This window comes from Pandoraea iniqua (assembly GCF_902459685.1).
GTDB classification, from domain to species: domain Bacteria; phylum Pseudomonadota; class Gammaproteobacteria; order Burkholderiales; family Burkholderiaceae; genus Pandoraea; species Pandoraea iniqua.
This window is the reverse complement of the sequence record NZ_CABPSF010000002.1, coordinates 801,480-856,857: the sequence shown is the minus strand read 5'-3', so window position 1 is coordinate 856,857 and position 55,378 is coordinate 801,480. Positions and strand designations below refer to the sequence as shown.

The 55,378-nt window shown below is 59.4% G+C and carries 59 protein-coding genes and 1 other RNA gene (1 of these 60 running past the window's edge); 18 read left to right on the top strand and 42 right to left on the bottom strand.

From position 1 onward, the window contains the following. The 5 genes from PIN31009_RS09595 to rpsP all read right to left on the bottom strand — a co-directional run. Positions 1-280 carry the start of a CoA pyrophosphatase gene (locus tag PIN31009_RS09595; protein WP_246185582.1) on the bottom strand. It extends 314 nt beyond the left edge of the window, so the window shows 280 of its 594 coding nt (coding positions 1-280); it begins with the start codon at positions 278-280; its stop codon lies off the left edge, out of view. Positions 281-584: 304 nt separating this feature from the next. Then, positions 585-971 (bottom strand): 50S ribosomal protein L19, encoded by a 387-nt coding sequence (rplS, locus tag PIN31009_RS09590; protein ID WP_150683995.1) that lies wholly within the window; start codon positions 969-971, stop codon positions 585-587. A gap of 101 nt (positions 972-1,072) precedes the next feature. Then, entirely contained in the window at positions 1,073-1,843 is a 771-nt protein-coding gene (gene trmD / locus PIN31009_RS09585) for a tRNA (guanosine(37)-N1)-methyltransferase TrmD (RefSeq protein WP_087688283.1), read from the bottom strand. Between the two features lie 61 nt (positions 1,844-1,904). After that, positions 1,905-2,555, bottom strand: coding sequence for a ribosome maturation factor RimM (rimM, locus tag PIN31009_RS09580; protein WP_150790083.1), 651 nt, complete (start codon positions 2,553-2,555; stop codon positions 1,905-1,907). A 127-nt stretch (positions 2,556-2,682) separates the two neighbouring features. Next, complete coding sequence (gene rpsP / locus PIN31009_RS09575; RefSeq protein ID WP_058379480.1) at positions 2,683-2,934, bottom strand: 30S ribosomal protein S16; 252 nt, start codon at positions 2,932-2,934, stop codon at positions 2,683-2,685. A 405-nt stretch (positions 2,935-3,339) separates the two neighbouring features. On the opposite strand from rpsP, the gene PIN31009_RS09570 reads away from it, so the two are divergent. From PIN31009_RS09570 to PIN31009_RS09550, 5 genes are all read left to right on the top strand, one after another. Then, entirely contained in the window at positions 3,340-4,416 is a 1,077-nt protein-coding gene (locus tag PIN31009_RS09570; protein WP_150790284.1) for a PQQ-dependent sugar dehydrogenase, read from the top strand. A gap of 192 nt (positions 4,417-4,608) precedes the next feature. Beyond that, on the top strand, positions 4,609-5,424 hold the full coding sequence (locus PIN31009_RS09565) for an META and DUF4377 domain-containing protein (RefSeq protein WP_174997067.1): 816 nt from the start codon (positions 4,609-4,611) through the stop codon (positions 5,422-5,424). A 9-nt stretch (positions 5,425-5,433) separates the two neighbouring features. Further along, positions 5,434-5,883: a TM2 domain-containing protein gene (locus PIN31009_RS09560; protein ID WP_150683991.1), complete on the top strand. Its 450-nt coding sequence runs from the start codon at positions 5,434-5,436 to the stop codon at positions 5,881-5,883. 27 nt (positions 5,884-5,910) lie between these two features. Then, entirely contained in the window at positions 5,911-6,843 is a 933-nt protein-coding gene (locus PIN31009_RS09555) for a Rossmann-like and DUF2520 domain-containing protein (protein WP_150790081.1), read from the top strand. 173 nt (positions 6,844-7,016) lie between these two features. Then, positions 7,017-8,201 carry a PA0069 family radical SAM protein gene (locus tag PIN31009_RS09550; RefSeq protein ID WP_246185581.1) on the top strand — a complete coding sequence of 395 codons (1,185 nt, stop codon included), beginning with the start codon at positions 7,017-7,019 and terminating at the stop codon, positions 8,199-8,201. 13 nt (positions 8,202-8,214) lie between these two features. On the opposite strand, the gene PIN31009_RS09545 is transcribed toward PIN31009_RS09550, so the two are convergent. Continuing rightward, positions 8,215-8,703 carry an Lrp/AsnC ligand binding domain-containing protein gene (locus PIN31009_RS09545; RefSeq protein WP_058379484.1) on the bottom strand — a complete coding sequence of 163 codons (489 nt, stop codon included), beginning with the start codon at positions 8,701-8,703 and terminating at the stop codon, positions 8,215-8,217. Between the two features lie 104 nt (positions 8,704-8,807). Here PIN31009_RS09545 and PIN31009_RS09540 point away from each other — a divergent pair, with 104 nt between their 5' ends. Both PIN31009_RS09540 and ald read left to right on the top strand, forming a co-directional pair. Continuing rightward, the gene (locus PIN31009_RS09540; RefSeq protein ID WP_150790080.1) at positions 8,808-10,094 is read left to right on the top strand and encodes a D-amino acid dehydrogenase; all 1,287 of its coding nucleotides are present in this window, start codon (positions 8,808-8,810) and stop codon (positions 10,092-10,094) included. Between the two features lie 174 nt (positions 10,095-10,268). Further along, the gene (gene ald, locus PIN31009_RS09535) at positions 10,269-11,402 is read left to right on the top strand and encodes an alanine dehydrogenase (protein WP_150790079.1); all 1,134 of its coding nucleotides are present in this window, start codon (positions 10,269-10,271) and stop codon (positions 11,400-11,402) included. Between the two features lie 157 nt (positions 11,403-11,559). On the opposite strand, the gene PIN31009_RS09530 is transcribed toward ald, so the two are convergent. Further along, complete coding sequence (locus PIN31009_RS09530; protein WP_150683987.1) at positions 11,560-14,694, bottom strand: efflux RND transporter permease subunit; 3,135 nt, start codon at positions 14,692-14,694, stop codon at positions 11,560-11,562. A gap of 3 nt (positions 14,695-14,697) precedes the next feature. Continuing rightward, positions 14,698-15,987 (bottom strand): efflux RND transporter periplasmic adaptor subunit, encoded by a 1,290-nt coding sequence (locus PIN31009_RS09525; RefSeq protein WP_150790078.1) that lies wholly within the window; start codon positions 15,985-15,987, stop codon positions 14,698-14,700. A gap of 414 nt (positions 15,988-16,401) precedes the next feature. Here PIN31009_RS09525 and ubiG point away from each other — a divergent pair, with 414 nt between their 5' ends. From ubiG to PIN31009_RS09500, 5 genes are all read left to right on the top strand, one after another. Then, on the top strand, positions 16,402-17,097 hold the full coding sequence (gene ubiG / locus PIN31009_RS09520) for a bifunctional 2-polyprenyl-6-hydroxyphenol methylase/3-demethylubiquinol 3-O-methyltransferase UbiG (RefSeq protein ID WP_150683985.1): 696 nt from the start codon (positions 16,402-16,404) through the stop codon (positions 17,095-17,097). Between the two features lies 1 nt (position 17,098). After that, a complete protein-coding gene (locus PIN31009_RS09515; protein WP_150790077.1) occupies positions 17,099-17,836 on the top strand; it encodes an HAD-IA family hydrolase in 738 nt (245 codons plus the stop codon). 124 nt (positions 17,837-17,960) lie between these two features. After that, entirely contained in the window at positions 17,961-21,971 is a 4,011-nt protein-coding gene (locus tag PIN31009_RS09510) for a DUF748 domain-containing protein (protein ID WP_150790076.1), read from the top strand. Between the two features lie 30 nt (positions 21,972-22,001). Next, positions 22,002-22,360: a transfer-messenger RNA gene (ssrA, locus tag PIN31009_RS09505) on the top strand. Between the two features lie 178 nt (positions 22,361-22,538). After that, positions 22,539-23,753 carry a tyrosine-type recombinase/integrase gene (locus tag PIN31009_RS09500; RefSeq protein WP_150790075.1) on the top strand — a complete coding sequence of 405 codons (1,215 nt, stop codon included), beginning with the start codon at positions 22,539-22,541 and terminating at the stop codon, positions 23,751-23,753. A gap of 250 nt (positions 23,754-24,003) precedes the next feature. Here the strand turns inward: PIN31009_RS09500 and PIN31009_RS09495 are convergent, their stop codons facing one another. The 33 genes from PIN31009_RS09495 to PIN31009_RS09330 all read right to left on the bottom strand — a co-directional run bounded on the left by PIN31009_RS09495 (position 24,004) and on the right by PIN31009_RS09330 (position 50,298). Beyond that, the gene (locus PIN31009_RS09495) at positions 24,004-24,189 is read right to left on the bottom strand and encodes a hypothetical protein (protein ID WP_150790074.1); all 186 of its coding nucleotides are present in this window, start codon (positions 24,187-24,189) and stop codon (positions 24,004-24,006) included. Continuing rightward, on the bottom strand, positions 24,189-25,463 hold the full coding sequence (locus PIN31009_RS09490; RefSeq protein WP_150790073.1) for a hypothetical protein: 1,275 nt from the start codon (positions 25,461-25,463) through the stop codon (positions 24,189-24,191). Before PIN31009_RS09490 ends, PIN31009_RS09495 begins: the two co-directional genes overlap by 1 nt. Positions 25,464-25,529: 66 nt before the next feature. Then, on the bottom strand, positions 25,530-26,195 hold the full coding sequence (locus PIN31009_RS09485; protein ID WP_174997065.1) for a hypothetical protein: 666 nt from the start codon (positions 26,193-26,195) through the stop codon (positions 25,530-25,532). Next, the gene (locus PIN31009_RS09480) at positions 26,192-26,617 is read right to left on the bottom strand and encodes a glycoside hydrolase family protein (RefSeq protein ID WP_150790072.1); all 426 of its coding nucleotides are present in this window, start codon (positions 26,615-26,617) and stop codon (positions 26,192-26,194) included. The genes PIN31009_RS09485 and PIN31009_RS09480 overlap by 4 nt, the downstream gene beginning before the upstream one ends. Continuing rightward, positions 26,614-27,072 (bottom strand): hypothetical protein, encoded by a 459-nt coding sequence (locus tag PIN31009_RS09475; protein WP_150790071.1) that lies wholly within the window; start codon positions 27,070-27,072, stop codon positions 26,614-26,616. Before PIN31009_RS09475 ends, PIN31009_RS09480 begins: the two co-directional genes overlap by 4 nt. Before the next feature lie 175 nt (positions 27,073-27,247). After that, positions 27,248-28,945 carry a hypothetical protein gene (locus PIN31009_RS09470; protein ID WP_150790070.1) on the bottom strand — a complete coding sequence of 566 codons (1,698 nt, stop codon included), beginning with the start codon at positions 28,943-28,945 and terminating at the stop codon, positions 27,248-27,250. Further along, positions 28,942-30,942, bottom strand: a complete 2,001-nt coding sequence (locus tag PIN31009_RS09465) for a hypothetical protein (protein WP_150790069.1) — start codon at positions 30,940-30,942, stop codon at positions 28,942-28,944. The genes PIN31009_RS09470 and PIN31009_RS09465 overlap by 4 nt, the downstream gene beginning before the upstream one ends. Before the next feature lie 385 nt (positions 30,943-31,327). Beyond that, positions 31,328-32,605, bottom strand: a complete 1,278-nt coding sequence (locus PIN31009_RS09460; protein ID WP_150790068.1) for a tail fiber domain-containing protein — start codon at positions 32,603-32,605, stop codon at positions 31,328-31,330. After that, positions 32,574-33,026, bottom strand: a complete 453-nt coding sequence (locus PIN31009_RS09455; protein WP_150790067.1) for a GNAT family N-acetyltransferase — start codon at positions 33,024-33,026, stop codon at positions 32,574-32,576. Before PIN31009_RS09455 ends, PIN31009_RS09460 begins: the two co-directional genes overlap by 32 nt. Further along, entirely contained in the window at positions 33,023-34,477 is a 1,455-nt protein-coding gene (locus PIN31009_RS09450) for a hypothetical protein (protein WP_150790066.1), read from the bottom strand. The genes PIN31009_RS09455 and PIN31009_RS09450 overlap by 4 nt, the downstream gene beginning before the upstream one ends. A 127-nt stretch (positions 34,478-34,604) precedes the next feature. Then, positions 34,605-35,519 carry a hypothetical protein gene (locus PIN31009_RS09445; protein ID WP_150790065.1) on the bottom strand — a complete coding sequence of 305 codons (915 nt, stop codon included), beginning with the start codon at positions 35,517-35,519 and terminating at the stop codon, positions 34,605-34,607. Beyond that, positions 35,520-36,107 (bottom strand): hypothetical protein, encoded by a 588-nt coding sequence (locus PIN31009_RS09440; RefSeq protein WP_150790064.1) that lies wholly within the window; start codon positions 36,105-36,107, stop codon positions 35,520-35,522. It abuts the gene before it with no gap. Positions 36,108-36,169: 62 nt separating this feature from the next. Then, positions 36,170-36,466 (bottom strand): hypothetical protein, encoded by a 297-nt coding sequence (locus PIN31009_RS09435; protein WP_150790063.1) that lies wholly within the window; start codon positions 36,464-36,466, stop codon positions 36,170-36,172. A 10-nt stretch (positions 36,467-36,476) separates the two neighbouring features. Further along, the gene (locus PIN31009_RS09430; RefSeq protein WP_150790062.1) at positions 36,477-37,481 is read right to left on the bottom strand and encodes a phage major capsid protein; all 1,005 of its coding nucleotides are present in this window, start codon (positions 37,479-37,481) and stop codon (positions 36,477-36,479) included. Between the two features lie 20 nt (positions 37,482-37,501). Beyond that, positions 37,502-38,524: a hypothetical protein gene (locus tag PIN31009_RS09425; RefSeq protein WP_150790061.1), complete on the bottom strand. Its 1,023-nt coding sequence runs from the start codon at positions 38,522-38,524 to the stop codon at positions 37,502-37,504. A gap of 2 nt (positions 38,525-38,526) precedes the next feature. Next, positions 38,527-38,877, bottom strand: coding sequence for an FmdB family zinc ribbon protein (locus PIN31009_RS09420; RefSeq protein WP_150790060.1), 351 nt, complete (start codon positions 38,875-38,877; stop codon positions 38,527-38,529). Then, positions 38,877-41,093 carry a molecular chaperone gene (locus PIN31009_RS09415; RefSeq protein WP_150790059.1) on the bottom strand — a complete coding sequence of 739 codons (2,217 nt, stop codon included), beginning with the start codon at positions 41,091-41,093 and terminating at the stop codon, positions 38,877-38,879. Before PIN31009_RS09415 ends, PIN31009_RS09420 begins: the two co-directional genes overlap by 1 nt. Continuing rightward, positions 41,093-41,290: a hypothetical protein gene (locus PIN31009_RS09410; protein WP_246185580.1), complete on the bottom strand. Its 198-nt coding sequence runs from the start codon at positions 41,288-41,290 to the stop codon at positions 41,093-41,095. The genes PIN31009_RS09415 and PIN31009_RS09410 overlap by 1 nt, the downstream gene beginning before the upstream one ends. 77 nt (positions 41,291-41,367) lie before the next feature. Beyond that, positions 41,368-42,744, bottom strand: a complete 1,377-nt coding sequence (locus tag PIN31009_RS09405) for a phage terminase large subunit (protein WP_150790057.1) — start codon at positions 42,742-42,744, stop codon at positions 41,368-41,370. Continuing rightward, entirely contained in the window at positions 42,725-43,015 is a 291-nt protein-coding gene (locus tag PIN31009_RS09400; protein WP_150790056.1) for a hypothetical protein, read from the bottom strand. The genes PIN31009_RS09405 and PIN31009_RS09400 overlap by 20 nt, the downstream gene beginning before the upstream one ends. 39 nt (positions 43,016-43,054) lie before the next feature. Further along, positions 43,055-43,423: a hypothetical protein gene (locus PIN31009_RS09395; protein ID WP_150790055.1), complete on the bottom strand. Its 369-nt coding sequence runs from the start codon at positions 43,421-43,423 to the stop codon at positions 43,055-43,057. A gap of 12 nt (positions 43,424-43,435) precedes the next feature. Further along, positions 43,436-43,774 carry a hypothetical protein gene (locus tag PIN31009_RS09390; RefSeq protein ID WP_150790054.1) on the bottom strand — a complete coding sequence of 113 codons (339 nt, stop codon included), beginning with the start codon at positions 43,772-43,774 and terminating at the stop codon, positions 43,436-43,438. A gap of 616 nt (positions 43,775-44,390) precedes the next feature. Next, complete coding sequence (locus PIN31009_RS09385; protein ID WP_150790053.1) at positions 44,391-44,768, bottom strand: hypothetical protein; 378 nt, start codon at positions 44,766-44,768, stop codon at positions 44,391-44,393. A 331-nt stretch (positions 44,769-45,099) separates the two neighbouring features. Further along, complete coding sequence (locus PIN31009_RS09380) at positions 45,100-45,441, bottom strand: hypothetical protein (RefSeq protein WP_150790052.1); 342 nt, start codon at positions 45,439-45,441, stop codon at positions 45,100-45,102. Positions 45,442-45,457: 16 nt separating this feature from the next. Continuing rightward, positions 45,458-45,772 carry a hypothetical protein gene (locus PIN31009_RS09375; protein ID WP_150790051.1) on the bottom strand — a complete coding sequence of 105 codons (315 nt, stop codon included), beginning with the start codon at positions 45,770-45,772 and terminating at the stop codon, positions 45,458-45,460. A 26-nt stretch (positions 45,773-45,798) separates the two neighbouring features. Next, positions 45,799-46,293 carry a winged helix-turn-helix domain-containing protein gene (locus PIN31009_RS09370; RefSeq protein WP_150790050.1) on the bottom strand — a complete coding sequence of 165 codons (495 nt, stop codon included), beginning with the start codon at positions 46,291-46,293 and terminating at the stop codon, positions 45,799-45,801. Between the two features lie 279 nt (positions 46,294-46,572). Next, entirely contained in the window at positions 46,573-47,943 is a 1,371-nt protein-coding gene (gene dnaB, locus PIN31009_RS09360) for a replicative DNA helicase (RefSeq protein WP_150790048.1), read from the bottom strand. Further along, a complete protein-coding gene (locus tag PIN31009_RS28150) occupies positions 47,940-48,713 on the bottom strand; it encodes a hypothetical protein (protein WP_246185579.1) in 774 nt (257 codons plus the stop codon). The genes dnaB and PIN31009_RS28150 overlap by 4 nt, the downstream gene beginning before the upstream one ends. Before the next feature lie 31 nt (positions 48,714-48,744). Continuing rightward, positions 48,745-49,137 carry a nuclease domain-containing protein gene (locus PIN31009_RS09350; RefSeq protein ID WP_150790047.1) on the bottom strand — a complete coding sequence of 131 codons (393 nt, stop codon included), beginning with the start codon at positions 49,135-49,137 and terminating at the stop codon, positions 48,745-48,747. Then, positions 49,134-49,544, bottom strand: a complete 411-nt coding sequence (locus PIN31009_RS09345) for a recombination protein NinB (RefSeq protein WP_150790046.1) — start codon at positions 49,542-49,544, stop codon at positions 49,134-49,136. Before PIN31009_RS09345 ends, PIN31009_RS09350 begins: the two co-directional genes overlap by 4 nt. A gap of 78 nt (positions 49,545-49,622) precedes the next feature. Continuing rightward, positions 49,623-49,829, bottom strand: a complete 207-nt coding sequence (locus tag PIN31009_RS09340) for a hypothetical protein (protein ID WP_150790045.1) — start codon at positions 49,827-49,829, stop codon at positions 49,623-49,625. Continuing rightward, positions 49,826-50,053 carry a hypothetical protein gene (locus PIN31009_RS09335; protein ID WP_150790044.1) on the bottom strand — a complete coding sequence of 76 codons (228 nt, stop codon included), beginning with the start codon at positions 50,051-50,053 and terminating at the stop codon, positions 49,826-49,828. Before PIN31009_RS09335 ends, PIN31009_RS09340 begins: the two co-directional genes overlap by 4 nt. After that, entirely contained in the window at positions 50,050-50,298 is a 249-nt protein-coding gene (locus PIN31009_RS09330; RefSeq protein WP_150790043.1) for a transcriptional regulator, read from the bottom strand. Before PIN31009_RS09330 ends, PIN31009_RS09335 begins: the two co-directional genes overlap by 4 nt. A 103-nt stretch (positions 50,299-50,401) precedes the next feature. Here PIN31009_RS09330 and PIN31009_RS09325 point away from each other — a divergent pair, with 103 nt between their 5' ends. Next, positions 50,402-51,046: an XRE family transcriptional regulator gene (locus PIN31009_RS09325; protein WP_174997063.1), complete on the top strand. Its 645-nt coding sequence runs from the start codon at positions 50,402-50,404 to the stop codon at positions 51,044-51,046. 260 nt (positions 51,047-51,306) lie between these two features. Here the strand turns inward: PIN31009_RS09325 and PIN31009_RS09320 are convergent, their stop codons facing one another. Further along, positions 51,307-51,663, bottom strand: coding sequence for a hypothetical protein (locus PIN31009_RS09320; protein WP_150790041.1), 357 nt, complete (start codon positions 51,661-51,663; stop codon positions 51,307-51,309). On the opposite strand from PIN31009_RS09320, the gene PIN31009_RS09315 reads away from it, so the two are divergent. The 5 genes from PIN31009_RS09315 to PIN31009_RS09295 all read left to right on the top strand — a co-directional run bounded on the left by PIN31009_RS09315 (position 51,662) and on the right by PIN31009_RS09295 (position 55,341). Continuing rightward, positions 51,662-52,234 carry a hypothetical protein gene (locus PIN31009_RS09315; RefSeq protein WP_246185578.1) on the top strand — a complete coding sequence of 191 codons (573 nt, stop codon included), beginning with the start codon at positions 51,662-51,664 and terminating at the stop codon, positions 52,232-52,234. The genes PIN31009_RS09320 and PIN31009_RS09315 overlap by 2 nt on opposite strands. Positions 52,235-52,244: 10 nt before the next feature. After that, positions 52,245-52,646: a hypothetical protein gene (locus PIN31009_RS09310; RefSeq protein ID WP_150790040.1), complete on the top strand. Its 402-nt coding sequence runs from the start codon at positions 52,245-52,247 to the stop codon at positions 52,644-52,646. Beyond that, positions 52,639-53,916, top strand: coding sequence for a hypothetical protein (locus PIN31009_RS09305; protein ID WP_150790039.1), 1,278 nt, complete (start codon positions 52,639-52,641; stop codon positions 53,914-53,916). Before PIN31009_RS09310 ends, PIN31009_RS09305 begins: the two co-directional genes overlap by 8 nt. Further along, positions 53,913-54,152 (top strand): C2HC-type zinc finger protein, encoded by a 240-nt coding sequence (locus PIN31009_RS09300; protein WP_150790038.1) that lies wholly within the window; start codon positions 53,913-53,915, stop codon positions 54,150-54,152. The genes PIN31009_RS09305 and PIN31009_RS09300 overlap by 4 nt, the downstream gene beginning before the upstream one ends. A 103-nt stretch (positions 54,153-54,255) precedes the next feature. After that, positions 54,256-55,341 carry an AAA family ATPase gene (locus PIN31009_RS09295; RefSeq protein ID WP_150790037.1) on the top strand — a complete coding sequence of 362 codons (1,086 nt, stop codon included), beginning with the start codon at positions 54,256-54,258 and terminating at the stop codon, positions 55,339-55,341. The last annotated feature ends 37 nt before the right edge of the window (positions 55,342-55,378 follow it).

Here is a 55,378-nt window from a genome sequence, read left to right as displayed (position 1 = left end):
AGTCGAGTCCAATCTCTTCACGCGACTCACGCAACGCCGTCGCGATCGGCGTCGGATCATCCGGCTCACGACTCCCGCCCGGAAAGCTGACCTGCCCCGCGTGCGTGCTCAAGTGCTGCGTGCGCTGGGTCAGCAACACCGTCAGGCCCTGCGGGCGCATGACCAGCGGCACCAGCACGGCGGCGGCGCGCGGCGTGAATAGCGTGGGGGAGACGACTTCGATGGCACCCGCATCGGGTGTCCAGACAGGCGGGCTGGCGAGACGATCTCGCAGGGCCATCGGCGTCAGTCGCTCAGCCGGCACCGCAGCCTCCCCCTCGCCTGTCGAGACGATTGGCAACGCTTCAGGGTGCAGGATAAGAGGTGGCGCCACGTAGGCCTTTGAGGGACGTATAACGTTGCTATTTTACCGGGGAAGCGTCGACTGCGTATGCGCGAAGAAAAATCCGATTCCCTGTTCAATTCAAGCGATTCGCCCGCGATGATGCGCTGCCACATACGAAAAAAGCACCCCAAAGGGTGCTTTTTCCATACGGCTTTTGCTGTGCCCGGCCACGAGGTCGCCGGGTACGGCTGCGTCCGACTTACTCGGCAGCGACGGTCTTGCTCTTGTACGTGAGCTTTTCCTTGATACGTGCCGACTTGCCCGAACGCTCACGCAGGTAGTACAGCTTGGCGCGACGAACGTCACCACGACGCTTGACTTCGATGCTGGCGATCAGCGGCGAGTACGTCTGGAACGTACGCTCAACGCCTTCACCCGACGAAATCTTGCGAACGATGAAGGCCGAGTTCAGGCCACGGTTACGCTTGGCGATCACGACGCCTTCGTAAGCCTGCACACGCTTGCGCGTGCCTTCAACGACGTTCACGTTGACGATCACGGTGTCGCCCGGGGCGAATTCGGGAATCGTCTTCGACGCGGTCAAACGCGCGATTTCTTCTTGCTCGATCTGTGCGATCAGATTCATTTACCACTCCTTGTGCCATCGTATCGGCGTTCTACCGGCAAGCCGGCCCCGACAGAGGATGGGTTCAAACCGAATGCCGCCCCCATGGCGACATCCGCTGCCTACTTCGCCGACGAATCGGCGGCGAGGCTTGCCAGCCATGCCTCATCGGCACGACTGAGCAATCCGTTGGCACGCGCGCTCTCGATCATATCGGGGCGCTTGCGCCAGGTATTGGTCAACGCCTCGCGGCGCCGCCACTTTTCAATCTCGGCGTGGTGCCCGCCCAACAGGACGTCGGGCACGCGCACACCTTCGTATTCTTCAGGCCGCGTGTAGTGCGGGCAGTCGAGCAAGCCATTCACAAAACTGTCCTGCTCGGCCGACTGCGAATCGTTCAGTGCACCCGGCAGCAGCCGGATCAGCGAATCCATCAGTGCCATCGCCGGCAGTTCACCGCCCGACAGCACGAAGTCGCCAACGCTGACCTCTTCATCCACCACACGATCGACCAGACGCTGATCGATGGCTTCGTAACGGCCGCACAGCAGAATCAGACCTTGCTCCTGCTCGCGCAACTCGGTCACCCGGCGATGCGTGAGCGGCTTGCCTTGCGGCGACATCAACAGCACGCGTCCACGCGCCACACCGGCTTCGGTCTGCGCAGCTTTCGCCGCAGCGATCGCGTCTTCCAGCGGCTTGGCCAGCATGACCATGCCCGGCCCGCCACCGTACGGACGATCGTCGATCGTGCGATAGCTGTTGTGCGTGAAATCACGCGGATTCCAAAACCGCAGGTCGTAACGCGACTGCTTGAGTGCCCGGCTGGTTACGCCCCAGTCGGTCAGTGCCCGAAACATCTCGGGAAATAGCGTGACGACGTCAAACTGCATCAGGCCGGTTCCGTCCAGAGTTGCCCGGGTCAAAACGGCCCCGGGCGGTCATTCGGTCATCTCAGTAGTCGAGACCCCAGTCAGCCACAATGCGCCCCGCCTCGGTATCGACGGTCTGCACATACTGTCCAACGAAGGGAATTAGGCGCTCGGCAGTTTTTGCCGGTTTGCCATCAGCCGCCGGCACATCGTAGGCCACTCGCAACACGGTATGTACCCCGTTGTCGAGTAAACCGACGACCTTGCCAAGCGATTCGTCCTGGAGATTCGTCACCTGAGCGCCGATGAGGTCGACCCAGTAAAACTCGTCTTCGTCCGCTGTCGGAAACGCACTGCGCGGCACCCAGACCTGAAAGCCCTTGAGTGCCTCGGCAGAGGTACGGCTGTCGCTGCCGCGCAATTGCGCCACAACGGTGCCGGAGTGTCCCCGGCTTTGCAGCACTTCGGCCGTGCAGAAGGTCGAATCACCGGGACGCTTGAGATACCAGCTTTCGGCGGTCAGCAAACCTTCACCATCGCCCCCGTGCGGCTGCACCTTGATCCAGCCTTGAATCCCGTAAGCGTCGCCAATATAGCCAAGCTCGACGAGATCGTCGGGGACTTCGGTAGCAGGCGCGAGCACCTGCGCCGCGTCCGTGCCAGCGGCACTTCGCGCGTCAGCACCGATTTTCAGCGGTACCCGCGCACCTGCGGGTCGAACGGAACGAACCATGCCAATCCAACGTTGAGACGAACACACGGCGATGCCTGCTCCGAATCGCTCCGGAGCAGGCATCGCCGTTCAATTCTTATGCCGCCAGAAAACCGACAGCAATGCGTACTGCTTGATCAGCAAAAGCTTAGGCAGCAGCCTTCGGAGCTTGCTTGATCAGGCGAGCCACGGTCGGCGACAGTTGTGCGCCAACGCCTTGCCAGTAGGTCAGACGGTCTTGAGCGATGCGCAGACCTTCCGTGCCTTCAGCGGCGACCGGGTTGTAAAAGCCAATACGTTCGATGAAACGGCCATCGCGACGATTACGCGAATCGGTAGCAACGATGTTGTAGAACGGGCGCTTCTTCGCGCCGCCGCGAGCCAGGCGGATAACGACCATAATAAATCCTTGAATCCAGAAGTGTTCGGACAGAAAACGCGTGATTATAGCGCAAAAACCTCGTCAAAACAAACACATCCCCGAGACCCGTCGAGACTGGGCCGGGCGTTGCCCGTGTTGCGTCCTGCGCCGGGCACCTCCGAAGCGCCACGTTGCTGGTCTACAATGCACGCATCCTGTGCGAGAAGCGAGTCCGGCATGCGACGATTTCCCGATGGATGGCAGCCACCCCTGCGCCGACAACGGCCTGTGGCGCCCGCCCCGACCCCGACACCCACCTTGTCCACGTTACCCCTCTTAGTTAGCCGGCCCATCGCATTCGCCCGGCGCATCCGGATCATCCCGCCCAACCAGCTCATCCGGTTCGCGCAGCATCTTTTTTACCTGCTCGCCGGTCTGCTGGCGATGACGCCGGCCTTTGCCAAGACACGCGACGCCCTCCCCATCGAACAACTGGTCCTGCCCCCGGGCTTCTACGTCGAAGTCCTGTCCGATCAGGTGCCTGGTGCCCGCGGCATGGTACTCGGCCCGAAGGGCACCCTGTTTGTGGGCAGCCGCGGCGAAGGCAACGTCTACGCGATCACTCTCGACCCATCGCGCGCCTATGCGGCCAAAGTGCGCACCGTCGCGACGGGCCTGAATATGCCGGTCGGTGTCGCCATGCGCGATGGCGCGCTATATATATCAGCGGTCTCGCGCATTCTGCGGCTCGACAACATCGAAGATCGCCTCGACAACCCCGGTCAGCCCGCCGTTGTCTACGCCAAACTCCCCTCAGAAACCCACCATGGCTGGCGCTACATCGCCTTCGGCCCGGACCAGCGCTTATACGTCGGGGTCGGCGCGCCGTGCAATGTCTGCAAACGCGATGAAAACCGTTACGCCATGATCGGCAGCATGCGGCCCGACGGCAGCGACTGGCGCGTGGTCGCGCGAGGTGTGCGCAACACGGTCGGCTTCGACTGGCAGCCGGGCACCAATACGTTGTGGTTCACCGACAACGGCCGCGACATGATGGGTGACGACGTGCCCGACGACAAACTCAACCGGCTCACTCGCGCCGGCGAGCATTTCGGCTTCCCCTACTGCCACGCCGGCAACGTTCCCGATCCAGAGTTCGGCCGCGAAAAATCGTGCGCGACGTTCACGCCGCCGATGGCCAAGCTCGGCGCACACGTTGCGGCACTCGGCATGCATTTCTATACCGGCAGGCAATTCCCGGAAGACTACCGCGGCAATATCTTCGTCGCAGAGCATGGCTCCTGGAATCGGTCGCACAAAGTCGGCTACCGCGTCGTACGCGTCGTGCTCGATGCCAAAGGCAACGTCGCGAAGCAAGAAGTTTTCGCACAGGGCTGGCTGGGTGCCGACGAGTCTGTCTGGGGCCGCCCCGTTGACCTGCTGACGCTCCCCGATGGCTCGCTGCTCATCAGCGATGATCACGCTGGCGCCATCTATCGCATTACGTACCGCAAACCGTAAGGGGCTGCGATGACGCATCGACATCGTTTGACGCTCATGCGCGATCAACGCGTCCCGGTCAGGGAAGGAACTGACCTCGACCACTATCTGTCAACATCCCATGGTATTCACGGCACCGCCCGGGCGTCTCATCTGCCCCGCGCGACGCTTGCGCCGTCCCTGCCCTCTCCCTCACTCCGCCCATTCAAGATCATGACCCAACGCCTACCCTCCTTCCTGCCCTCCTCGTTTGCCTCGTATCTCGCCATGTTGCTCGTGCCCGCAGCCATGCTGGCGGGCTGTGCCGCGCCGTCCGGCGGCGGCGCCACCTCATCGGCGTCCGGCAACAGCAACGCTGCGGCAGCCGCGACGACACCGGCCGATATCCTCGGCACCTGGCAGTTGGTGCGTTGGGAAGGCGCCGACGACATCCCGAGCCTGCCGGAAGGCCGCGTGATCAATCTCACATTCAACGACAAGGGCGCGTTCTCCGGTACTGGCGGCTGTAATCGCATTTTCGGCCAGTACACGGTCGGCCCGGCCAACGGACAGGTGAGCCTGAAAGCCCCCGCATCGACACGCATGGCCTGCCCGGACTCGATGGCGTTTGAAGACCGCTACCTGAAGACGCTGCCGCGCGTCGCACGCTTCGAACGTCGCGACACCCAACTGATCCTGAGCGCTCCGGGCGGCGAGACGCTGACCTATGCGTCGCAGACCTTGCTCAATCGCCCGGTCGCCGGGGCCACCGGTGCCGCCAAGACGGAAGATCGCGTACTCGATGTCGACTCGCAAATGGCAGACTGTGTCGGCGTTGGGCCTCGCAAGTGCCTGCGCGTGCGCACGGCCGATGACTCCGGCAAAGCCCCGTGGGAACTCTGGTATGCGCACATCGATGGCTTCGACTGGAAGCCCGGCGTAGAATACCGCGTGAAAATTCACGGCGAGCCTGTCGACAATCCGCCCGCCGACGCTTCGAGCATGCGCTGGACGCTGGTCGAAGTCATTCGTCAAACGCCCACCCGATAACCGTCCCTGATGAACGCTCTCACCCATAAATCTAAAACCCTGACCGCCGGACTGGCGATGCTGTTCGGCACACTCGGCCTGCACCGCTTCTATCTGTATGGCCTGCGCGACCCGTTCGGCTGGGCGCACATCGTGGGCTCGGCGTGCGGCGTGGCAGGGTGGGGTTTGTTGGTGACGAGCGATCTCAGTTCGACCGCGGGCTGGGTGCTGACGATTCTGGGGGCGATCTCGCTGTTCTCGGCGTTTCTCACGGCCATCGTCTACGGACTTCGCCCCGACGAGCGCTGGGACCAGCAGTTCAACCCGGGGGCGACGAACCGCTCGCGTTCGGGCTGGACGGCCGTCATCATCGTGAGCGTGTCGCTCTTCGTTGGCGCCATGCTGATGATGGTGGGTTTTGCCGTCGCGTTTCAGACGTACTTCGAGACGCACGACACACCCAACCGCCTGTCGCAGTAACTGCATCCCTTTCGGCGTGTCAGCACTGTGAGCCCCCTCCTCCCGAATAATCGACGGCCGACGCTGGGCTTCATCGGCGCTGGCCGCGTCGCGAGAGCTTTGTCGGTCGCGGCGGCGCATGCGGGATACGAAGTGACCGCTATCGCCAGCCGAAGCCCAGCGACCGCGCAAGCCCTCGCCGCCCAGTTTCCGCAATGCAACGTCGTCGCTGCCGATGACGCACGTGGTGCGAATGCGGTGTTCGATCATGCGGATCTCGTTTTCCTGACGGTGCCGGATGACGCGCTTGCGTCCTGCGCGGCGCATCTCTCGCCCGCCGACACCCAAGCGCTCGTGCATTGCAGCGGTGCCTCGGAAGTCGAGCTGCTGCGCCCCGCAGCGAAACACGGCGCGCAAATCGGCGGCTTTCATCCGCTCTTCCTTTTTGCCGGGCTCGCCGACGACGCCACGCGCATGGCCGGCAGCGCCATCACCATCGAAGCCGAACCCGCACTCGCGACGACCCTGCGAACGCTGGCCGAAGCCATTGGCTGCCGCCCGTTGGAAATTCCGGCCGGCGAACGCATGCGATATCACGCGGGGGCCAACTACGCCGCGAGCTTCCTGCTCTGCCTGCTGGAAGAAGCGACAGTGCTGTGGCGAGCCATCGGCATGCCGGAAAACGACGCCAAAGAAGCCATGTGGCCGCTTGTCATGGGCACCCTCAATGCCGCCCGCGAGCGCGGGCTTTCGGGCGCTCTTGCCGGGCCCGTCTCGCGGGGCGACGCCGGGATCGTGACGCGTCACACCGAGGCGCTCGCCAATATGGGCGGCAATCACGCCACGCTGTATTCGTTGCTGACGTTGCGTGCGATCGGGCTCGCGCGGCAGCGCCCTAACGCGGACAACGCCGCGCTCGACGCCATCGCCCGCGCCGTCGCCCCCTACGTGCCGCCGGTCGCCCCCAAAGACGCCCCATAGCACCGCCCAACTGGCCCACGCGCCAGTCCACGCGGCCAAAAGTCTTCCGCCATAGTCGTTGTCGGTCATCGTTCTCTCCTTGCCAAATACTGTATAAAAACACAGTATAATGACAAGCATTCCCTAAGGATTTCCGTCAACCGGAATCCGGACTGCAAGCAAGGAGACTGGCCATGGCTTCTTCATTCGCGCCGCCCCCGGCCCGCCGAGGCCGAGGCGCTGTTGCCAACTTGGAATCGCGCTTTTCCGAGTTCCGGCGAGAAGTGGACGAGACCCGCCATGAATCGGACATGGCCCACGAAACCGAGGTCAAATTCGTTACGCAGGTTGCGCTTGAGACGGCCCGAACGATCATTTCTCGGAACACATCCTCCGACATCCCTTTCGATCGCTCCATCAATCCGTATCGCGGCTGCGAGCACGGCTGCACATACTGTTTCGCGCGGCCGACTCACGCCTATCTCGGGCTCTCGCCCGGACTCGACTTCGAAACGCGGCTGTATGCCAAGACCAACGCCGCTGAGCGGCTTGACGCCGAATTGCGCAAGCGGGGTTATCAACCGGCGTTGCTGGCGCTGGGCGCGAACACCGATCCGTATCAGCCGATCGAACGCGAGTACCGCATCACGCGCAGCGTGCTCGAAGTGCTGGAACGTTTCGGGCACCCGGTGGGCATCACGACGAAATCGGCACTGGTGACGCGCGACATCGACATCCTGTCGCGCATGGCGCAACGCGGGCTCGCGCGCGTATTCATTTCAGTGGGAACGCTCGACGCCGACATCGCCCGCAAGATGGAGCCGCGGGCCAACACGCCACCGAAACGCATCGAAGCCATTCATAAGCTCACGCAGGCCGGCATCCCCACGGGGGTGATCGTCGCGCCGATCGTGCCGGCGCTGACCGATTTCGATATCGAGCGGGTATTGACGACGGCCGCCGAGGCCGGGGCCACCTACGCCGGGTACACCATGCTGCGCTTGCCGCGCGAGGTGCACGACGTCTTCGTCGAATGGCTGGAGGTGAACTATCCGATGCGCGCGCGTCACGTGATGAGCCTGATCGAGCAGGTGCGTGACGGCAAACACAACAGTGCCGAGTTCGGCACGCGCATGCGGGGGACCGGGCTGCACGCCGAACTCATCCGGCAGCGCTTTCTTCTGGCAGCCCGCAAACTCGGCCTAAATCAGGCGCGCCCGCCGCTTCGCAACGACCACTTCAAGGTGCCGGATCTTCCTGAGGTGCCCGGTGGCACCGCCAACGGCACCGCGATGAGACAAGGTCGCTCACGGCAAACCGATCCGGCAACGGCCGACAACCCAAACGGGACAGTCAACCCACAGATGCCGCTTTTTTAAGCAAATCCACCGTTCACTCTTCGACGTTGACGGTGAGTGTTTCCTTGATTTCTTCCATCACGACGTAACTCTTCGACTGCACCGCACCCGGCAATTGCAGGAGGATGTCGCCGAGCAACTTCCGGTACTCGGACATTTCGCGAATGCGCGCCTTGATCAGATAGTCGAAATCGCCCGAGATGAGATGACACTCCATCACCTCGGGAATGCGCAGTACTTCGCGACGAAACTGATCGAACATATTCCCCGACTTGTGATCGAGCGTGATCTCGACGAAGACCAGCAGCGCTGCGCCCAGCGCCGCCGGATTCACACGGGCGAAATAACCCATGATCACGCCGTCGCGCTCCATGCGTTTCACCCGCTCGATGCATGGTGTGATCGACAGCCCCACCTGCTCCGACAGGTCTTTCATCGACATTCGACCGTCTTGCTGAAGCAACGTGAGGATGCGCCGGTCGAGCCGGTCCAGCGTCCGAATCGATTGCTGCTGCATTCGCATGATTTTTTCCTGTATTCAACCGATATTCATTAACTAAACCTAGCTATCCGAGAATAGCATGCCATTAATTACTGCATAACTACGGATTTACAGGAGTCCACGCAATGAAGGTCATCGTTCTCGGCAGCGGCGTCATCGGCGTTACCAGCGCCTACTACCTGGCAAAGGCCGGGCACGACGTCACGGTGCTCGATCGCCAGATTGGTCCGGCGCTCGAGACCAGCTTCGGCAACGCCGGCCAGATTTCGCCGGGCTATGCCTCACCGTGGGCCGCACCGGGCATCCCGGCCAAGGCCATCAAGTGGCTGTTCCAGAAGCACGCCCCGTTGGCGATTCGCCCGGACGGCTCGCTTACGCAGCTCAAGTGGCTCTATCAGATGCTGCGCAACTGCACGCCGGAGCGTTACACCGTCAACAAGGAACGTATGGTGCGCATTGCGGAATACAGCCGCGATTGCTTCCGTGCCCTGCGCGCCGAGACGGGTATCGCTTATGAAGGCCGTCAGGCCGGCACGCTGCAACTGTTCCGTACCGACGAACAACTCGCCAACGCCGCCCGCGACATTGCCGTGCTGGAAGAAGCCGGCGTGCCGTTCGAACTGCTCGACAGTACGGCCCTTGCCAGCGCCGAGCCGGCACTGGCCGCCGTCGCGCACAAGCTCACCGGCGGCCTGCGCCTGCCGAACGACGAGACCGGCGATTGCCAGCTCTTCACGACGCGTCTGGCCGCGATGGCCGAAGCGCTTGGCGTGAAATTCCGCTACGACATGCCGATCGATGGCCTGCACGTTGTCGGCGACAAGATCGAAGGCGTGGTGTGCGCCGGCATGATGCAGCGCGCCGACGCCTATGTGGTGGCACTGGGCTCCTACTCGACGCCGTTCCTGCGTGGCATCGTCGACATCCCGGTCTATCCGCTCAAGGGCTACTCGATCACGGTACCGATCGTCGATGCCGAACGCGCACCGGTCTCGACCGTGCTCGACGAAACCTACAAGATCGCCGTCACGCGTTTCGACGATCGCATCCGCGTCGGCGGCATGGCCGAAGTCGTGGGTTACAACAAGGCACTCAACCCGGCACGCCGCGCCACGCTCGAAATGGTCGTCAATGATCTGTATCCGGGTGCGGGCAACACGGCGGAAGCGTCGTTCTGGACCGGCCTGCGTCCGATGACGCCGGACGGCACGCCGATTGTCGGCGCCACGGCACTGCGCAACCTGTTCCTGAATACGGGGCACGGCACGCTGGGCTGGACGATGTCGTGCGGCTCCGGCCAGTTGCTGGCCGACCTGATGTCGGGCCGCCGGCCGGCCATTCTGTCCGACGACCTGTCGGTGGCGCGCTACAGTGGCGCACCGGAAGCGCAGGCCCAACCGGCCTTCGCCTGATGCATCGAACGGCACCTTCGGGTGCCGTTTTTGATTGGGGGCTCACATCGATGGAAGTGCGGTCATCGATGCGGGCCACGCGATGAGACGAGGCACCTCGATGCCCCGCCCGCCCCGCCTGATGACTGGTTCGATAGCGTTTGTTTGCCGTCACATCACAACAGGAGACACATCATGAAGATCGGCGTACCGAAGGAGATTAAGAACCACGAATATCGCGTAGGCATGACGCCCGCAGCCGTACGCGAAGTCGTGGCACGCGGGCACGAGGTATGGATCGAGACGCAGGCCGGTGAAGGCATCGGCATGGACGATACGGTCTACGCCGCTGCCGGTGCACGCATCGGTGCCAACGCCGTCGACGTCTTCGACCGCGCCGAGCTGATCGTCAAGGTCAAGGAGCCGCAGGCGGTCGAGCGTGCGCGACTACGCCCTCATCACACGCTATTCACGTATCTGCACCTCGCCCCCGACCCCGAACAGACTCGCGACCTCATCAAGAGCGGCGCCACATGCATCGCATACGAGACGGTGACCTCGGCCACCGGCGGGCTGCCGCTGCTCGCCCCGATGTCCGAAGTCGCCGGGCGTATGTCGATTCAGGCGGGGGCGACCGCGCTCGAAAAAACGCACGGCGGCCTTGGTCTGCTGCTCTCGGGCGTGCCGGGGGTGGAAGCGGGCAAGGTCGTGATTCTCGGTGGCGGCGTCGTCGGCACCAACGCTGCGACGGTGGCGATCGGTATCGGTGCGCAAGTCACCGTCATCGACAAATCGGTGGATGCGTTGCGACGGATCAGCGCCCAGTTCGGCGGACGCGTGCAGACCGTCTACTCGACGCAGCACGCTATCGAGCAACATCTGCGCGAGGCGGATCTCGTGATCGGGGGCGTGTTGATTCCCGGCGCGGCGGCGCCGAAGCTGATCACCCGCGCCATGCTCGGGCTCATGCGCAAGGGGTCGGTCATCGTGGATGTGGCGATCGATCAGGGCGGCTGTTGCGAGACGTCGCATCCGACGACGCACGCCGATCCGGTCTATATCGTGGAAGGCGTCGTGCACTACTGCGTGGCGAACATGCCGGGCGGCGTGCCGCGCACTTCGACCTTTGCGTTGAACAACGTGACATTGCCGTTCATTCTGCAACTGGCCGAGCATGGTGCCGTCGCGGCGATGCGCGCCGACCCGCATCTGCTCGCGGGTCTGAACGTCGCGCGCGGCATGGTGACGAATCGCGGGGTGGCCGACGCACTCGGACTGGCCTATCACGATCCTCACACCGTTCTCGCCAACCTGCCGGCGGCTGCCTAGGCAGGCTAAGCGGACTAAGCCGCGCATGGGGACACCGCCCCCGGTCAAACCTCAGCGCCTAACGCGTTGAAGCCTCAAGGGTCCGGATAGCATTGTCCGGACCCGCCTTCCGGCCTCTCCGTTCCAACGTCCCACCATCACACCGCGCCCCCTTACATCACGTCGAACTGCCCTCGCTTTTCGACTCACGCCGGCGCCGATACCACTGACTCGCCCGATCGAGGTAGAGATACACAACCGGTGTCGTGAAGAGCGTCAGCGCCTGCGAGAGCAGCAGACCACCGACCATCGCGTACCCCAGCGGACGCCGTAATTCCGAGCCCGCCCCACTCCCCAGCATCAACGGCAAGCCTGCCAGCAACGCGCACATCGTCGTCATCATGATCGGGCGGAAGCGCAGCAGGCACGCCTGATAGATCGACTCCTCCGGCGTGAGCCCCCGCTCGCGCTCCGCCGTTAGCGCGAAGTCGACCATCATGATCCCGTTCTTTTTAACGATCCCAATGAGCAGGATGATGCCGATCAGCGCGATCACGCTCAGATCGTGCCCGCCGATCATCAGAATCAGCAGCGCACCAACGCCAGCCGATGGCAGCGTAGAGAGAATGGTGAGCGGATGGATATAACTTTCGTAAAGCAACCCAAGCACGATATACACCGCGATTAGCGCCGCCAGAATCAGGTACGGCTGCGTCGCGAGCGAATCGCGAAACGCTTGTGCGGTGCCTTGAAAAGTGCCGTTCAGCGAGAGCGGCAGATTCATCTCGGCCTGCGTGGTTCTAATCGCATCGACCGCCTCGCCCAGCGACACGCCCGGCGCCAGATTGAACGAGAGCGTTACCGCCGGAAACTGGCTCTGGTGGCTGATCAGCAGGTAATTGGTCTTGCTGCGGTCCACCGAGACGAACGTCGACAGCGGCACGCGCTGGCCCGTGATCGGCGACGTGAGATAGAGCTTGTCGAGCAACGCCGGATCGGACTGCAACGCGGGCGTGACTTCCATGATCACGTGATAGCTGTTGATTTGCGTGAAATACTGCGCGATCTGGCGCTGCCCGATGGCGTCGTAGAGCGTTGCCTCGATGACCGCCGGTGAAATGCCGAAGCTCGACGCCCGATCGCGGTCGATGGTCAGCGTCGCCGTGGGCGCGTTGCTCTGCTGGTCGGTCGCAAGATCCGTCAGTTGGGGCAGCTTGCGCAAACGGTCCAGCAAACGCGGCGCCCACACGTTGAGTTCATTGATATCTGCATCGGTCAGCGTGTACTGATATTGCGTGCGCGCCAGACGGCCACCGACGTTGATGTCCTGCCCGGCTTGTAAAAACAGGTTGATGCCTTCGAGTTGCGCAAGTTGGGGACGCAGCCGTGCGATCACCTGATCGGCCGAGAGCGTACGCCCGGCGGACTTCGGCTTGAGATTAATGTAGAAATTCGCCGTATTCGCCGTGTTATTACCGGTATTGGCCACAAAACTCAGCACGGCGGGATCTTGCCGCACCACATCGGCCACTTTCACTACGCGCTCGCTCATCAGCTTGAACGACGTGTCCTGCGACGATTCCGCAAAACCGAAGATGAAACCGGTGTCCTGCTGCGGGAAAAAACCCTTCGGAATCACCACGTAGAGCAACGCCGTCAGCGCCACCGTGGCAATGAACACCAGCAGCGTCACGAACTGGTGCTCGAGCACGATATGCAGTCCGTGGCGGTAGCCCTCCTGCATGCGCGAGAAACCGGTCTCGAACCAGCGATACAGGCGGCCATGCTGCGTATTCGAGGCATCGCGCAAGAATCGCGAACAGAGCATCGGCGTGAGCGTGAGCGAGACGATCACCGAGATCGCGATAGTCAGTGTCACCGTGATCGCAAACTCCCGGAACAGCCGGCCGACGATGCCCCCCATCAACAGCAATGGGATAAAAACCGCCACCAGCGACACCGAAATCGACACGATCGTGAAGCCGATTTCGGCGGCCCCGCGATAGGCCGCCTCCATGGGGGCCATGCCGTCCTCAACGTGGCGATAGATGTTCTCGAGCATCACGATGGCATCGTCGACGACGAAACCGACCGAGATCGTGAGCGCCATGAGCGAGAGGTTGTCGAGGCTGAAGCCGATCGCGTACATCACGGCGGCCGTCCCCATCATCGCGAGCGGCACCGTCACGGCGGGAATGAGCGTCGCGGGCAGATTCCGCAGGAACAGGAAAATCACCAGCACCACAAGCACGCCGGTGAGCACCAGCGTGAACTCCACGTCTTCGACCGACGCCCGGATGGTCTGCGTGCGGTCGGTGAGCACGTTGACCTCCACCGCCGGGGGAATCGACGCCTGCAAGCGCGGCAACGCCGCCTTGATGCGCTCGACCGTGGCAATCACGTTCGCCCCCGGTTGCTTGGTCACGGCGAGAAACACCGAGCGCCCGCTCTTGAGCGGCTCACTCTCCGGCATGGCCGCACCGCGATAAGCCCAACCGGCAAAGCGGGCATTTTCCGGACCGGCCACGGCCTGCCCCAAGTCACGCACGCGCACCGGCGCGCCGCCACGGTACGCAACGATCACATCGTTCCATCGCACCGGATCGAGCAACTGGCCGTTGTCGTAGACCGTCACACTCTGACGAGGCCCGTCGAAACTGCCTTTGGGCGTGTTGACAGTCGCGGTGGCGAGCGCGCCCCGCACCGTTTCGAGATCAAGGCCGAGGGCCGCCACTTTGTCGGGATCGAGTTGCACGCGAATGGCCGGCTTCTGCGTGCCCCCGATGTTCACCAGCCCGACGCCGTCGATCTGTGAAATCTGCTGCGCCAGAATGTTATCGGCGTAGTCGTTCACTACCGTGAGCGGCAAGGTATCCGACTTGACCGACATCAGCATGATCGGGGAGTCGGCCGGGTTGACCTTGCGGTACGTTGGCGGACTCGGCAGATTGTTCGGCAATTGGCCGCCGGCCGCGTTGATGGCCGCCTGTACGTCGACGGCTGCCGCGTCGATATTGCGGTTCAGATCGAACTGCAAGGTGATCGACGTGGTACCGAGCGCGCTGGTCGACGTCATCTGCGTGAGGCCAGCGATCAGCGAGAACTGCCGTTCCAGCGGCGTGGCGACATTCGACGCCATGGTCGACGGATCGGCCCCGGGCAACGTAACCGACACCTGAATCGTCGGGAAATCGACCTGCGGGAGCGGCGCGACCGGCAATAGCGGCCACGCGGCAACGCCCACGAGAAAGAGCGCCGCCGCAAGCAACGACGTGCCGATGGGACGTTTGATGAAGGCGGCGGAGATGGACATGGGTTATCGGGCCGCCGCCGAACTGGCCGAACTGGCCGTACTAGCCGCACTGGCCCCGCTCGCCGGGCCCGCCCCGGCCCCCGTCACGGCTCCCGTCGCGGTCCCCGTCGCAGCATTACGCGCCTCCACGACCGACACACCGGGCCGCAACTTGAGTTGCCCCTCGACCACCACGCGCGTGCCCGGCGCGAGGCCGCTTTCGATGACGGCCCGGCTGCCCAGCGTCATGCCGACTTTCACGGGTTGCACGGCCGCGCGCCCGTCGCTGCCCACCACGTACACAAAGGTACCGTTCGGCCCGTTCTGGATCACCGACGCATCGAGTGCGATGGCCTGCGTGATGACGCCGAGCGTCAGCCGCGCATTGACGTATTGCCCGGGCCACAGCCGGTGATCGGCATTGGCGAAGGTCGCTTTCAACTGCACGGTGCCGCTCGTGTTGTCGATCTGGTTATTGATCAGCGTGAGCTTGCCCGAAGCCAGCTTCTCGCTGCCCGAGCGCGGGAACACGTCGACCACCAGCCCCTGACTTCCGGCGGCTTGCATGGCAGCGTTCACCCGCCCGACCGCCTCTTCCGGCAGCGTGAACAACACAGTGATCGGGTCGATCTGATTGACGATCACGATGCCATTGGCATCTGCCGCGTGCACGATGTTGCCCACGTCGACCAGCCGCACGCCCGTACGCCCGGTGACGGGCGAACGAATCGTCGTGTAGTCGAGTTGCACGGCCGCGAAGTCGATCTGTGCCTGATCGGTCATCACGGCCGCTTCCAGTTGCTTGACGAGCGCCGCCTGCGTGTCGGCCTGTTGTTGCGGCGAGGCGCCTTGTGCAGCCAATGTCTGGTAGCGCTTGAGATCGATGCGTGCGTTGGCCAGTTGGGCCACGTCGCGCGCCTTGGTCGCGCGGGCCTGTTCAAGCTGTGCGCGGTAGGGACGCGGATCGATCTGCACGAGCAGGTCGCCCGCTTTCACGTCCTGCCCTTCATTGAAGGCAATTCGCTCGATCTGGCCGTCCACCCGCACGCGCACCGTCACCGAAGTCGTCGCTTGGACGGTGCCGATGCCTAACGCGTAACGCGGCAGATCGCGTGCCGATGCGAGGGTTGTGATTACCGCAACCGGTGCCGGAGGCGGTGCGGCGGGCGGCTTGCGGTTGGCGAACCAGCGCCAGATCAACAGCGCGACGATCACCAGCAGCAATAGCCCCAGCCAGCGCCAGCGGTGGGATCTTCGAGGGGATTCCGGTGGCAAAACGGCGTCGGCGCTATCTCGTGCCGTGGATTGCGTCATGGCGCCTCCCTGGGGAGTCCGATCCAAAACGGCTGGGCATTTGCCGCAATACCGGGCAGACCGATTGCCGGTCCCGCAACCCCGACGGCAAACACGAATCGCCCCCCGACCACTCCAAGGGACGTGCCCCCGAGTGTGTCGTATCTGCCCGGGGCTCGCAGTCCGCATTTTCCCTGCCCGGACCGGCCTACCATGCGGCTGCCACCTGCGGGACGGGCTGCCGCCATCCCGCCGTCATCCCCCTGCATGGCACGCCGCAAACTCACGCCAGGCCTTGCGCTTTGGACATGGGCGCACTCACTTCGTTATACTTGCCCCATCTCGACGGCGCCCGCCGGTCCCTGCCCGGTCGACGGGCACGCGCCGCCGCCCGGCATCCTGCCTGCGCAAGCCGTCAATGTCTGTGACCAATCGATGAACGCCGACCCCCAAGAAATCAGCAAATTCAGTGAGCTGGCCCACCGCTGGTGGGATCCGCACAGCGAATTCAAGCCGTTGCACGAAATTAACCCGCTGCGTCTGGACTGGATCGAACAGCACGTGCCGTTGCAAGGCAAACGTGTGCTCGACGTCGGTTGCGGCGGTGGCATCCTGACCGAATCGATGGCGCGTCAGGGCGCACGCGTCAAAGGCATCGACCTCTCGACGAAAGCGCTGGGTGTGGCCGATCTGCACAGCCTCGAAGCCGGCCTGCCGATCGAGTATGAAGAGATTGCCGTCGAAGCGCTGGCCGCGCGCGAGCCGGGCACGTACGACGTGGTGACCTGCATGGAAATGCTCGAACACGTGCCGTCGCCGGCCTCGATCGTGGCGGCCTGCGCCACGCTCGTCAAACCGGGTGGCCACGTATTCTTCTCTACGCTCAATCGGAATCCGAAGGCATGGCTGCTGGCCGTGGTCGGTGCGGAGTACGTGTTGCGCATGTTGCCGCGCGGCACCCACGACTACGCCAAGTTCATCCGCCCATCGGAGCTCGCGTCGTTTACCCGGGCGAACGGCCTGACCGTGCGCGATCTGCGCGGGCTGACGTATAACCCGATCAACAAGCGCTACGCGATCAATCGCGATACCGACGTCAACTACATGGTCGCGTGCACGCGCGATGCCTGATATGTTCGAGCCCCCTGTGCGCAACGTCCCCGCCACCGATGCCGACACCAGCAACGGCGTACCACGCCTGCTGAACGGCGATGTGCGCGCCGTCCTGTTCGACCTTGACGGCACGCTCGCCGACACGGCACCGGACCTCGTGGCCGCCGTCAACAAGGTCCGTACCGACCGTGGCTTGACGCCCGGCCCGTACGAGACGTTGCGTCTGCAAGCGTCGCATGGGGCGCGCGGGCTGATCGGCAGCGCCTTCGGCGTAACACCGGAAGACGCGGCCTTCCCGGCCTTGCGCGACGCCTTTCTCGCCAACTACGAAGCAGCGCTTTGCGTGCAAAGCCGCCTGTTCGAGGGCGTGCCCGAACTGCTCGCGGCATTGACCGAACGTGGCCTGCCGTGGGGTATCGTCACGAACAAGGCGGCATGGCTGACCAATCCGCTCGTGAAGCTGATCGGGCTCAGCGAAGGTGCCGCCTGCGTCGTATCGGGCGACACCACGCCGCACAGCAAACCGCACCCGGCGCCGCTGCTTTACGCGGCGGAGTGCGTCGGCGTTGCGCCGGCACACATCGTGTACGTCGGCGACGACCTGCGCGACGTGCAGGCGGGCAAGGCGGCCGGCATGGCAACGATTGCCGCAGCCTATGGTTATTGCGGCGACACCCTCGCGCCTGCCCAATGGCAGGCCGACGCTGTCGTCGAAAGCGCGGGCGCGATCGCCCCGCTGGTGATGTCCCGGGCCTGACCGGCCACAAGGGGCATTACCTTCCGGAGCGGGGCCGCTGGCGCAGCGGGTCCGCTCCGGGTCTATCCCGCCGCGCACAACGGTGGCGCGGCGAGTGCTTCACTGGCTACTTACGGGAGACCGCATGGCCGAGCAAGCGAACGATCGCAAACCTCCTCCGGATACCCCCCCGGGCAATACCCGCCTGCAACAGGGACTCGCGCGCGCACAAGCGCTCGGCCGCGATCCCGTGGTGCGCCGGCGCGCGCGCAAGACAGGCCTGTGGACCGTCGGCGTGCTGGCCGTCTTCGGCGTCGTGGGTTATTTCACGGTCCCGGCGGTACTCAAGCATTACGCCGTCGAAAAGCTCTCCACCTATCTCGAACGGCCGGTGAGCGTCGGCGACGTCAGTTTCAATCCGTATACCCTGCGGCTCGACCTTCATCAGGTGCACATCGGTGACAAAGCGCCGGGGCAGCCCTTCGTCGATGTCGGCATGTTGCGCGTGAATGCATCGTGGGGCTCGTTGTTCCGGTTCGCCCCCGTCGTCGACGAGCTGTACGTCGATACGCCCGTCGTCAACATCGTGCGCACGGCGCCGCAGCGCTTCAACTTCTCGGACATCATCGACAAAGCCACGTCCGGGCCGCCCTCGCCGGCGCCGTCCAAACCGACGCGCTTCGCACTGAACAACGTGCAGATCAAGAACGGCACCATCCGTTTCGACGATACGGTGCAGAACGAGAAACACGTTGTCGACAATCTGCAAGTGGGCGTGCCGTTCATCGCCAACCTGCCGGCGGACACCGACATTTTCGTGCAGCCGCTGCTCAAGGCGTCGATCGACGGTGCGCCGCTCAACATCACGGGCCAGACGAAGCCGTTTGCCGACTCGCTCGAGTCGACGGTCGACATCAAGCTCGACCGGCTCGATGTGCCCAAGTACCTCGGCTATTCGCCCGTCTCGGTGCCCGCGCAGATCAAGAGTGCTGCAGTGAGCACCGACCTGAAGCTGCGCTTCACGCGCGACAAGGACGGCAGCAACCATGTCACGCTGACCGGCACGGCCACGCTGGCCGATGCCGTCGTCCACGAGCCGGACGGCTCACCGATGGTGGCCGTCAAGCAGGTCGACGTGAAACTCGGCGAGGTCGAGCCGCTGAATAACGTCTATCACATCGACAGCGTCCGGATCGACGGCCTCGATCAGCAAGTGACGATGGAGAAAAACGGCACGCTGAATGTGACCAAGGCGCTGCTACCGCAGCGCACGGTCATCAAGGCGGTGGGCAAGGCCGTGGGTGAAGCGGCAGCGTCGCCACAAGCGAACGAAGCGGCCAAATCGGCCCCGAAGGTCGCCGCCGAGCAGACCGCTCAGGCGGCCACGCCGGCGTCAGCTGCCGAGGCCGCACAGGCTAAGGCCGCTGCTGCAGCGCAGCCGAGCCCGCTCGACCTGATCGTGGGCGAAGTCGCGGTGGTCAACAGCAAGGTCCGCTTCACCGACGAGCGCGGTGCGAAGCCTGCGAGTGTCGCGCTGGAGAACATTCAGATCGGCGTGAAGCAGTTTTCGACACTGGGCAAAGAACCCGCGACCTACGACGCGTCGATGGGTGTGCAAAGTGGCGGCACGTTGAAGGCGAAGGGTCAGTTTAGTCTGCCGGCATACAACGCCAGCGGCGATCTCGATGCCGAGTCGATTGCCCTCACGCCGTTGCTGCCGTTTGCACAGGGTGCATTGGCCGGTGATTTGAAGAGCGGCACCGTCGGCGTGCAGGCGAAGTTCAGCGCCGCATTCGCGCCGGACAAACAGCCGAACGTGCAGATTTCGCCCGCCACGGCTACGCTCGACAAGATCGAATGGCTCACCGGCATCAAGGGTGACGCGCCGCTCAAACTCGCCCATGCACAGGCAAAGCTTTCGCGCTTCGATCTCGGTGCGCAGCAGGCGGTACTTGACGAGTTGACGGTGACGGGGCTGGATGTGGCCGCGCGTCGCGACAAGGATGGCAAGATCAACTTGCTCGCGCTGACCGGCAACGGTCAACCGAAGACGGCTGCCGCAGCCGGTGGCACAGGCAGCGATATCAATACGCGCGTGGGTACCGAGCGCGGACGCCGCACGTCGGCCAAAGCGCCCTCGAAATCGGCGCAGGCGGGTGGATGGCAGTGGCAAGTCGGCAAGGTGTCGGTCGAGAACGCGAGCATTGCGCTCGAAGACCGGGCCGTCAAAGGCCGCCCCATCAACGCGAAGCTGGCACCGCTCAATGTGCGCGTGCAGGGCGCCTCGCAGGACATGGGCAAGCCGCTGCAACTTGAGGTCAACGGCACGCTCAACAAGAAGGGTTCGCTGAACGTGATCGGCAACATCACGCCGCAACCGCTCGCCGGCGACCTTCAGGTGAAGACGCAACAGCTCGATCTGGCGGCGTTCGACTCGTATCTCAGCGACGAACTGAATGCGAGCATCGCGAGCGCCCTGCTCTCGAGCAACGGCCGCGCCACGTTCGCGATGAAGGGCGACACGCCGCAAGCCACCTACCGAGGCGATGCCACGCTGGGCAATGTTCGCCTGCTCGACAAGGTGACGGCCGACGACTTCATGCGCTGGAACGCGTTGTCGGTGCAGCAGATCAACATGGCGGTCGGTAGCGGCAAGCCGAATGTGCAGTTGGGCAGTATCGCGTTGTCGCGTTTTTATGCGCGGCTGATCATCAACCCCAACGGGCGCCTGAATCTGGCCGATGTGGTCGGCAACAAGGAAAACGCGCCGCGCTCGCTGACGCGTGCGAACGGCGGTGTGCCACTCGATGGCAGCTCTGCGAGCGCTGCGGCGGCCAAGCCTCCGCTGGATGCCGCCGCTTCAGCGGTAGAAGCCGGTCAACCGACCGAAGTCGAGAAAAAGGAGCAAAAGCCCGGCGAGACGACGGTTGAGCGCGGGCCGGGCTACGGCACGGGCAAAGCGTTGCCGGCGGACGTGCACATCGGCCGGATCACGCTGCAAGGCGGCAACATCAACTTCACCGACAACTTCGTCAAACCGAACTACACGGCCAATTTGACGGATATCGGCGGACGCATCGGGGCCTTCGGCACGGCCACGACCGAGCCTGCAGACGTGGCGTTGCAGGGCAAGGTCAACCGCAATTCGCCGATCGACATTTCGGGCAAGATCAATCCGCTGGCGCCGATGGCGTTTGTGGATGTGAGCGCGAAGGCTGACGGTATCGAGCTGACCAATCTCACGCCGTACTCGACCAAGTACGCGGGTTACCCGATCGAGAAAGGCAAGCTCACGGTGGACGTGCATTACTCGCTCGATCAGGCCAAGCTCACGGCGAACAATCACATCTTCATCGACCAGTTGACGTTCGGTGACCGTGTGGAGAGCCCGACGGCGACTAACTTGCCGGTGCGGCTGGCGGTCTCGCTGCTGAAGAATTCGCGCGGTGAGATCGACGTGAACATTCCGATTTCCGGTTCACTCGAAGATCCGCAGTTCAGCTTGGGCGGTGTGATTTTCCGGGCGTTCGTGAACCTGATCGTCAAGGCGGCGACGGCACCGTTCAGTCTGTTGGCCTCGGCGTTTGGCGGGGGAGACGAAGAGCTGGGTTACGTCGAGTTTGCACCGGGTAGCGCACGGCTTACGCCGGAAGACGAGAAGCGTCTGGATACGCTGGTGAAGGCGCTGAAGGACCGCCCGTCGCTCAAGCTGGACATCGTGGGCCGCGTCGATCCGGCGAAGGACACCGATGGTCTGCGCGAGGTGGCGGTCGACCGCGCGATCAAGGCGCAGAAGGTCAAGTCGATGGTGGGCCGCGGCGAGAGTATCGACGTCGACAGCGTGAAGGTGACGCCGGAGGAGCGCAGCAAGTATCTGACGGCAGCCTACAAGGCGGCGGATTTTTCGAAACCACGCAATATGATCGGCCTGACAAAATCTCTGCCCGACGACGAAATGGAAAAGCTCATGGAGACGAACATCAAGGTGGGCGATGACGATCTGAGGGCGCTTGCCGAGCGGCGTGCGCAGCAGGTACGTACGTGGCTGGACGGCAAGATCGAGTCGGAGCGGTTGTTCGTGGTGGCCCCGAAGCTCAATGCGGAGGGCATCAAGGACAAGGGTGCGACGACACGGGTTGACTTCGCACTCAAGTAGGGCATTTGTGTCATAATTCGTTTTACCACTGGGGCCGACATGGTTTCGACGTGGGTAGCGAAGCGATTCAGGGCATACCGAGGACCCGTCACCTCGTTAATCAATGGGAAAATTAGTAACTGCAAACGATAACTCGTACGCACTGGCTGCCTAAGGGCGCCTGCCTCGCACTAGCTCTCTGACGGGTTAGGGTAGCAATACCTCGCGAGGTCATTTACGTCAGATAATCTCCGGTGGTGCCATGGCGCCGGGGCCTAAAATTAAATGGATCGCTGTTGCGTAGCGTGTTCGTCCGCGACAAAACAGTTAAATCAAATGACTGAACTAAGTATGTAGAACTGGTCGTAGAGTACTTGCGGACGCGGGTTCGATCCCCGCCGGCTCCACCAAATACCATTACACAGTAGTTCGCAGTTTTCCTTGAAACCCCGACAGAGCAAGCCTCGTCGGGGTTTTTCTTTTCCGCCATCGGTTATACTCGTTCGAAATTTTCCGGTGGTACATGGTGGTACATGTGGTGGCATCCGCCGTACCACCGGAACCCGATACCACCAACACCACTCGCTAATGCCGCTCACCGACATAGCCGTCCGCAAGGCCGCTCCGGCCGACAAGCAATACCGCCTCGGCGATGCCGCTGGCATGTACCTCGAAGTCCAGCCGAGCGGCGCGAAGTATTGGCGCCTGCGCTACAGGTTCGACGGGAAGCAGAAAACTCTCGCGCTCGGCGTCTACCCTGCCGTTGGCCTGAAGGACGCACGGGAGGCCCGTGACGCGGCACGCGCACAAATCGCCAAGGGGATCGATCCCGGCGCAGCACGGGCAGCTACCAAGGCCAGTCGCAGCCCCGCCATATCGAATTCCTTCGAAAGCATCGCCCGGGAGTGGCATCGCAAGTTCTCGGCTGACCTGTCCGAGTCGCATGCGGCGCGAAACCTGCGCAGGCTTGAGGCGCACGTCTTCCCCTACTTCGGCCAGACGCCTATCGCTGACGTCGACGCGCCGATCATTCTCGATGCCCTCCAACGAGTCGAGGCGCGCGGCAATCTGGAAACCGCACACCGGCTGCGCTCGATCATCGGGCAGGCGTTCCGCTATGCGATTGCCACAGGGCGCGCCACGCGCGACCCGAGTTCGGATCTGCGCGGGGCCATCCCGCCCAAGCCCGTTCGGCACTACGCGGCGATTATCGACCCGGGACAGCTTGGCAGGACGCTAAAGGCCATTCACGGCTACACCGGTAATCCGGTCGTCGAGGCGGCGTTGAAGCTGAGCCCGTACCTTTTTCAGCGCCCGGGCGAACAGCGGCTCGCAGAGTGGTCAGAGTTCAATCTGGACGGTGCAGTGTGGGAGATCCCACCGAGCCGTATGAAGCGAACGAAAGAGGGAAAGGCGAACGGCGCGGCACACGTGGTCCCGCTCGCGCGCCAGGTCGTTGACATCCTGGGCGACCTGCATCGGCTAACCGGTTCTGGGACACACGTCTTCCCTAGCGTGCGCGGTGACGTGCGCCCGATCAGCGACGGCACCCTATCCGCCGCGATGCGCCTGATGGGTTTCGACGCCGAGACGATCACACCGCATGGCTGGCGTGCGACCGCCCGGACGCTCGCCGTAGAGGCGCTGGGATTTCCCGCCGAGGTGGTGGAAATGCAGTTGGCTCACTCGGTGCGCGACTCGCTGGGACGTGCCTACAATCGAACGCAGTGGCTCGACAAGCGCCGCGAACTGATGCAGGCGTGGGCCGACTATCTCGACCGGCTGAGAGAGACCGCGCAGTGACGACCCTCCACTTCTACCGCTACCAACCGCCTGGCTCGAAGCGCTGGAAAACGACGCGCCATCGCATGGATGCCGAGTCAGCCCGCGACTGGTTCGCGCAGTTCCACCCCACCGCGATCTATGAGCCGACGGAGCATGGCGCGATAGACATCGATAAGCCCTACGCAGGCTGGAATGGGCCGAATAATCACGGAGGGTGGCGGTCGGAGGATTGACCGGTACTCCTATCTCGCGCAGATGGCGTAGGATTTCACGTCCCCGGAACTGGCAGCGTGGACTTGATGAATGGGTCACGCGTGTTGTACCACGCGACATATGACGGATTGTTGGTATCGGTTTCGATGAAGCCGGGCCAATATTCCGGGTCTTGCGGACTGGGCGAATAGTCGGTCAGATTGCCTTCGCTATCCACGCGAATGTAAATGGTCGTAGCCATCAGAATTTATACCCCAGTGAAATAACCGTGTAGGTCGGCGTACCAATATTGCTGCTCGCGTTGTACCAGAGTTGCCCAACGTTACTTGTCGCAGTCACTCCTTGGCTACCGGCCCCTTGAGCGGCGGCAGTCGGCAGCGGAACCAACACTACAGGCCCGATGCCGTTAATGTCTCCACCCACCGTCAGAGACATGACGGCATTTGCCAATGTGTTTGACGTGCTGAGGAAAAGAATATTTTCTATCGCGTTTCGTGGGACGGTTGCAAGCGTGTTGAAAGGCGCGAAACCAGACGTGCCGGATGAAGTAGTAAACACGGTTCTACCCGTGTGACCGACGGTACGATCTCGCAACATCCCACCAATCAGATTCCCAGATCCGTCCGTCCCCCAAACGGAAATAAGCGCGCTCGCCGTGAAGCCGGCCGGCATATTGGCGCCTCCATAAATGGGCGGCGCGACCGCCGACGTAGCATTCACCGTGAGGGTGTTGGTGAATTGAGTCGTCGGGTTATAGATGGCATACGTCGCTAAAAAGCCATTGGCCGGCGGCGAGCCGATATCCATGCCGCCTGCCCCAACCGTCCCCAAGTTGATGCCAATAGAGAGCGATTTCAGGAGGTATGAAATGCCGCCGAGTGCCGTCTGCACGATGACCTCGTCGGCCGTATAAACCGCCGTTGACGAAACCACCGGCACATACATTCGGGCATTCCGGACGGAGCCAACAATCCCGATTGACTGCCCCATCGGGCCACCGACGATCTGAAATTGCGTACCATCATAGACAACCGTCACGACCATGCCAGCAGCGATATCCCCTGGAATAAGTGGCGTCCACACTTGCTTCGAAATGGGTTTTGCCCCGATTCCATTGATATTCAACGTAACTGTCGATGTCGTATTTGTTGCGGCTGCTACGAAGCTGAAACGTTGTCCGGCGACATAGGCAGTCAACGGTGGAACCGCTGAAGATGCCGTAATAGTGTCTGATCCAGAAGTTCCCGTAAGGAATTGCATCGTGCCGTCTTGCACCTGACCCGCGGCCGCGTAGTCACTGCGAGCCGCAGCGTTGCCCACCCCAGTATGGTGAAACCCTCCCATTGGAAGATTCGCGGTGGGTGTCTGCTGGCCATCCTTCGTAACCGCCAATGTCAGACCGTTGTTGGCGATATCAGACATGGTGTTGTTATGCACTGTCGAACTGATCGTGGTGCCAGTGACCACCGGATTGCCCGTAACCAGTTGGAATACACCTGAGCCGTTGTAGGGCATCGCTTGCTCCTGTAAACGAAAAAACCGCCCGTAGGCGGCTTAAAAAATCTGTTTTGTAGGGGGGGGCTAGTTGCCCTTGAATGTGTCGGTAGTAACCCCACTCCCAGACGATCCCGCAACCCTTGCCGGTGAAGAGACGCCGTTTTGACCCAACGTCACAGTGCCAGGGGATGTCGCAAATGTGGTGATCGCTTGTGTTTGTACCGAAGCTTCGCGCGTCATCCCAAACCAAAATCCGAGTACCTGAGACGACTCTCGGACGAAGTACATGACGAGACCACCGGCAGTCGCCGAAATTACGGGATCGCGCAAAGTTCCATCTGCAACGCCAAGCATTACCATCATCACTATCCCGATGGTCGCAGCGATAATCGCGAGACTGAGCAACGGTCTCATCCAGTCGTGAGGCTGTTGACCGGCAAGTTTTCGCGCGCTATCCCGATCTGCCGCTTCGGCAGAATATTGCGCATTCGCTGCGAGCATTCGGTTCTGCTCAGCAGTTACGGCTAACTGCTGAAGTTGCACTTTTGCGTTCGTTTGCAACTCCTGAACTTTGACAAGAGCATCAGGATTCCCGGCAAGCGCGGCAGAAACTGCATCAGGATTGTTATCGGTGCCGAGCGCTGACGAAATCAAGCCTCCTACAGCAGCCCCAGCAGGACCGCCAAGCAAGCCGCCAATGACCGGAGCAGCCTTCCCTACGACGTTTGCGATATCGCCCCACGTACTCATGAACTCGCTCCCGTGCGCATCATTTGCGAAAGACGTTGTGCTCGGGCACCAACCTGCGTCGCCCACTTAGAGGCGAGCATCCCATCAGCAGCAGCCCCATAATCCCCGCGCCGCATAGCCGCAAGCGTATTGACGAACGTCAATAGACCGCCCCCGAGATTGAACGCCATATTGACAACGACGCGCTGCCTAACGGCGTCAAGATCACGCCACCATGACACGTTTCGGTCGAGCCATCCGACCGTTCGTGCGATATCGTTTTGCAACATCGCATCACACTCGGCGTCAGAGATCCCCACGTCCGAGAGGTTGCGGCCTACTCCAATGGTCGTCTTGCCAACGGTGTCGATGTAAGGCTTCAACTTTCGGCCCTCGTCCCGGCTCAGTTCGGCAATGAGCGTTTGCATGTCAAAAGTGTTCATTTCGCCCCCTTCTGGTCGGCGTTGTTGGCGCGGAATTCAAGAACCGTGAGCCGATTGTCGGCGCGTCGCAGCTCGGAACCCACGTCGTATTGATACTTAGCGATCTGATCATCCCTTGCTGCCTTGGCTTTTGCGATGTCATCTGCCCACGGACGCCATTGGGAATAAACGGTGGTCGAACCGGCCAGCAAAACGCTACCTATCGCCGCAAGAATCCGGACTGCACGCCGGTTTCCAATGACTTCGTCGCGCAACGGCTTGAGAGCGTCCTGAAGTTCATCTGACTTTTCAAAGAGAACTTCTTGCCCTTTATTCAAGGTATCGATCTGCTCTTGTTGCCGGGCGAGCGCGAGCTGAAGCTGGAGAATCGTCTCCATCTTCCCGTCCATGCGCTTTTGCCAATCAAGGTTCTGATTAATGCGCTCAGCTAGTACTCTGAATTCGGCATCGTTCATGTCGTCATTAGCCACCGTTGTTCCCCCGGACGACTGGTCTATACTGGCCAGTACCTGAAATGAAAAAGCCGCCCCGGGGGCGGCTAAAACTCATATGACTGAAGAGCAAACAACACGGTTTATCATTACCTCAATCTGCTTATCGCTGCTAAGCATGATCGTGCCTCCCATCTGGTCACGGATTCTGAAGGCGTGCGACAGGATTTCCAAGAAGGACGCCAACCCGTGGACCAAGCGTTGAGATTGCATTGGCCACGGACGAAGCAGCAGCCGGGCGGTTCATGAGCAACGCTTGGGCTAGCTTCTGGCCAGTTGCCGTGTAGGGGATAGACCCTAATCCAATGCCAACTGCGGCAGGAACAACTACACCGGGTGCAGCAGCATGACCAGCCGCAGCGCCCAGGCCCAATGTCAGCAGGGAACGGCCTACAGTTCCGCTGTCCGGATACTTTGCCCCGAGGACTTCGGTAGCATCAGCCGCGAATTGCCCATTTAGTCCGGTATTCGTAGCTTTCTGTGAAGCGGTCGCGCTGCGGCGTAGAGCGTTCGCATATTGGGACGCCGTAAAAATATTCCCGTTATTCGAGGCGTTAGCCATGCCTGCGGCTCGCTCGATCTGCTTGTACTGAGAATATGCCGCGTTGGCATTCTGGAGACTTTGAAGCACATCAGGAGGACTCGCGCGTCCTACCCCGGCATTGATCGCACCGTTGAGGTCATCCAATGCGTCTGCCAAGACTCGATTATCAGGAGTGGCGTTACCAAGCCGCTGATTACGCGCTATCCCTGAAATAGTGGATCGGCTATTACCCCACTGCTCGCCGCTCAGCAGGTTTCCGTTCAACTTCTTGGTGACCTGATTTTCGACAATGTTGTCGAACTGATTTAGGGCACTCGGTGCATTCTGCGCAAGGCTGGCACGGATGCCAGCAAGGTCATTGCTGAAATTCTGGTCAGCTATGAACGTCGCCCGGGGCGTGAGTGATTTGTAGACATCACCGATCTGCTTGCGGACGTAATCAACGCCCGCAGAGCCTGTCCCGACGTTCGCCGGAATCTCTTGCCCGATTGGTGCAAGCGCACTGTCATATGCCGCACGATTAAAGCTCTGCACAGACCGTTGCTGGCCGTTCTTGATCATGTCCCCCAGAACCGGAACGCTGGTCAGCTTGTCCTCAGTTCGCTGAAGCGCACCCCCGAGGATTTGCCCCGGAGTCATCTGCACGCCAGCTTGCGCAAGACGTTGCCGGACGGGATCGGTAACGCCAGAAACAACCTTTCCTAGCCCAGTGGCGACCAAAGGCGCTGCGCCGCCGACAGCACCAGCAAGCGCCAACTGATTTAGCTTCTGGTCAGCATATGAACTACCCTCTGGGATATCGGTAACTGGCGTGAATGCAGTACTCAAAGCCGCCGTGCCAGCGCCTAGGCCAACCTTCCCCAAGGTGCTAGCGGCGGCTCCAGGAGAGTTCAGAACGAGAGGGGCCGAACCCACAACGTTGCCAGCGATACGTCCCCAGTCAATGCCATCCTTCCCCGCAGCAGCGCGCGCAGCATTGTATTGCGCCTCTTGCTGATTGATCTGTGCGTCGACCTGAGGAATGCCAGATCGGAAATCTGCCGCCATTTGAGAATCAGGGGCGATCTTGTCTGCTGCATATCCGATCCCATGAACAGCGGACTGCACAATCCCACGGATAACGTCACCTACGCCGGTCGTAAATCCGTTGGTGGAAGGAGGCGCGCCCACCGGTGCGGACTGCGGCGCTTTCGCAACTGGCAATGACGGAGAGCCAGCCGAGAGATATGCATCAAACGACTGCCCAGATGCCTGCTGGGGGGCAGCGTTCAGGTAGTCGTCAAATGCGCTCATTTCAGCATCCCGTTATTGAACATCATCTCAAAGACAGGCTTCAATGATGCGTTTTGCTTCACCGCCTGCTGGACTGCCGCCCGCTGTTGATCACCGTTCATCTGCAAAATCGGCGCAATGGTCGGCATCATGGCCGGTTTGACCATGTTGTCAAAAGCGGCTGATTGCTGCGTGTAAGCCTTTTCGTTACCTTGTTGGAACAGAGGGGCCATGACCTGGCGCTTCAGGTGCATCAAATCCAACTGATTCAGTTGGTTGTTGAGGCCGGAAATCTTGGCATCTTGGGGCTTATCGTAGGTCGGTACTGATTCGTTGATTGTGGCCCGAGACGCATCGCTGCCAGCTGCCCCAAGGGCTTTCCCTTGCAGACTGACGTAGTTCGCATGCAGCTTTCCATACTCGGCGGCATCCGTGCTAAGACGGGTGGCCACAGCTTCCGGAGCGAATCGCGCAAGTGTCCCGCCAACCCCCTGTTTCTGAGCTAGGCCGATCATGTTCGTCAATGCATCGCGGGATTGTTGGTAGACGCTATCGGCATCGGAAAGCGCTGATTGAGCATCTCCCATCTGCTTACTGGGCGCACCTTGCGAGGCATTTGCAGCGGTCGTTACACCAAGCGGGGGTGCTGCGGCAAAACCACCGGACCGTTGGGCTGCTGCGCCAGGAGCGCCCGGATATCCTTGGGGAACGCTTGGCGCACCATTCGGAGTTCCTTGCTGCCCCGGATAGCCGAATACCCCATTCGGCCCGTTCTCGCGCAGCATGATTGCCGAGCTAATCGCTTGGCGCACATACGGATTACCGAGGTCGATTTTCTGGTCGGGCTTGATGCCCAATCGCTGCGCCGCATCAGCGATATAGGCCTTCGTGTCGTTCTCGTTCGGAGGTGCCCACTTCGAAATAACCCCGGCCAGCGTATTCACGCCTTGTTTGCCGTAGTTCTGAAGGTTGTTGTCCATTGCGGCCAACCCTTCTTGTGGCGAGTTGTACTGTGCGAGACGGCCTCCCGGCATCAACGCGCCGGGGTTGTTATTCCGGATCGGGGCAGGCAGGTTGCCCGCTGGTACACCACCATTCGCAGCGTCCGCGACATTCGTCGTGGTCTGATACTCCATTTGCTGCGTCTGCGGGTTATAGACTTCCTTGAGGTTGTATTGCGCGTTACCGCGTGCGCGGGCAGCCGTGGTATCCGCAATAGCACCAAGACCGCCTTGGACTGGCACGATATTCCATTGGCCGTTCTGCCCTTGGACCGCCGTGAATCCATCCGGGACATGCGGCATTTGCTGTGTCTGGCCCGACATGGGATCAAACATATAGCCGCCCGGTCGCAACGATACCGGAGCAATGAAGTTGGCCTTGGCGAGCGCACCACGGTTTGCCTGCGTCGGGTCCATTCCAGCGGCGCGCGCCATTTTCGTTGCGTCGGTCGGGTCGAATTGCTTGGCCTGCGTCTCCCAATATTTTGATGGATCGCTAAGGTAAAGCTGTGCGGCCATCTGCGCCGGAAGACCAGCGGGGTTATTAGGACCACCCGGAGATAGGAATCCGCCGCTACGCTGCGTGCTAAGGGCGTTGGCCAGAGCGCTAGTATCGTTCGAACCATCGCTGAAAGGATTAGCAACCTGCATCGAGCCAGCCAAGCCACCACCCGATGATACGCCAACCGGAGCAGCATCCGAGGTTTGTGTGGAAGGCTGGGCGCTTTGCGGCGAACCCATCAGGAATTGCATTTGCTGAGCGCCAAGGTTGCGCATTCCTTCGACGGAATCGTTTCCGAGTTTCGCAGCAAGAAGCGCTTGGCCAAGCTGGGCAATGCCTGATCCGATGCTGTATTTCGGCATGACAGGCATGCCTGCGCCCATCTTGTTTAGCTGATCGCCGCCATTGTTCATTGCGACGCCCATAAGCGCCTGAGCTAATTGCTGCTTGCGCTGAACGTCAAGATAATCGCCTTGGAACTGAGGGAGGATCACCGGACCCGACGAGGTTGCCATTTTTCCCCCTTAACCTTGAAATCGTTGAAGAGCGCGCGCGAGCATTTGCGGATTTACTGAGGGCACCGTTGGCAGGGGCGCACCAAGCGTGACACCTGCTTGACTGTTGTCTTGCGCTGCCGACAATGGCGACATGTTCGGAGAGGCTTGTCCGCCCCCATTTTTCATTGCCTGCTGAAGAGCCATTTGAAGGAATGGTGATGCCGCGCTATCAATCCCACTTTCTGCGACGCCACTTCCTAGAGGTGCTGTCATCGATCCTTGTAGCCCCCCTCCCATCCCGATAGGAACAGCAGAGCCGCCCGAAAGAGGCGACGGATTGCTATTGCTAAACAGATTCCCCAAGATGCCAGAAGGCGAAAATCCCCCAAGAGACCAAACCATCTCACACCCCCGCCATCTGGTAATTGACCATATCGAAGCCGCTTTCATGCGGAACCACAGCTTGCGGACGCACCTTGCGAACCTCGTCAGCCATGAAGCCGATATGGCGCACATCGTCCTCTTCCCACAGGTAACGGTAGGTGTAGACACCTAGGCCATTGGCCCACTTACCGACGCGCTTGATGCATGTCTTAAGCCTGCGGTCCGAAAAGAAGGACGAGAGCCCAATGATCCCAGCAGAACCAAGCCCGAACAAACCGCCCATCGTAGAGTTCGCACTTGCCTGATTAGCGTTGTACTGGTTCATCTGGCCTTGGTAATTGCTGTAGATATTCTGGCCGATGTTCGCAGGCTGTGCCGCAGATTGCGCAGGCCCGGAGTATCCAGGAACCATCGAGGCAATCGATTGCAGATTGGAATATGGCAACTGACCGATGCCGACTTGCTGGCCATACAGCCCGGCCTGACCTTGCAAGTTGTTTTGCATCTGGCCGAAGAGAGAGGCCTTTTGTCCCACCAAGCCAGCTTGTGCCTGAGCGCCTGCAAGTTGGTTCTGCCAGTTCTGAGCGCCAAGCTGGGAGCCGGTCATGATGGCTTGATTGGCAGCGTTGCTATACGCCTGCTGCTTCTGATTGCCAAAGTTCGTCATCGCGTTCAGATACGCTTGAGAACCTGGCGTGAGGCCCTGATTCGCCAGAGACGCTTGGAGGCTTTCTTGCTGCTGAGAGAACTGCGGGTCCAAGTACTGCGTCTGGGCCTTATAGGCGGCGTCTTGACCCTGTTGCTGCGCGTTTTGCGCTGCCTGTTGGTTAATCCCATTCCCGATATTGATCAGTTCCGGATTGAGACCCGCATAGCCGGAATTGAGGGCCTGGTATGTGCCCATCAGGCCCGATAGGCCATTCATCGCGTTCTGGTTGATGTTCCCAGATTGACCGATCTGCCCAAACAATCCATTCATCGCCCCCTGCAACTGAGGGTTAGCGCTGATATTGGTCTGATAGATCGGCGCGCCTGTCGCAGGGTCATAGCCGCTGATTCCGCTTTGCTGGCTACCGAACGGATTCGAGTAGTTACCCAGATTCAGGGCTTTGTTGTACGCAGCAGACTGCTGATTGGTCTGCGTCGTCGCACCCGCGACCGCATAGGGGTCGGGAGCCGATGGCGCGCTGCCCCCTTTGCCGCCGCCCTCTAGCGTCTCCGGACGATTCCGGAAAAGGGATTTCCGGAACGCTCGGACAGGAAGATCAGGATCGAAGTGATTCAAGAAGCGCGGCATGATATTTCCCGTCTAGAAAGCGGCATTCCTCTTTGAGCATGCCGTAGATAATCAGGTCTGCACCGTCGTCACATGCCTTGGGCAAGAGACCGCGCTTGACGAATCCAAGCCCTTCATCGAAATGTTGAGCATCGGAGTTGTCGGACCTGACAAGCCCCGTGATGTGGTTACATCCTTCTTGGATGAAGGCATAGCGAAAGCATGCGGCCATATATGCGGGCGTCATCCAGTGGCGACTTCCGTCCGAGGCGACATGCATGAGAATGTTTTTCCCAGCCTTGAGATTGAAAACGACACCTGCGATTAGCTCGCCGTTCTTCTCAAGACCGATGCCGACAGCGAGTGGATAACCTTCTTCGCCGGTCTTCGCAGATACCCAATCAATGACGCGTGCGGACTGATCCCACACAATGCGCTTCATAGGGTCCACCCGCTTTCCATAACCAGATCCGTGCTGACCCAATGCGTCTCAATGCCATTTGTCGTCGCCTTGAGGATTGGGGCACCTGTCGAGCCGATGCCCGTGACGCCCTGCCATGCGTTGTTGATATTGAGACTGCCGCCCCACAGCGCGAGATCCCACGCCGACGAGTCCCAGACGCCGTAAGCGACAGGAGCAAAATTCAACGTGGACTGAGGGACGTTCTGGTCATAGTTGACGTTCACCCCGGCGAATATGGCCGGAGAGCCATTCGTCCATAGAATCGGACGCATCATCGTGAACCGTTTGTTCACGGCAGGCATACCGAAGTCATTGAACGCTTGCAGCCCTATTGCGTTGATGTTCTGGCCGTTGTCAGAAAACGTATTCCATGCCAATCCAACGTAGCCGTTTCCACCGAAATAGATCTTGTCGTCAAACAGTTCCCAGCAGTTGGCGTTCCAGCCTTTGAATGGGCACCAAGCCCCTGTAATGGTGTTCATGACGTACTGTTGCTGAGCATTCAAAGCAACCGGCACGTTCAGGATGACCATGTTATTCAGCGGGTACAGCACCATGCACCAGCCAAAGTTATTCGCATACAACGATGTGGCCTCAGAGATCGCCCCTTGGATCTTTGCCGTGAGGTTCACCTGTGTATCCACGCGGGTACTGGCCAGCGCCTTGGACATCGGCGCAAGACCGTCCTTACCGACATAGAGTAGATCGCTACCGTACTTCTGGAAGCATCGATTCCCCATCGGAGAGCCGAGACGATAAACACCAACCAGATTGAACGTGGACGCTTGGGATGGGTCAGTGCCACCGTAAACCGCGATTTCACCTTCGCTTGTCACCCAGCAGATATAGTCCTGCATCCCATAGCCGCCATCCACCGTCCAAACGCCTGCGGCAACGAGGCTGCCGCCACGCCGGAAGATGGCGCTAAGATCGAACACAGTTGCTGCGCCGCCGATCTGCCCGACGGGCAAATACCACGCTTTGAGGGATGCTTTCTGGATAAACCAGACGCGTGAAGCGAAACTGGTTACATGCGTAAGCGTTGTGGGGTCAACGCCAGTGATCGAGACCGGAGTGGAACTGCTGGTGACGGATTGCCAAGTCGTTCCGTTGTAGACGTAATATCCATCCGCACCGTTGACCATCAACATGAATGGACCGGCGCTAGTCGAAAAGTTTGTGTGAATCCACTTATCGGAGGTCAGCGAACTAATGACCGGCGCACCGACTGCGCCTCCCAACGACACGTCATAGACCGCTGTCCCCGCTGCTGCAAAAAGCTTGTGCGTTCCTGCGGACGGGTTATATCCCATCACGCTGTTTACCTGAGTCGGAATGCCGGTCGCGAATTGGGTATAACCCATGCGCACCATTACATCCGACGTGGTCGGAAACCAGTTCTCCAAAATCACCGCATCGGTCGGAGACATAGCCGCAATCGAGTCACGGGCGTTCCACCCACCAACAGGGGCCGGGAGTGACGAAACCGATGCATTAGCCGACTGCGCGCGTGACCGGGCGACTCTATGCGCCGAGAGAGATGGGATTTGCGCCATGTCAGCCCGGGAATCCGTAACCGCTGTCTGGAGTATTCTCCGGACCCACCAGAACCTGCGAGAGGCGCGGAGCCATCGACAACGTTGCCCCCCCCTGCTCCGTGGCCATGCGGATATCAAACTCGGAGTCGAAGTCCCGCTTCAAGGCCGTCGTGTCAAATCCCTTGATCTCGAAGTATTTCAGTTTCGTCCCAATGACCATCATTCGGTCACTGAAGATGCTGGTATCGGTGTCTTGCGTAAGTGCGTCTTTGGGTGTGCCGGTAGCATCTCGCGCCCAATACTTCGATGTGTACTCAAGTCCCAAATACTCAGACGTGTTCAGAGCAGGCCACACTTGGAAGTAACCGCCCAAGACCCGCCACCGAACACGCGGGCCAGTTGCGATATAGCCCGACTTGATCCACTGCCACTGTTGGGGCGATTCCGGGCCAAGCATCTCCCAATGCTTCGACTTGTCCCACTGCGTCCGGTCAATAAGGCGGTCATAGTCAGCGGGCATCGTGTACTTTGTCTGCGCGAAGACGATTTGCGATCCTGTAGCCGTCACAGTCGCGTTTTGATTGAGCGTGACCTGAGATACAGAGTCCACGCTCAGGACATAGCAATCTTGGGGGACGCCAAGCCCTGTCACCATGAACGTACCGGGCAAAATCCCGGCAGTGGAGGCAAGCCCCGAGACGATGGGGCTACCGTTCGTGGTGTTACCCGCAATTTGCTGATAAGCGGTCGTAAATCGATACTCCGTATCCAGCGCTTGCCAGCAAAACTTGGCTTGCGACTCATCGCCAACAGCATTCATCAATGCCGCGATCTGGATAATGTCCTGTGAGGTATTACCGGCGACGGCAGTCGGGATGACAAGGCCCAATTCACCGGTCACCTTCTGGACAAGTTGGAGTAGCGATTTGCCCACTTATGCCTCCTGGCTCTTCGGGGGCCGACCACGGCGCGGCGGCTCATCTGACTCAAGCGCCTGAAGGCGTGCGCCAAATCGCGCAACCGTGTCCTTCAAATCCGCAATCTCTTGATCTTTCAGGCGCAATTCTTCGGCTTGCTTCTGGGCAAGCGCGCTATCGCTCGCGCTCTTGATGAAAGCGGTTGCCTTGTCTCGCAGTTCGTAGCAGCCCATGCCGACGCGTTGAATAGCGGCGTCCGACGCATTTGCGATCTGCTCGACCGTATGGAATTCGAGGGCCTTCAGCTTTGCGACTGTGGCAACATCAAGGCGCGGCCAGTCTTCGACGGGTGTTCCTTCTGTCGGGCGATGGCTCTGGCTGTTCTTATAAGCGTTCCACTGATGCGGCCACTCGATGTGATCCGAATCGCGCACCGGGCGCTCCACGATATTGTTCGTATCACCAGGGACAGCAACGCGAACGAAATCGACTAGGTCGAATTCAGGTTTCCCAGTCTCGCGGCTGCGAGCTTCGTTCGGCAACTTGCCTGGATAGAACGTCACCCAAAGGCGTTGATTCGGATGTGTCACGTCACTTTCGAGCATTGTGTGGCTCCAGAAATAAAAAGGGCCTCCTTGTGGGGAGGCCCGTTATCAGGCGTAAGGTGTTATACCGAAGCCTTCGAGAACCAGCCGTAATCGCCGGTTACCATCGCCGTTGCGGGCGACGTGTACGAACCGCCGGAAGCGGTCGCGAGGAACGTTGTCGGGCTGACCGTGCAGGCCGTGGTCGATGCCGGGATGCTGGCATTGGCCTTACCAAACACGTACAGCTTGCCGTCGCTGCCGAACACCTGTTCGCCCAGGTTGAGCGGGACAGTGCGCGCACCCGACGTAATGTCGGTCGCAAGCACCGTATTGACCAGATCGAAACCGATCTGCGGAGTTACCGAAAAGACGGGCATGATTCCCTCCTTATGCGATCAGGACGCCGCTGAACTGCGGGCCCTTGCTCGTCATGTTGCCTGCCCAACCGATCAGCTTCACGATGGCATCTTGGTTGACTGCCTGACGTTCGCCGCCAATCGGCACGAAGTTGCGGTCACGGTGCGGCCGGAAGTAGATGTAGTTGGTGTTGAGCGCCCACATGTGGTTCGCCGTGGCGTTGGCACCAATACCGCCGTCAAGCACCACGTCAGCCGCCATACCGCCGCCGTAGAACTTGAGCGCCGGGAAGCCCGCGCCTGCCATCTTGGCGTCACCGTCCGACATCACACGCTGCATGGCCTGCATCGACTGCACGTACATGCCGTAGTAGTTGTTGTCGGCCACCCACAGGTCAGGACGATCCTTGCCACGAACGCACTTGAGCGCAAGCTGCGTCATATAGGCCTGAATGTTGGCTGCCGAGACCGGCGCGCCACCGTTCGAGTTGCCCGAAAACACCTGGGATTGCCAGAACGACCACGTAGCGCGGTTGATGCCACCGTACGTACCCGAGGTGGGAGCGTCCGGGATGGCAGCAGCCAGACCCGTGATGTTCTTGCCAGCGTTGCCCGTGCCGTCCAGATAGATATCCGAAGCGATACGGTTCACAAGCTGCTTCTCGGCAATTTCCATGCGACCATCGAGCAAATCGATGATGGCTTCCTTGCCCGAGTTTTGCAGCATTTCCAGCCCGGACATGGTGACCGAGGCGTAATACTGCTGGATGTTGAACTGAGCCGCCGAGATCGGCGAGTTCGGGGAGATGTTCAGTACCTCGTAGCCGGAATACGACCCGGCGTTGATGGTCGAAGAGTCGGTGTACATGATTTCTTCCAAAATCACATTACCACCACTGAACGGTTTCACGTTTCCGCGTTCGCGGAGTTTCAGCAACAGGGCATTGTTGTTCAAGACGTTGTCGCCCAGCTCGCCGGAGCGTTGCTGGATCGTCGTCGCAATGATGTCGCTGACGGCGCTATTGGCATATGCCATGGTTTGCTCCTGTCAGATTGTCAAAGTCGGCTTGCGCCGATCTCGTTGAATGCTTCTTCGAGAGCGGCTCGCCTTCCAGTTGCGACGCCAGCCTTGGCCGCGACGTTGCCGGGTGTGGCACTGCGGGTGCTGACGGTATTCGCGCGGGCAGCTTTCGCCGCCTTATCTGCGTCCTGACGCTTTCTCGCTTCGTCAGCCTCGCGCTGTGACGCTTGGTGACGTTGGAAAATGTCATCGTGCAGTCGAATGGCCTTGGTGTAGGCCGAATCTAGGTCGTTTGCTTCGCCAGCAGTGAGAAGGCGCGCCATCGTGTCTTGGACAGCGTCGAAATGCTCATGCGAAGCTTTGAATTGCTCGATTTGCTGGTTCACAGCCGCTGCCTGGGCGACTTGCTGTTGGTATTGGAAGTTGCTCACAACACCATTCAGCCCTTGCATCTGCTGTTGCAGCGCTTGGATATTCGGGTCGATGTATTGCTGTTGCTGCTCGCCACCGGTAGGCAACTGAATTCCGCAGGCTTGAGCCACGTTCATCAGCGTCTGAAGCTTTGTCTGCGGATCACCATTGCGCAGCGTGTTGTATGTGCGCATGAGATCGTTAATGACGTACTCAGGCGTCGCCCCGCTCGCTTGGATCTGCTCCATGTACGGCAGCACTTCTTTCCAGACGCGTTTAAGCGGCTCAACGCCTCGCGCGGTCTCTTCCTCACGCTGATTGATGTATGCCGCGACCTCCGGGTCTAGCGTGTCCCATTTGGCGCGATGCTCTGCCTTCCATGACTGAGGGGCAGCAGGACGCGCTTTGGCCTCCGGCGGGGCCATCTGATCGACCTTCGACGTATCGGCCGCCACGGCTGCCGGGTCAGGCTGCTTAGGGGAGAATCGACCAGCTTCGTCTCGCTGACGCTCGTCCGCTTGCTCTTGTGCAGCCACCTCTACTGCCGGTTCATGCACCTCAGAAACAGCAACGGCTCCCGAAGGAGCCGCCGTTTGTTGTTCAACCGCTTCAAGTGCGGTTTCAAGTGCCTCGCGTCTTGTGGACATGGTCACCCTTTCAGTTTGTTGACTTGATCGATGATGAGTTCTTTGCGCCGACGCTTCGACTCGTCCGATATCTCGATTTCGGATTTGGAATTGCGCGTGAGATAGGAGATTTCGTTGCCCACCTCAATACAGTTGTGTGCTTTGAGATGTTCTCGGTGCTGGGAACGGCTGGTAATCATGCTGCCGTCGATCATCGATCGATACGGCTGGATGTCAGTGACCACATAGGGGGCCGTCACGAGGCGCGACATCTTGTGGCCACAGCAATCTGGCAGATCGTCGTATCGGTCTACCGGGCGATATACGTCATCTTCGTTGCCGCAGATGCCACAACCGATATGGTAGATGGGCATTAGTCGGCCTCCGGCTGCGCCTGACGCGCTGCGCTAATATCGGCGGCTTGCAATGTCGCGCCTGCGCCAATCTCAGCTACTTCAATCTTCGCTTGGTTATTCAGGGCAGCGATGAGGATGGCCAATTGGCCCTTGACCTCTTCGATAGCGGCCTTCGATTGCGTTTCCATCTGACGCAAGAGCGCTTCGTTGTGGGCCTCAAGCTGAGCGCGCTGTGCTTCCAGTTCATTGCGGGCGCGTTCTTCCTGCGCCTGGAATGCCTGCCGTGCCTGTTCGACCTCGGCGTCCTTCTGAGCCTTGAATTGCTCCAATTGCATTTGCATGCCGAACTTCTCGCGCTCGAACTGCTGGCGTGCTGCTTCCATCTGCTGGTCATGCTGCTGCTTGGATTGTTCCAATTGCATCTGACCTTGGACCTTCATCATCTCTGGATTCGGCTTGGGCTGACCTGCCGATGCCTGTGCCTGCTGCTGCAATTGGTCAAGCGCCGTATCGATTAGACCTTCGAGCGTCTTCCCCGGCTTGAATGCGGTGATGCCGAACTTCATCATCTGAACCAGCATCGGAGCCAGTTCGGGCGAAGTCTGAGCCGCCGGGACCGCCTGAGCTAGGAATTTGCTCGTGGCGTCCAGAAACTCAACGCGCCCCGCCTTCTCCGCTTCCTCATCAAGAATGACGAGCGAATCGGCGTTCACTTCAATCCGGAAGTTGCGCACTACCTTGTTGCGCAGCATCTGGAGCGCCTGAGGAACCAGTTGCTGGTCTACCGGCAGAAGTTGGTCGACGCCTGCCACAGACATGAGCGTTGCGTCTTGGAACTTCGAACACATAATCTGCGCTTTGATCTTCATCAAAGCCGTGGCGTATTCGGCCACATCATCTTTCGTGTAACGCAGGCGAAGCGATCCAAACTGGCTCTTAATCGTCTGGGCCGTCGCAGTCTCCTGCGCGTCGCTCTCACCTCGCAGGATGTCTGCCAGACCGAGCAGCCCGTAAATCTGGTCCATGACCTCGGCACGGGCGCGATAAGCAGCCTCAAGCGCTCCGACAATGGGCGTCAGGTCGACAATGTCGATTGCGCCCTTCAGGCCATTCTTCTCAGCAAACGCCGTCCAGTCCTTAACCGGAATGAGATCGTTATTCCCTGCCTCAGTGAACAGTCGCTGAAGCTCTTTGATGGCAGCGTTATGCACGCCTCGGACCTTGAGTGCCTTAATGAGGCCGTCGATGCGGTCGGAGATCGTGTCTAGCTCGTTCGCCTGATCCTGATATTGCGCGAAGTCCGGGACCGGAACCAGCGTCTCGTTCGTGATCGTCGCGAACAAAGGACGCGGGCATGGGAAAAATTCCTCCAAGCCCAGCGGATCCGCCTTCTCATCAAGGAAATTGCCGAATGACTTGCTCAGCCAGACCGCAATGCCCTTTTCTTTGTCCCACAGTTCGCAAATCTTGGCGCTATTGCCCTGCGAGCCAAGCGAAGACTTGTATGTGACGCCGTTCTGCGGGGGCTTCGAGTCAAGCGGGATCTTTGCCGCGATCTCTTCACCAAAACGTTCTACAAGCGCATCACGAGTCATGTAGACCCAGCGCCACACGCAGGTCACTTCTTCCCATGTCCGGGCTACGTTGTGACCAAAGTCGCGCCAGTGCACGTAGTCAATCGGAGCGCATTCGTAGTCGATCTGTTCAGCCGGTTCAAAGGGCGTCTCTTGGCCATTACTAGCTACCTGCAAGCCATCTTCCGGCAATCCAGCGGTGTCACTCACGCCGTCCTGATCAATATCAAGCGTGCCAGTCTGGATACTAATGTGTGGCTCATATCGCACCCAGGCGCTTGCCCGACCACCCATGAAGCGGTCAAACACGCTGTACTTCATCGTGCTCTTGAAGTCCGAGTAATGCTGCAACTCGAACTCCAACCCGCGCTCAAGTATCAGCGACGCCACACGGCCTACCGGATCATTGTCCTTAAAACGGCGCGACACATCCGGCTTAGGCACCCGCGAAAAAGCCGCAGGCATAAGCGTCTGAACGTTCGACCAAAGAATGTTGAAACGGGTTGTCTCGTTGTCAGAGCTATACGTCTTGTTGTCGTCACGGTAGCGCTTGGTGATCTTGTCAACGCGCGCCTCCCACTTACGAAACTCGCGTTCATAGTCCGCGATGATGTCCAGATACTTTTGGACTCCCGGAGCGAAGACGAGGTCTTGAGCCATTAGCCGAGGACGACAGTTGCGCTAACGGTGCCGCCAAGCACCACGTTGAAGCCAGCCCGCGAACCGATATACAGCGGGTAGAACTGGCCCGCGACTGGCGTAAAGGTATCGACAACCTTCACCGTTGTCCCTGTCCCAGCGTCGTCATAGATCGTAATCGTTGGCGTGCTTGTGGCCGCAGAGACGAAGATTCCCACGAGGGTGACGCCTGGAATAGCGCACACGTTTCCACTCGCCGTGATCTGCCGCGGCGATCCGCTAATTGTGCTTGCCATTAGATTCTCCGGTGTCCGCCGTTGCGGAGCGAGCGATAGTGGTCCTCCAGCGCATCGTCATAGGTCTGCGTCGGAAGATTTAGCCAATCGGTTTCTTGTTTTGAGGCAGGCACTTCAGCCTCAGTCATCATCTGAGCGCCGTAACAGAACGCGTCAGATGGGTGTGATGCCCAGTTGTGGAGCGGTTCTTTCGAGAACACCCCAGTGTCTGGATTCCATTCGTATTCCCATGCCCTCAGACCGTCTAGACCGCCTTCGCATCGATCCCGATGGAATGCGCACTTAGGCAGGACGGCACGCCCTGCGCTGATTTGGTCTAGCTTCTTTGTCTGAGGCACCACGTTGACTCTGTCCGCCCCAAAGGCTTCCAGAAACTTCTCCATCGTCGTGTGCTTGCTTTGGAACGTCTTGGCGCGTGCGTCGTGGGGAAGCCATATCTTCCCGGTCCGCGCGCCTAGCTCCAGAATGCTTTCCTGAATACGCGGAATCCAGTCATCCGCGTCTAAGCCCGAGTCACCCTCATACTTCAGGATATTGAAGCCGCCTGGGGCACGTTGCCAGTACCACCACGAAGCCGTGTCACGAAACCCGATATCGCTCGATACTTCAATCGTCGCGCCGTATGGGTCGTACTCAACATCGTTGTGGATGCGCCCGTCACGCTCGGCCTCGTTGACCCATTTGCCTAGGATCGAACCGGCGATGCTGCCATATGCGCCTTCCCAGATGTGGTCGTACTCATCCGGGTTATCGCGCAAATCCCGCTGCCTAGCTCGCTCAAGGACTGCCGGAAATTTCGGGTTGTCACGCCAGTTAAGCTCGACAACCTTGTAACGCGGATCTTTTGAGCGCCTAAACCTGATATCAGTTGGACTGCCCTTACGCTTCGGGTTCCATGTCACCCACAACTCAGCGTTCCAGCCTTCACCCTCTTCCCGCAATGTCGGGATCAACGTATTCCATGCTTCGTTGGTGACTGGCTCGGCCTCGTCTACCCAGCAAAGCAGGATGCGCCCCTTCGACTTGATGGACGAAATGTTCCGATCAAGCCCCGCGAATGTGAACCAGATACGCCCGTCGCGGCTCTTGATGTACTTTTCCCCGATGTCGTAATACGACTTGAGGAATGGTTCATCTTCAATAGCTCGCTTGCATTCCTCCAGCGAGGAATCCTCCAGCGAGTTCATGAACTGACGGCCACACAGCAACATGCCCGAGATACCGGCCATGCCGTACATATAGCCGCGCACTGCAACCATCTTGGCGAAACTACGAGTCTTACCCGACCCGCGCCCACCGTATGACCCTCTTACGTCCGCCTCTCCTGTGAATACAGGAATCAGCTTCGGCGGGAGCTTAATCTGGGCTGTTGTCATCACCCAGCGCGATCAACTCCACACGCTGCACAACTTGCAAGGGATTGTCCTTGTCGCCGGTCACTTGGAGCGGCAAAAGCTTCGGGTAGATCGTTCCCCAAAACACTCGCTCATTGGCCGGATCTTCCTGCGCCCAGTTGTAGAGCCGATCTGCCCCACCCAGCTTGTCAGCTGCAAGCGCAATAGCCTCTTTGGCTGCCAGCGTTGTCTTCGCAGGCCCGCGTTTGCCCTGGTTAAGCTTTTTCTCGCCTTTTTTAAACTGGCCGCCCATTACTGCCTCCGCATTGTGGCGCGAAGCCTTCCACGTCCGTTATGCACCGACTGAAGCGATGAACAGAGTCGGAGTGATGAGAGTGAAAACGCCGAGCTTGCCTGCCGCCACACTCACGCCAGCGTTGGTGGCAGCCGTGCCAATAGCTGCGCCGGTCGGCGGATAGACGAGCAACGCGTTCGCGCCGTTGTTGGCCACGGTGATTTCGTCCCCACGTGCCAAGTTCGCCTGAAGGCGCGCGCCAGTGCCAGTGGCAACCGTCGAAAACACATTCAGGTCACTGGTGAGTGCCAGCGCGTCCGATTGACCGACGCCCGTAGCAGTCAAGCCGCTGGCCACAGAACCGAGGATGGACGTAGCTTGGAGCGGAACGAGGCCCGCACCCATGAGGTTTTTAGTAGTCGGCATGGATTTCTCCTGTTAGGCCGCGATATGAGTGGAATGCACAGCAGGCGCACCAGCAATCAGTTCGCCATGTTCATCTTCGATGGCCAGCACTTCGACAATCTCAAGATCGTCTACGCGCTGCCAGCCAGTGATTTCATCCCCATTTCCCTTGTCATCGTTACCCACCCCAAAGCGGATATGTGAGCCAGTGGGAGAAATACGGCTGGGGTCGATGGTCACTTGGTAAAGAACCACGCGCGGGACCGGAATCGCCTGATTCATCCCATCGCGGATAGCAATGGCCGTTTGGGCGTTCTTTCGATCTGCCTCAAAGCAGACGATTACTACCTGTCGGCGTGCGGGAATGTCCATTCAGGCTCCAGAAACGCAAAAACCGCCCGTAGGCGGTTTGATGATGTTGGAACGTCCTATGCCAGTAGGTCTTTAATGTTGGCAACAGATTGATAATAACGTTGCCCTGGTGGCTGACCGTACCCGTCATTCGCGGCTTGGTCGTAACAATGCGGCATGCTCATTCTTTGCTGATCCGCGAGCCGCTCAGGACATGCACAGCTGATTGCACAGCTTTGCGCATCTGGGCATTTGTCGCACGCCTTGAACATTTTGACTCCTATTGGCAGAGGGGCCGGTGCTGATCTCCGGCTTAGGTGCTGTCAGCGCATGCCGAACAGTCAGGAATGACCCGAATCCCCATCGGCGCATCAGCCTGCGCATTCCCTCACGGCTGCAAATTGTTCATGGAACTTACACTTTGACGTGGCTGGCCATGTCACAGCCCTTTGGACTCGCCCCGATGTAGTTTTCCAAATGGTGCTGCACCGATTCAAGGTCGGCCAGTCCCACCTTCAATTTGCATGCGCGAGAAAACGAAAAGCCGCCCGGATTTCCCCGAAGCGGCTTTTTCAGGGCGAGCGATGCCCCACAATTTCCAAGCCTACACTAACCATAAGAATTTGCAAGCAATTTTTCACAATGCCACCTCTGCCTCTTGCTCGGTTATCACGCCACGCTGGATGAGCATCGGCACCAGAGCGAGCTTGGCATCCGCATAAGTCGCCTTCGAGCGCCACACGTCCACACCTGCATCCATGTTCCGCATGCGAGTGTGAATGGCAGCCCTCAGCGGCCATGACAGCCTGTCGACGCACAAATCGATCTGCTCACACCTTGCATTACGCTCGGCTTGGTCGACTTCCTCGGCAATATCCCAGTGAGTCATCCATTGGCGTGAGGATGAGCGATAGTCCCGGCAGGTTGAATCGAAGGCTGCATAGCCCAGTTTCGGCTCATATTCAGCCTGCCATGCGTGCCATGTCTCAAGAAGAGTATCGATGGGGTCTGTCATTTTAGAGCCTATTTAGACTTCTTGAAATTACATTTGAAATCACTTATTCGGCAATATGTGAGGCTTCCACCAACCGGCCAATATCTGACCCAACGCCCTTGGACCTCTACGATTTTTACGTCACCAACTGGGGACCATGGACTTCTTTCGCGGTCTTCCTGCCAAGTCTCTCCAGGCTGCGGGTCTGCGCCGAAAATGACTCGAAAAAGGGCGATCAAACTTTCGATTGGGCCGTACATCTATCCTCCCTATACCAAATACCGCAGACAAGCCGCGCCGAAACCGATGATGGTTGCTGTGCTAGCGACGATGAATATCGTGACGGGGTGCATCACGTCCCCTTCCCTATCTCAGCAGCAGCGCGGACGATGGCGCGGCGGGTGGCTGCGAACGATCCGATGAAATGCCCTTCAGCCAGATAGTTATAGCCATCAGACTTGAGCCAATATTTGGCTTCCGTTTCAACCTCGCCACGCACCTCTACCCGCATTCCCAGCTTCACCGCCAGCCGAAGCGCATCGCCGTCGTCTTCTAGGGGGTTCCAACGAAATTTTGGCCGCCCGTCCACTTTCACCAGTAACCACATCGTTTTACCGTCGACCCAATCAATTTCGCCTTTCACCTTCATTTCCGCCGCCTTCGCCGCAAGCTCAAGCATCTCTTTGTCGGTCATCACACGCTCCCAAACTTCAGAGTCGCACGCGATCAGCGATGCTGTGAGCCCGCGCAGTCGCGAGCTGGATGCGTTCGATTAGGGAATCGAGCGCTATGACGCATTCGGGATCTGCACTCGCTGCTGATACTTCCCCCATAGTTTCGGGAGGAGCGCTGTCCGCAATGGACGAGACACGCATCGAGACGCGCTCAAGCGCTTCGAAGAGCGCCGTCATCGCTTCATGCGCGGAAGTGATCTGATCGGGAATGCGCTTGGGAGGAACGATTTCGATATCGCGAGCGACCACCACGGAAGCGCGATCGAGAAGATGGGCCGGGATCGATTGCATGCTGATTTCTCCTGAAAGTTGTGGGCTTATACCGCCCCAAATAACGCTGCGACCATCGGATCGCGACGGATCAGTACAGGCGCTTTAACGGACACGCGCGCCTTTGGCACCTTTAGGACGGCGGGGCGGCGGATTGGGGGAAGTTCTCCGATTGACCAGACCGAAGGGTTATCGCCTGGCCCGGACTTACGCTCTTTCTTCGCGACTAACCAGCCCTTCTCGCAAGCCATGCGGGTGCGCACGTACACGGTATCGGCGCTCAGGCCCGTTTCGACCTGAAGTTGCTTCTGCGTCATTGGGCCGTTCTTCTCAAGCGCCTCAACGATGCGCAGGAACGACCACATGCGACGCGGGCACAGGCCGTGCACCAAACCCAGAGCCACTGCATGCCGATAAATTGCACGCTCAGTTCGGTTCGGAAATTCCGTCAGGATGGTTTCCTTCGTGGCTCCGCTGTCGAAAAGAACAGTCAGCCTCTCGTCTTCCTCTGGTGACCATTCGCAGCCTTTAGTTCTTCCCATATCACCCTCTCAACAGGTAATCAATGGCCTCAGTGGCCGACGTAATCACCGCGATTTCGCCCTTCCACGCGGCATGAAATTCAACCTGGTCAGGAGTCAGCTTTCGCGCGCTGGGCGGCTTACTCCCATCCTTGATCTCGAACAGCACATTGCGGCCACGAAAGCCACAGCAGATATCGGGGAAGCCTTGGCCCATCGTGCTAGTTATGGCCACCGTTGCCCCTAGTTGACGGAGCGCCGAGACGATCTGCTTTTGGTTAGCGTCGACCTTTGCTCGCCTCATTCGCTGAACCCCCGAGCCTGACGTTTCGGTGCTGGCGTATGCCCGTACTCACGGCCCGATTCCATGTCCTTGAAGCGCGTGAACATGCCCTCATAAACCAGCGCAAGTCGCCCGATTTCGCCATTGCGCTGCTTTGCCAGAATGACCTCGCAGAGGCCTTTGTCCGGGGTGTCGGGGTTGTAGACTTCATCACGGTATAGGAACATCACCGTATCGGCGTCTTGCTCGATTTCCCCAGAGTCGCGCAGGTCGCTCATCATCGGGCGCTTGTCGCTCCGACTCTCGAGACCACGATTAAGCTGCGCAAGCACGACCACAGGAACGTCCAGTTCCTTAGCCAGCACCTTGAGACCTCGAGAGTTAGCCCCGACCTGCTGAGTACGGTTATCGCCTTCGCCGCTAGCCATAAGCGTTAGGTAATCCACGATGACAAGGCCCAAGCCATGCTTGCGCTTGACGGTGCGGCAACGCGAGCGGATATCACCTAAGGTTCGGGCAGGGCGGTCATCAATGAAGAACTGAAGGTTTTTTGCTCGTTGCATCGCGTGCGTGAGTTTCGGCCAGTGGTCATCGTCCATACGGCGCGGATCACCCAGAATGCCCATAGGAATGCTTCCAAGCGATGCCACGAGGCGACGCATCAACTGCTTCTTCGGCATTTCCATCGAGAACACAGCAACGGGTTTTTGCTCGGCTATGTGCTGGCCAATGCCCATCACGAACGCCGTTTTACCCATTGACGGACGACCTCCCACGATAATCAGGTCGCCACCATTCATTCCTCCATCAAGCTTTTCGTCCAAATCCGAGAAGCCCGTAGGCATTGCGACAACTTGCCCCTCGTGTTGCGTTTGCAGGAGTTCGATGTACTCCGTCATGGCCGTTTGAAGGTCGGCCATATCCTCGCGTTGGTCGGAATTGGCAAATGCCTCAAGCTGTCCGTAAGCGCGCTCCACAAGCTCGGCAGCAGACGCCCCATCGGGGTTAAACGCCATGTCCTGAAGCATTGAACCAAGGCTCGACAGGCCACGCTTAATCGCCCGGTCCCGAACGATCTCGGCATACCGCCCGATGTTGGCGCTACCCGGCACGCTGCTCGAAAGCTTGTCGAGATACTGCATTCCGCCGAAGTCCGCAGCACGCTCCCCAAGGCTCTCAAACACGGTGAACACATCAGCCGGGCGGTTCGCACCGATGAGTTTCATGATCTCAGCAAAGATCGCCCGATGGTCGCCGCGGTAAAAGTGCTCGACCTTCAGGTCGCCAATGCGGTCAATGGCATCGTTGTCGAACAAGAGCGCACCGATGACGGCCTGCTCGGATTCGACGGATTGCGGCACAGCACGCAGGATGTCGTGGTCGCTCATGCTGCCTCCGGGTCGTGGAACCGGCCTTCACGGATCTTCGCGAAGTTCTCGGCCTTCACGATCCAGTCCAAGCCCGGCGTGAACGGCTTGCGGTCTTTGCCCGTCGAACGCCCCGTCAGGAATTCGGACTGGGCGATGTATTCGAAAAACCGTCCCCACCAGTCCAACGTCTGCCGCTTGGCGTCTTCGTTCCACCGGACACGCAGATGCTCGGCACGAGCCGGTGTCCAGTCACGAATTGACGGGTTTGCAGGCAGAAGTTCGTGGTACAGCGCGATGATTTCCTGATGCGGGCATTGCGGTTTTGTCAGCTTCGGTCGCTGATGGGACAGGTTGCCAGCCTCGCTGGCGACAAACTCCCCGTCAGGGGAGTTATCAGGAATCAGGAATCCGGAATCCGGAATCAGAGAATCAGCCGGAGCGCTTCCGATTTTTTCGGAAGTCTTTCCGAGATATTCGGAAGTGCAACCGTTAATGACTGAATCAGGTTCGGAAAACTCAGGTGAAGGAAGGGAGGATTCCGGCTCATTCTTATGCGGGTTCTGATGTTTCTTGAACTCCACGATGAACACGCACTTCACGCCGCCCGACGTGTACCGAGTAATAAAGCCCTGAGCAACGAGCCAATTCAGCATCGACTCGATGTCAAGACCTTCGCGGTAGGGGAAAATCTCTGCCTTGATACGCAATGGGCGATCCTCAAGGCGCCCTTCGCGGTCGGCAAGAAGCCAAAGACCTTCGAACAGAAGGGTGTAAAGCGGATCAGCCACGCCCAAGATTTCGTTCTTGAACAGACCCGGCTTAATGTTTCTTGCTCGCGCCACTTTGCGCCCCCTTCATGCCCTTTACGAGCGACTGCACAAGAATGTGAACCTGTGCGCGCTTTGCTGATTTTGTCTTGAGACAGGCCACGTTCTTCGCCATCAAGCGCTCTCGATCCATGCGCCAACGGTCATACGCTGTGTCCCAGTAGTCACGGCGTTCCTGCTTGCTCAGATTCTTGCCTTGGTCAAGCTCGTGATGGCATGCGTAACAGCCCGGAACCGTCTTCTCGTCGTCCGCCTTGATGCCTTTACCCTTTCCATGCTTAAGCTGGTTGGAATGGCACGGAACGACCGTTTCAGGGTTGTTCGTGCATACGCCGGGGATCTGCAAATAGCAGTCCCGACCGTGGCAAAGGCGGTCGACTTTCATTCGAATTCGACTCCGAGGTGATTTGCTGCCCACGCCTGCACCTGATTGACGTAGGTCGAGAACTCTCCGACTGTCATTTGCGAGGTTGACTTGCGGCGCGTGATGATTTCGCCGTCAGGAAGAGTGACTTCGTCGCAGACACCGAACTTGCGCGAGAAGTACTCGTGCCATGCGTCTTTGTCGAATTGCTTGCCGTCCACCCACGCCTGTTCAGCAATGTCTCGCAGCGCGACGCCCCAATAAAAGCGGTTCTGCTCAGCATTGCGCTTCTTCTCATCGCTAGTGACGATCACACGAAGCGGTTCGCCTTTCTCGAGACATGCCTTGGCGTTCGCTTTGACGAAGGCCAGAACGCTCGTCCAGATCGAAGGGCTACGCAGTTGGAATTCGCGGTAGAGGATGGCCATAGCTCACCTCCAGAACATCAAATAGGTGACGTAGAGCATCGGAAGAATGACGACGGCGCTTATGAAAAGGTCCACGACTCACTCCTCATCATTCGGGACGTTTTGTCCCTGCTTCGGACGGAGCAAGTGCGGCACGGCTCGCGGGTGTAAGACACCGTAGGCGCTTCTGAGGATGTGCATTCCGAAATACTCGTCAGCAGGAATGCCCTCTGCTGCCGCGCGCGTGGCAAGGTCTGCCGCCTCAGGAATCGGCAGCTTTGCGGAGACGATCTGGTCGTCGCTCATGCCGCCACCCGGCGCGGGACGTTTCGGCCTGAGTCGTCACTGACTCCGATCAAGTCGGCAGGCAAAGTACCTACAGCACCGAGCAAGAACTGCTCAGTAATGCGGGCCATCGCGGCAGAATCGCTCTCAATGCCCTGCACAACCTTGAAATGCTGGAGGGCTTCATATGCACGATCACGTAGACGTGTTTTTACTTCGTTGCGAAATTCAGCTCGCTTTTTCATGCGGCCACCTCGTTTGCGCCGTCGGCAGCCTGACGGATATACGTCCAATCGACCTCACCATTGAGGTCTTCGCATCGGACCTTGCCGTCCGTCAAACGCTCGATAGCCGGGCAATGCTTCGCGGGCACCTTTCGATCCTCATCCGTCCATTGCTCGACGGCGGATTTTGATACGCCGAGCGCCCGACCTAGAGCGGCCTTAGAGCCAACAATCGAAGCAGCTACATCAATGGGATGTTCTTTCATGGCCTTAGCTCAAAAGTACGTTTTGCCTGAGTATAGAAAATCTGGAATCAGAGGTCAAGAAACTATTGCCCCAGTAGGTATAGGTGTTCTTTACCATCGGGGAATGGAACTGAAGCAGTGGGTGCGCGACGCGCGTACAAAAAGTGGCATGACGCAAACGCAGATGGGAGACGCCCTCGGCGTGTCGAAGGCCAACATCTCAGCGTGGGAAAACGGTCACCACGAGCCAAGCTGGTCGCAAATGCTGAAGATCAGATCAATGACAGGGATGCCGCTACCAATTGATGATGGCGCCCCTGACACTGACGGCGAGAGCATGCCCCCTGACTTTGCGATGCTACGTCGGCTCGATGTCAAGGCATCCGCAGGTAATGGCAATTTGGTCTTTTACGAGACCGAAAAAGGGCGGCTCGCTTTCCGGCGTGACTTCTTGAAGCAAAGCGGTGTCAGCGAGCGAGAAGCCGTTGTCATTTACGCGGACGGTCTAAGCATGGAGCCGCGCATCCCAGACGGCGCAGTCCTACTCGTGGATACGAGCCGCAAGGATTTGGCGAATAACGAAGTTCACGTGATCCGACTGGAACACGAAATTCTTGTCAAACGCCTACGAAAAGAAATTGGTGGTGGCATCTGGATCGTATCGGATAACCCCGACAAGGCGAAATACCCGGACATCCTCGTCACACCTGACAAAGAAGACCTGATCAACATCATCGGACGCGTTTTTTGGATGGGGGCACGCCTATGAAAAGAACAGTTTTCGTGGCCCTTGGATGCATCTTCCTCGGAGGGTGTGTCACTTGGGGGCAAATGGATAAAGGGCTTGATGCCTTGGGAGGAAAACCGGTGGATACCGCAATAGGTGTCTTAGGAATGCCATCCGGCGAGCAACGGATTGCAGGGCATCATTACATTCAGTGGGGTCGCTCAAGCTCTGGATTTATGCCGATGACATCGCCTTCTCAGACTTATGGGAACTTCAACATTGGGAATTCTTACGGCAACTATTCATCCACCACATACAACACCAGCTACATCCCTATCAACCTGAATTGCACGATTACGCTTGAGCTCGATAGCTTGGCCATCGTCAGACGTGGAGCCTACAACGGGAATCTTGGTGGCTGTAGGCCGTACATCCAGAGCCTGAACAAATATAGAGAACAGATCGGCGCACAATAGCCCGAAAGCGACGCCAACAAGTCCCGCGCAATGCGGGATTTTTTTCGTCCGCACGAAGCATAGAAGACAACGGGAAATCACTAGGTAAAGAAAATCACGACTCAACGTCAATTTTTCCTTGACCTTAAAGGCCAGCTTTTCTATACTTGCCTCATGCTCACGAAACGACATGAGGCCAGCCATGCAAACCATCAGCAGCACCCTTGATCTCGACAGCGTCGTACTGAGCGCTGGCGCACATGAAGCCGACAGCGGCCAACACTGCCTGCTCGAAGTCGTGAGCCTATTCGCTGGCGAGTCCTTCGGTGACTCTCCAGCGTGCGTCGATCCGGTTCTGGCAGCGTTCGGCCGCGCTTGGAACGACGGCATGCGCACGGACGAGGAACGCGCCCAACTCAAGCAGTACATCCCGCTGCTCGTAGGCACTGCTGGCTCGAAAGAACTCTCTGAGAAGCGCTCGTGGATGGCCTTCGATTGGCTCGTGCGCGTGCACTGCGCTGCATGGCTCGCTCTCACGCCTGCACTGAAGGTGCACGCCGACATTCTCGTCTCGCTTCCCGAAATCACGTGCCGGGCTGAACTCGATATTGCATTGCCAAAAATTAATGAGGCACGGGCCGCCGCAGGGGACGCCGCAGGGGGCGCCGCATGGGCCGCCGCAGGGGGCGCCGCAGGGGCCGCCCTCGAACCCACCGTAAAAACTCTTCAGGTCAGCGCGCACGAGTTGTTCGCTCGCATGATCGCCGTGAAGTGAGGTAACTGAAATGGCACAAATTGATGCAGTAGAGCGCGACACCAATCGCCACCTGGCGAACCTGTCGCACGAAGAAATGCGGCGTGCGTTCGTCGCAGAACAAGCCGAGCGCCGCGCTCAAATGATCGAGGCGAATCTGACCATCGAGCGCGTGATGCAGGCTCTTCCGGGCATTGTGGAGCGCTCTGAGGCTGTGCTGATCGTCGCTGCGTTCCGTGGTGGCCCGGCGAGCATTCTTCGCCTCGGCCCGATCCTGCCGAACATGCTTCGCCGCGCTTGGTACGAAATGGCTGAGCTTGAGGTGGAAAAGGCGCTTGAGGGCTGCACGATGGATCGTATCGAGCCTATCGAGATTGCTGCGGCTCATGCGTTTCACCGCTCGCGTCTTGTTGCGGAGGCTAATCATGGCTGATACCAAGACCGTGACGTTTGAAGCGATTCGTGCAGCAGGTGGGATCGTCCACAGCGACGGAAACATCTTCTTCACCAACGCTGAGCAGTTTCGTGCTGCCGCTGCGTCGGTCATCACGCCAGCCGCACAGAGCGCAGGGCAAGAGGCGGTGGCGTGGATGAATCCGGACGAACACGATGCGGGCGACGCGTTCATCTGGAACAAGGCCGACCATCTGCCGAGCTATTCCGTGCCCGTGTATCGACACGCCGCGCCCGTGAATGGCGGCGAGCAATCCAACGCCATCAACGCGGAACTGCTGGAAGCGCTGGACAAACTCACGGATGTCTACGCCGCGATGCGAGTGGAACTTGTTAAGCAGTATCCACAGGACGGCTGGTCTGTTGAAACGATGACGCTCGACGCCGCGCGCGCCGCCCTCTCCAAAGCACGAGGTGAACAGGTATGCGAGATCAAAAAGACGCCCGTGGTCGGCGATGAAGTCTATGACATTCACGGTCGGGCAGCGGTCTACGTGGCCGTTACGGGGAATGGCTACATCGTCGAACCCATCTTCGAGCACGAGGATTGCGAGCCGAGTTATGGAAAGCCTGAGACGTGGCGCGAAGTATTCTCTACGCCCCCCGTGGAGAAACTGCATGCGGAAGTCGCTGAACTGGAGCGGCAAGCAAATGCACAGCGCGCGGAAATGGCAGAGCTTCGCCAAGAACGCGACCAAATGGATCGCGGCTTCGCTGCTCGAAAGGCCGAACGCATGCAGTTCGACCAACTGAAGACACTAGACGATTTCATCGCCGGAAAGATCACGCATTTTTTCGTGGTTGAAGGCTACGGTGAACGCATGTCGATTCAGACATTTGACGACTTCATGAAAGAAACGTCAGAACGCTACGGTCGAAAGCTACGGCTGCTGTCCCTTTACGGCGAATCGAACGGCGAACTTTCGTGGCATGTAGACCGATATTCAGACGGTTCCGGTGGCAGCCATGGCCGTTGCTTCCCTTCGCTGTCATTTGAAGAGGCAGTAACGCACGCCGCCAAATGGCTCGACAGCCGCTATATCGAATGCCGCAAACAAGAACGTAAACATAGCGCTAGCTCGCTTGCTGCCGAGGCTGCGAAGTTCCATCTGCCGGTACCGGATGACATCGCTGAATGGGCAAAACAGCAAGACGAGAGTACCAACAAGCTAATGCTTGAGGAAGCTCGCCAGAAACTCGCCAAAGCGAAAGCACTCGTCGAAGAACTCGAATTCGGAGGTGCCGCATGAACCTCCTTCGCCGCCTCGACCAAGAGCAATGCCTTCGCTGCGGGAAAGCGGGCCATAGCTCGGAGGATTGCCCGAACGGCATGCCTCGGATTCTCGTGAGCTTCTTCGCTCTGATCCTTCGCACGACAGCAATTCTGGCGATCTTCTTCTTTCTCGTCGGCACGCTCGATTACTGCGCCGAGACATATGCAAACGATGTTCCTACCTACGGGAGGCCCGCATGGAACAAGAACTGAGTTGGGATGAGTACGTGGCCACGATGCGGCGTCTCGGCTTCGTGCTTAACGGTGGCTGGCATGACGGTTGGCCGACCTTTTCGCGGATTCATTGAGATAAATCATGGGAATGCTTAAACCCGCCACCAACAAACACGCCTTCGCCAAGGTTGGCATCTATGGCCCGGCTGGCTCTGGAAAGACGCGCACGGCTGCTGAAATTGCTGTTGGTCTTCACCAATTCGCGAAGTGCGACAAACCGGTCGGCATGTTTGACACTGAACCGGCAGCCTCCTACATCAAACCGATTTTTGATGCTGCTGGCATTGAGTTCTTGGTGTACGACGAAAGCCGCGCGTTGAAAGACCTGATGGCCTTCATGGATGAGGCAGAACAGGAATGCAGCATCGTCATTGTCGACTCGATCACGCACGTCTGGCGCGACGCCCAAGAATCGTATCTGGCAAAGATCAATGAGGGTCTGAAGAAGAAAGGGCGTCGCCCGATCTATGGCCTGGAATTCCATCATTGGCGTCCGATTAAGGCCGCTTGGGGGGATTTCACAGACCGTTTCCTGTCGTCAAAACTGCACATGATCATTTGCGGTCGTGCTGGTGCGATCTACACGTACCAAGAGAACCAAGAGACCGGCAAGAAGGAGTTGATCACGGATGGTTCGCGTATGGCGACAGAGAAGGAACTGGGCTACGAGCCTAGCCTGCTCATCGAAATGCAGCGCAAGCGTGAAGACGGGCGCACGATCAATCGCGCCCTAATCGAGAAAGATCGTTCTGACCGCATCAACGGCCACGAATTGGACTTTCCCACATTCGACTCTTTCAAGCCGCACTTTGCCTTCCTTAATCTCGGTGGTCAGCACTTCGAGAGCATGGAGCGACGCGATAGCAAGGACTTATATACCGAGGAAGGCTCTGATTCGTGGTCTTTCGAGCAACGCCAACGCACCATCTACAGCGAAGAAATTGCCGAATTGCTCAAGAAGCACTTCCCGTCACAAGGCGCAGAGGACAAGCAAAAGCGCGCTGAATGGCTGGAACGAATCTTCGAGACCCGCAGTTGGACGAAGGTCGAGAACACTCCTAGCGATGCTCTCAAGGAAGGATTGGAGCAGCTTCGTATCTGCCTTGAACCGCCCAGCCCACTTCCTGATGAAGGACCGGACGAAACCCTTTCCGTTGACGCCGCGTAACGCCTTCGAGGCTCCCGGCTGGCCGTATCTCACCCAA

What these genes read in the sequence shown, in the direction of transcription:
- rplS (WP_150683995.1), bottom strand. Translation starts at nt 971, where the DNA reads ATGAATCTGATCGCACAGATCGAGCAAGAAGAAATCGCGCGTTTGACC.
- trmD (WP_087688283.1), bottom strand. Translation starts at nt 1,843, where the DNA reads ATGCAGTTTGACGTCGTCACGCTATTTCCCGAGATGTTTCGGGCACTG.
- rimM (WP_150790083.1), bottom strand. Translation starts at nt 2,555, where the DNA reads ATGGTTCGTTCCGTTCGACCCGCAGGTGCGCGGGTACCGCTGAAAATC.
- rpsP (WP_058379480.1), bottom strand. Translation starts at nt 2,934, where the DNA reads ATGGTCGTTATCCGCCTGGCTCGCGGCGGCGCGAAGAAGCGCCCGTTC.
- PIN31009_RS09570 (WP_150790284.1), top strand. Translation starts at nt 3,340, where the DNA reads ATGACGCCGGCCTTTGCCAAGACACGCGACGCCCTCCCCATCGAACAA.
- PIN31009_RS09565 (WP_174997067.1), top strand. Translation starts at nt 4,609, where the DNA reads ATGACCCAACGCCTACCCTCCTTCCTGCCCTCCTCGTTTGCCTCGTAT.
- PIN31009_RS09560 (WP_150683991.1), top strand. Translation starts at nt 5,434, where the DNA reads ATGAACGCTCTCACCCATAAATCTAAAACCCTGACCGCCGGACTGGCG.
- PIN31009_RS09550 (WP_246185581.1), top strand. Translation starts at nt 7,017, where the DNA reads ATGGCTTCTTCATTCGCGCCGCCCCCGGCCCGCCGAGGCCGAGGCGCT.
- PIN31009_RS09545 (WP_058379484.1), bottom strand. Translation starts at nt 8,703, where the DNA reads ATGCGAATGCAGCAGCAATCGATTCGGACGCTGGACCGGCTCGACCGG.
- PIN31009_RS09540 (WP_150790080.1), top strand. Translation starts at nt 8,808, where the DNA reads ATGAAGGTCATCGTTCTCGGCAGCGGCGTCATCGGCGTTACCAGCGCC.
- ald (WP_150790079.1), top strand. Translation starts at nt 10,269, where the DNA reads ATGAAGATCGGCGTACCGAAGGAGATTAAGAACCACGAATATCGCGTA.
- PIN31009_RS09530 (WP_150683987.1), bottom strand. Translation starts at nt 14,694, where the DNA reads ATGTCCATCTCCGCCGCCTTCATCAAACGTCCCATCGGCACGTCGTTG.
- PIN31009_RS09525 (WP_150790078.1), bottom strand. Translation starts at nt 15,987, where the DNA reads ATGACGCAATCCACGGCACGAGATAGCGCCGACGCCGTTTTGCCACCG.
- ubiG (WP_150683985.1), top strand. Translation starts at nt 16,402, where the DNA reads ATGAACGCCGACCCCCAAGAAATCAGCAAATTCAGTGAGCTGGCCCAC.
- PIN31009_RS09515 (WP_150790077.1), top strand. Translation starts at nt 17,099, where the DNA reads ATGTTCGAGCCCCCTGTGCGCAACGTCCCCGCCACCGATGCCGACACC.
- PIN31009_RS09510 (WP_150790076.1), top strand. Translation starts at nt 17,961, where the DNA reads ATGGCCGAGCAAGCGAACGATCGCAAACCTCCTCCGGATACCCCCCCG.
- PIN31009_RS09500 (WP_150790075.1), top strand. Translation starts at nt 22,539, where the DNA reads ATGCCGCTCACCGACATAGCCGTCCGCAAGGCCGCTCCGGCCGACAAG.
- PIN31009_RS09495 (WP_150790074.1), bottom strand. Translation starts at nt 24,189, where the DNA reads ATGGCTACGACCATTTACATTCGCGTGGATAGCGAAGGCAATCTGACC.
- PIN31009_RS09490 (WP_150790073.1), bottom strand. Translation starts at nt 25,463, where the DNA reads ATGCCCTACAACGGCTCAGGTGTATTCCAACTGGTTACGGGCAATCCG.
- PIN31009_RS09485 (WP_174997065.1), bottom strand. Translation starts at nt 26,195, where the DNA reads ATGAGTACGTGGGGCGATATCGCAAACGTCGTAGGGAAGGCTGCTCCG.
- PIN31009_RS09480 (WP_150790072.1), bottom strand. Translation starts at nt 26,617, where the DNA reads ATGAACACTTTTGACATGCAAACGCTCATTGCCGAACTGAGCCGGGAC.
- PIN31009_RS09475 (WP_150790071.1), bottom strand. Translation starts at nt 27,072, where the DNA reads ATGAACGATGCCGAATTCAGAGTACTAGCTGAGCGCATTAATCAGAAC.
- PIN31009_RS09470 (WP_150790070.1), bottom strand. Translation starts at nt 28,945, where the DNA reads ATGAGCGCATTTGACGACTACCTGAACGCTGCCCCCCAGCAGGCATCT.
- PIN31009_RS09465 (WP_150790069.1), bottom strand. Translation starts at nt 30,942, where the DNA reads ATGGCAACCTCGTCGGGTCCGGTGATCCTCCCTCAGTTCCAAGGCGAT.
- PIN31009_RS09460 (WP_150790068.1), bottom strand. Translation starts at nt 32,605, where the DNA reads ATGCCGCGCTTCTTGAATCACTTCGATCCTGATCTTCCTGTCCGAGCG.
- PIN31009_RS09455 (WP_150790067.1), bottom strand. Translation starts at nt 33,026, where the DNA reads ATGAAGCGCATTGTGTGGGATCAGTCCGCACGCGTCATTGATTGGGTA.
- PIN31009_RS09450 (WP_150790066.1), bottom strand. Translation starts at nt 34,477, where the DNA reads ATGTCTCCGACCGATGCGGTGATTTTGGAGAACTGGTTTCCGACCACG.
- PIN31009_RS09440 (WP_150790064.1), bottom strand. Translation starts at nt 36,107, where the DNA reads ATGCTCGAAAGTGACGTGACACATCCGAATCAACGCCTTTGGGTGACG.
- PIN31009_RS09435 (WP_150790063.1), bottom strand. Translation starts at nt 36,466, where the DNA reads ATGCCCGTCTTTTCGGTAACTCCGCAGATCGGTTTCGATCTGGTCAAT.
- PIN31009_RS09430 (WP_150790062.1), bottom strand. Translation starts at nt 37,481, where the DNA reads ATGGCATATGCCAATAGCGCCGTCAGCGACATCATTGCGACGACGATC.
- PIN31009_RS09425 (WP_150790061.1), bottom strand. Translation starts at nt 38,524, where the DNA reads ATGTCCACAAGACGCGAGGCACTTGAAACCGCACTTGAAGCGGTTGAA.
- PIN31009_RS09420 (WP_150790060.1), bottom strand. Translation starts at nt 38,877, where the DNA reads ATGCCCATCTACCATATCGGTTGTGGCATCTGCGGCAACGAAGATGAC.
- PIN31009_RS09415 (WP_150790059.1), bottom strand. Translation starts at nt 41,093, where the DNA reads ATGGCTCAAGACCTCGTCTTCGCTCCGGGAGTCCAAAAGTATCTGGAC.
- PIN31009_RS09405 (WP_150790057.1), bottom strand. Translation starts at nt 42,744, where the DNA reads ATGACAACAGCCCAGATTAAGCTCCCGCCGAAGCTGATTCCTGTATTC.
- PIN31009_RS09400 (WP_150790056.1), bottom strand. Translation starts at nt 43,015, where the DNA reads ATGGGCGGCCAGTTTAAAAAAGGCGAGAAAAAGCTTAACCAGGGCAAA.
- PIN31009_RS09395 (WP_150790055.1), bottom strand. Translation starts at nt 43,423, where the DNA reads ATGCCGACTACTAAAAACCTCATGGGTGCGGGCCTCGTTCCGCTCCAA.
- PIN31009_RS09390 (WP_150790054.1), bottom strand. Translation starts at nt 43,774, where the DNA reads ATGGACATTCCCGCACGCCGACAGGTAGTAATCGTCTGCTTTGAGGCA.
- PIN31009_RS09385 (WP_150790053.1), bottom strand. Translation starts at nt 44,768, where the DNA reads ATGACAGACCCCATCGATACTCTTCTTGAGACATGGCACGCATGGCAG.
- PIN31009_RS09380 (WP_150790052.1), bottom strand. Translation starts at nt 45,441, where the DNA reads ATGACCGACAAAGAGATGCTTGAGCTTGCGGCGAAGGCGGCGGAAATG.
- PIN31009_RS09375 (WP_150790051.1), bottom strand. Translation starts at nt 45,772, where the DNA reads ATGCAATCGATCCCGGCCCATCTTCTCGATCGCGCTTCCGTGGTGGTC.
- PIN31009_RS09370 (WP_150790050.1), bottom strand. Translation starts at nt 46,293, where the DNA reads ATGGGAAGAACTAAAGGCTGCGAATGGTCACCAGAGGAAGACGAGAGG.
- dnaB (WP_150790048.1), bottom strand. Translation starts at nt 47,943, where the DNA reads ATGAGCGACCACGACATCCTGCGTGCTGTGCCGCAATCCGTCGAATCC.
- PIN31009_RS09350 (WP_150790047.1), bottom strand. Translation starts at nt 49,137, where the DNA reads ATGAAAGTCGACCGCCTTTGCCACGGTCGGGACTGCTATTTGCAGATC.
- PIN31009_RS09345 (WP_150790046.1), bottom strand. Translation starts at nt 49,544, where the DNA reads ATGGCCATCCTCTACCGCGAATTCCAACTGCGTAGCCCTTCGATCTGG.
- PIN31009_RS09340 (WP_150790045.1), bottom strand. Translation starts at nt 49,829, where the DNA reads ATGAGCGACGACCAGATCGTCTCCGCAAAGCTGCCGATTCCTGAGGCG.
- PIN31009_RS09335 (WP_150790044.1), bottom strand. Translation starts at nt 50,053, where the DNA reads ATGAAAAAGCGAGCTGAATTTCGCAACGAAGTAAAAACACGTCTACGT.
- PIN31009_RS09330 (WP_150790043.1), bottom strand. Translation starts at nt 50,298, where the DNA reads ATGAAAGAACATCCCATTGATGTAGCTGCTTCGATTGTTGGCTCTAAG.
- PIN31009_RS09325 (WP_174997063.1), top strand. Translation starts at nt 50,402, where the DNA reads ATGGAACTGAAGCAGTGGGTGCGCGACGCGCGTACAAAAAGTGGCATG.
- PIN31009_RS09315 (WP_246185578.1), top strand. Translation starts at nt 51,662, where the DNA reads ATGCAAACCATCAGCAGCACCCTTGATCTCGACAGCGTCGTACTGAGC.
- PIN31009_RS09320 (WP_150790041.1), bottom strand. Translation starts at nt 51,663, where the DNA reads ATGGCTGGCCTCATGTCGTTTCGTGAGCATGAGGCAAGTATAGAAAAG.
- PIN31009_RS09310 (WP_150790040.1), top strand. Translation starts at nt 52,245, where the DNA reads ATGGCACAAATTGATGCAGTAGAGCGCGACACCAATCGCCACCTGGCG.
- PIN31009_RS09305 (WP_150790039.1), top strand. Translation starts at nt 52,639, where the DNA reads ATGGCTGATACCAAGACCGTGACGTTTGAAGCGATTCGTGCAGCAGGT.
- PIN31009_RS09300 (WP_150790038.1), top strand. Translation starts at nt 53,913, where the DNA reads ATGAACCTCCTTCGCCGCCTCGACCAAGAGCAATGCCTTCGCTGCGGG.
- PIN31009_RS09295 (WP_150790037.1), top strand. Translation starts at nt 54,256, where the DNA reads ATGGGAATGCTTAAACCCGCCACCAACAAACACGCCTTCGCCAAGGTT.